Source organism: Bradyrhizobium sp. HKCCYLRH3061, assembly GCF_051168015.1.
Classification (GTDB): domain Bacteria; phylum Pseudomonadota; class Alphaproteobacteria; order Rhizobiales; family Xanthobacteraceae; genus Bradyrhizobium.
In genome coordinates this window covers 113,618-170,316 of record NZ_JBNPUE010000016.1, presented here as the reverse complement: position 1 = coordinate 170,316, position 56,699 = coordinate 113,618, and the positions used below count along the sequence as shown (strand labels likewise).

Below are 56,699 nucleotides of genomic sequence, written 5' to 3'. Positions count from 1 at the left end.
CGAGATCGCGACCGGCCGTGGGACCGGCGGTCCTTGCTGGCCGGGCCGGCGCGAGGAACAATCGCCTACCGTCATCAAGAACGGAACGGAGGAGACCATGCAGAACAAGACCGACATCGACGGCGTGCTGCGGCAGAAGGCGGAGGCGGGAGCGATCCCCGGCGTCGTCGCCGTCGCCGCCGACAGCAACGGCATCATCTACGAAGGCGCCTTCGGCAGGCGAGACCTCGGCCGCGACGATCCGATGACCGCCGACAGCGTGTTCTGGATCGCCTCGATGACCAAGGCCATCACCTGCGCGGCCGGGATGCAGCTGGTCGAGCAGGGCCGGCTGTCGCTGGATGCGCCGATCGGCACGGTGCTGCCCGACCTCGCGGCGCCCAAGGTGCTCGACGGCTTCGACGCCAATGGCGACCCGATCCTGCGGCCGGCGAAGACCGCGATCACGCTGCGCCATCTGATGACTCACACCGCCGGCTTCTGCTACGACATGTGGAACGGCGACATGGCCACTTATGTGCAGAAGGCCGGCACGCCCGGCATCATCACCTGCAAGAACGATGCGCTGGCGCTGCCACTCGCCTCCGATCCCGGCACGCGCTGGGAATACGGCATCAACATCGACTTCGTCGGCAAGGCGGTCGAGGCCGCCAGCGGCCAGAAGCTCGACGCCTATTTGCGCGACCATCTGTTCGCGCCGCTCGGCATGGACGACACCGGCTTCAAGCTCGGTCCGTCGCAGCGCGCCCGCCTGGTCGGCATGCATGCGCGCGGCGAGGACGGCAGTCTCGCGCCGATTCCGTTCGAACTCGAGCAGGAGCCGGAATTCCACATGGGTGGCGGCGGGCTCTACGGCACGGCCGGCGACTACATCCGCTTCACCCGGATGATCCTCAACAATGGCCGCGGCAACGGCAACCAGGTGCTCAAGCCCGAGACGGTCGCGGCGATGCGCGACAACCACATCGGCGAGCTCGAGATGACGAAGATGGCCGCGGCCGTGCCCGGCGTGACCAACGACGTCGATCTCTATCCCGACATCGTCAAGAAATGGGGCCTCAGCTTCATGATCACGACCGCGCAGACTCCGGAAGGCCGCAGCGCCGGCAGCCTCGCCTGGGCCGGCCTTGCCAACACCTACTACTGGATCGATCCGGCGCGTGACGTCACCGGCGTGATCCTGATGCAGCTGCTGCCGTTCGCCGACCGGCTGTGCCTGGAGACCTTTGCCGGCTTCGAGCGCGGCGTGTATGCCGGGCTGGATGCGGCGGGCAAGAAGGCGGCGTGAGAGAACCCAACGCTCGATCCACGCAGGCAAGATCGTTGTTAGTTGCGCGTCATGCCCGGGCTTGTCCCGGGCATCCACGTCTTTGATCCTGCAAACCGAAGATCGTGGATGGCCGGGTCAAGCCCGGCCATGACGATGGAGAGAGATGTGTCACACGCGACAGAGAATGGCCGAGCCGCCTCAGCCCAGGCCTAAACCTTCAGCCCGCTCTGCACCGCCAGTTCCTTCAGCGACACCTGCGGCCTTGCGCCGATGTGCTGGATCACTTCGGCCGCAGCCAGGCCGCCGAGGCGGCCGGCCATCTCGTAGCCGGTCTTGCGCACCAGCCCGAACAGGAAGCCGGCGGCGAACAGATCGCCAGCGCCGGTGGTATCGACCAGGCTCTCGATCGGATGCGCCGGCACCGAGATCACGCCGTCATTCGACACCACGACGCAGCCCTTTTCGCTGCGGGTGACGATGCCGAGCGTGGCGTCCTCGCGCAGCTGCTTCAGCGCGCCGTCGAAATCCGAGGTCTGGTACAGCGAATGCAGCTCGGCCTCGTTGGCGAACACGAGATCGACGGTGCCGCCGCGCATCAGGTCGAGAAACTCCTCGCGATAGCGGTCGACGCAGAACGAATCCGACAGGGTCAGCGCGACCTCGCGTCCGGCGTCATGCGCGATCGCCGCCGCCTTCACGAACGCATCCTTGGCGTCCTTCGGGTCCCACAGATAACCTTCGAGATAGATGATGCGCGCCGCCGCAATCTGCGCGGGATCGATGTCCGCGGCGGTGAGATTTTGCGCGGCGCCGAGATAGGTGTTCATGGTGCGCTCGCCGTCCGGCGTCACCAGGATGTAGCAGCAGCCGGTCGCCGGGCCGTCGGCAGCGGGCGCGGTATCGAAGGTCACGCCGGCGGCACGGATATCGTGCCGGTACATCCGGCCGATCTGGTCGTCCTTGACCTTGCCCACGTAGGCGGCACGCGCGCCCAGGCTGGCGAGGCCGGCGATGGTGTTGGCCCCCGAACCGCCGGACATCTCGGTGGCCGGGCCCATATCGGCATAGATCGCGGCCGCGCGGGCCTCGTCGATCAGCGCCATGCTGCCCTTGGTCATGCCGTGCCGGGCGAGAAAGGCTTCATCGGCATGCACCAGCACGTCGAAGATCGCGTTGCCGATCCCGAGAACATCGTATTTCGCGTCAGTCATCCACTGGCCCCGTTTACGGCGTTTTGCAAACGCTGCGGCCTATCACAAGCGGCGCTGCTATAGAAGCCTGATGATCCGCTCATTCGTGACTGTGGTGTCAGGAACACTGGCTTCGCGCCTGCTCGGCTTCATCCGGGATGCGCTGATGGCCGCGCTGCTCGGCGCCGGTCCGGTCGCGGACGCATTTCTCGCGGCGTTTCAACTCGTCAACGTCATCAGGCGATTGCTGACGGAGGGCGCGCTCAATGCGGCCCTGGTGCCGGCCTGGCTGCGAATATACCAGCAGGCTGGTACGACACATGCGGCAGCTTTTGCCGGCCGTGTGCTCGGCACCGTCAGCGCCGGCCTGCTCGCCGCCACCCTGGTGCTGGCGCTGCTGATGCCGTTCGTGATGACCCTGCTCGCGCCGGGCTTCGCCGGTGAAGAGACGCTCACCTTGGCCGTCAATGATGCCAGGCTGATGCTGCCCTATCTCGCCTTCGCCGGCCCCTCGACGGTGCTGCTCGCACTGTCCAGCGCGCAACGACGCTTCGCGCTCGCGGCCTTCGCCCCGCTGCTGTTCAACGTGGCATTGATCAGCGTGACCATCGTGCTGCTGATGCAACATCCGGATCCCTCGCGGGCCGCGCTGATGCTCGCCGCGACCATCGGCATCGCCGGGCTGCTGCAGCTCGCGTTGCTCGCGCGGCGCGGACGCAGCAGCCGCATTGCCGCGCCGGTGCGTATCGCCCTCGACGCCGAGATGCGCGGCTTCTTCGCCAAGGCGCTGCCCGGCATGGTCGCCAGCGCCGGCCCGCAACTGCTCGCGGTCGGCGGCGCGATCATCGCCTCCACCTCGCCGTCCGCGGTGTCGTGGCTGTATTTCGCCAACCGCCTGATCGAGCTGCCGCTCGGGCTCGTCGGCGTTGCCATGGGCACGGTGCTGGTGCCGGAGCTGACGCGCGCGCTGCACGAGGGCAACAAGGCGGCTCTCGCGGAGGTGCAATCGCGCGGCCTCGAGCTGACGATCGGGCTCGCGCTGCCTGCGACGCTCGGACTCATGATCCTGAACGAGCCGATCATTCGTTTGCTGTTCGAACATGGCGCATTCAGTTCGGACGATGCCGCCGCGACGGCGCAGGTGCTGACATGGCTCGCGGCAGCGTTGCCGGCGCAGGTGCTGACCAAGGCGCTGCAGCCCGCCTTCTTCGCGCGCGAGGACACGCAGACGCCGCTGCGCGCGACGTTGATCGGATGCTCTGTCGCGATCGCGCTGGCGTTCCTGCTCGCACACGTCTTCGCGGCAAGCGGCATCGCGGCGGGGCTCGCGCTCGGTGCCTGGGCCAATGCGGCGGTCCTGATCCGGCGCGGCGCCACGCGCTTCGGCTTCGCGCTTCCCCCTGCCGCGCGGCGCCGGCTGCCGCGTATCATGCTGGCTGCGATGGTCATGGGCGCCGTCCTCTGGATCGTCGCCGGACGCGTCGCCGGCGCGTGGAGCAGCAGCCATCTCGGCGCGGCCGCGCTGCTCGCCGCCCTGATCAGCGGCGCCATCATCCTCTACGGAGTGCTTATTTTGGCCCTCGGCGCCGTGAGCTGGCGCGAAACAGTCCGGGCGATCCGGCAAAAGCCCGCCGCCGACTTGCACCTTTGAGGCGCACGTGCCAAACGACGCCCAAATCCATCATCCGGAACAGTGATCATGGCCTTCGTGGAACGGGTTTTCTCGGGCGTCCAGCCGACCGGCAACCTGCATCTCGGCAACTATCTCGGCGCGATCGTCAACTTCGTGAAGATGCAGCAGACCCACAACTGCATCTATTGCGTCGTCGACATGCACGCGATCACCATGCCGATCGACGTCTGGGGCGGCCCCGCCGAGCTCGCGCGCAACACCCGCGAGGTCACGGCCGCCTTCATCGCCGCCGGCATCGATCCGAAGAAGCACATCGTGTTCAACCAAAGCCAGGTCTCGGGACACGCCGAGCTGGCCTGGATCTTCAACTGCGTGGCGCGCATCGGCTGGCTGAACCGCATGACGCAGTTCAAGGAGAAGGCCGGCAAGGATCGCGAGAACGCATCGGTCGGCCTGTACGACTATCCGGTGCTGATGGCCGCCGACATCCTGCTGTACCGCGCCACCCATGTTCCGGTCGGCGAGGACCAGAAGCAGCATCTCGAGCTCTCGCGCGACATCGCGCAAAAGTTCAACAATGATTTTGGCGACTCGATCCGCAGCCACGGCTTCGGCGACGGCCTGTTCTTCCCGCTGCCGGAACCCTTCATCACGGGTCCCGCGACGCGCGTGATGTCGCTGCGCGACGGCACCAAGAAGATGTCGAAGTCCGATGCCTCGGACTATTCGCGCATCAACCTCACCGACGATGCCGATACGATCGCGCAGAAGGTCCGCAAGGCCAAGACCGATCCGGAGCCGCTGCCGACCGAGGAAAAGGGGCTGGACGCACGTCCCGAGGCCGATAACCTCGTCGGCATCTACGCCGCGCTGTCGGACCGCAGCAAGGCCGATGTGCTCAGGGATTTCGGCGGCGGCCAGTTCTCCAGCTTCAAGAATGCGCTGGTCGAGCTGTGCGTCACCAAGCTCGGGCCGATCGCCGCCGAGATGAAGCGCCTGACCGCTGATCCCGGCTATGTCGAGTCCGTGCTGGTCGACGGCGCGGACCGCGCCCAGGCCATCGCCGCGGAGACCATGAAGACGGCCAAGGACATCGTCGGCTTCATCCGCAAGCCCTGACCAGAGCGGCACGGCGCGAGCTCCCGAAGTCGGCCTTGCTGCCGCACCACCGGTGTCATTGCAGGCGCCATGGAACCCGCAGCCCTCTCCCCAACGGAGATGGGCTGTGGCAGCATCGCGGCCGGATCGACTCGCAGCAGCAGGCGGGAACGCGATGGCGGCGCAGCGGCAGAGCTACCAGACCGGCCATGCGCCGAAATGCCTGGTCGTGGTCGACGACAGCGAGGAATGGGACCGCGCGGTCCGCTATGCCGGCCGCTGGGCGGTCCGTTCCGGTGGCCGCATCGTCATGCTCCACGTCATCGAAACGGAGGATCAGAACCAGCAATGGCTGGGGGTCGCCGACCTGATGCGGGCGGAGGCGCAGGAGCAAGCGCATGCCGAGCTCGACCAGGCCGCGGCGCTGCTGTCCGCGATCGGCGTGACCGCGCCGGAACGGGTCATCCGCGAGGGTGAGCCGACAGCGCAGATCCTGGAGACGATCGAGCATGACAGCGACATCGCGCTGCTGGTGCTCGCCGCCCATTCGGGCCCCGAGGGGCCGGGACCCCTGGTCACCCATGTCACCAAGACGAGCGGCGCCTTCCCGATCCCGCTGGTGATCGTGCCGGGCGATCTCGGTGACGCCGATCTCGACGCTCTTTCATAGGCTTAGAGCGGAAACGCCGGCCGAGCCCCCTTGATCGTGCGCGCGCTCGCGCCATCTGCTATGAGGACACCACAGGCCGGCCTTGAACCGGCGCTGCCGGAGAAAACCATGTTCATCCAGACCGAAGCCACCCCCAATCCCGCCACCTTGAAGTTCATCCCGGGCCGCGTCGTGCTGCCCGCTGGCACGATGGAATTCAACAGCCGCGACGCCGCCGCGCGCTCGCCGCTGGCCGAGCGCCTGTTCGCCGTCGACGGCGTCACCGGCGTGTTCTACGGCGCCGATTTCATCACCGTCACCAAGAGCGACGGTGAATGGCAGCACCTCAAGCCGGCGATCCTCGGCGCGATCATGGAGCACTACATGTCGGGCGCGACGCTGCTCGCCGACGGCAGCGCCGCCAATGACGAATCCGCCGACGAGGACGACGAGTTCTACGACGAGGCCGACACCGAGACGGTCGGCATGATCAAGGACCTGATCGAGAGCCGCGTCCGCCCGGCCGTGGCCAATGACGGCGGCGACATTACCTTCCGCGGCTTCAAGGACGGCATCGTCTATCTCAACATGAAGGGCGCCTGCTCCGGCTGCCCGTCATCGACCGCGACCCTGCAGCACGGCATCCAGAACCTGCTGAAGCATTTCGTGCCCGAGGTGGTCGAAGTCCGGCCGATGTGACAAGGGGGCGAGCGAGTAGGGAATAGTGAGTAGCGAGTAGATGCATTCCCTATTCGCTGCTCCCTATTCGCCATTCGCTCTCTACGCCGCCTTGCCGATGGACGCTGCCTCCGCAGCTGCCTGGCGCATATTCTCCGACATCTCGCTGGTGACGGCGCTCTGCTCGCCGACGGCGTGCGCCGTCGATGACACGTAGTCGTTCACGCTCTCGATCGCGTTCTTGATGGCGTCGAGCGCGCCGACGACGTCGGACGAGATGCCGTTGAGATTGCCGATCTCGCTGCCGATGCGATCGGTGGCCTGCTTGGCCTGCGTGGCAAGGTTCTTCACCTCGCCGGCGACGACGGCAAAGCCGCGCCCCGCATCGCCGGCACGGGCCGATTCGATCGTCGCATTGAGCGCCAGGAGATTGATCTGGCCGGTGATGCTGCCGATCAGCTCGACGATGCTGCTCATGGCGCCGGCTGCCGAGGACAGGCGCTTGGCCTGCTGGTCCGCGTCTTCGACGCGCGATACCGCCGCCGTCGCCGTCTCCTTCGACTTCGCCATGGCATCGGCGATCTGCTGCACCGAGGAATTGAGCTGCTCGGCGCCGGCGGCGACGTGCTCCATCATGCCGCGCACCTTGTCGCCCTTCATGCGGCTGATCACCTGCGCAGTGACGTCGCTCGCGAATTTCACGATCTTGAACGGCTTGCCGTTGAGATCCTTGATCGGATTGTAGCTCGCCTGAATCCAGACCTGTCGTCCGCCCTTCCCGGCGCGCTCGAACTCGCCCATCTGGAATTCGCCACGGCCGAGCGCGGCCCAGAACTCGCGATACGCGGCGCTGTCGCCCATGCCCGCCGGCATGAACATGCGATGGTGCTGACCCTTGATCTCCGCCAGCGTGTAGCCGAGCGTGGCGAGGAAGTTCTCGTTGGCGTCGAGCACGATGCCGTTCAGGTCGAATTCGATCACCGCCTGGGACTTGCGGATCGCGGCGATCTGGCCGGCGAAATCGGCCGCAGCCAGCTTCTGCTGCGTCACGTCGGAGGCGTATTTGACGACCTTGAACGGCCGCCCCTCGTCATCGAGAATCGGGTTATAGGACGCGAGAATCCAGATCTCCCGGCCGCCCTTGCCGCAACGCTTGAACTCGCCCGAGCGAAATTCGCCGCGACTGAGGCTGGTCCAGAATTCCTTGTAGGCGGCGCTGTCGCGTTCGTCGGGCAGCACGAACATGCTGTGATGCCGGCCCTTGATCTCGGCCAGCGTGTAGCCCATCGCGCTCAGGAACTGATCGTTGGCATCGATGATGGTGCCGTCGAGATTGAACTCGATCACCGCCTGGGCGCGCCCGATCGCCGCGATGTTGCCGGCGTCCTCGATGCTGCGCATCTTCTGCTCGGTGATGTCGGTTGCGAATTTGATGATCTTGACCGGCTTGCCGCCGTCGATCACCGGATTGTAGCTCGCCTGGATCCAGACGGCGCGGTGGCCCTTGCCGAACCGCTTGTACTCCCCCGAACGAAACTTCCCGGCCCGCAGATCGGCCCAGAAGGCGCGGTACTCGGCACTGTCGCGCATCTCGGGCGCCACAAACATCGCGTGGTGCCGGCCCTGGATCTCGCTCAGCGAGTAGCCCATCGCGTCGAGGAAATTCTGGTTGGCGGTGATGATCGTGCCGTCGGTGTCGAACTCGATCACCGCTTGCGAGCGGTTGATCGCCGCGACCTGCGCCATCGCATCGCGCGATGCCGAACTGCCTGACCAGAATGACATGGAAATTCCTCTTCTCGGGACGGGGGCGGCCATCCGCCAACGGGCGGCGCGTCATCTCTCCCCCGAACGTGCCGAGCGGATAATTCCCACAGACGCGGAAAGATTTGCTTAAATGGCATATAGTTCAGTAACTTAGCGTATCAGTAGTTGCGCCTTGATGCGTTTTTCCCGATGAGGATGTAAGAAGGCGTCAACTAACTTTATCACGGTACCACAATAGGTATTTGCGCTCTCTTCAATGCGAACCCGACCGGATGTTGATCCTCGCCATCGATACTGCCCTCGACCATTGCGCCGCTGCCGTGCTGGATACTGATTCGGCCTTGATGCGGGCGCAGGAGACACTCCCGATGAAGCGCGGCCACGCGGAGGCCCTGATGCCGCTGCTCGCGCGCGTGATGCAGCAATCCGGCGTCGGTTTCGCCGATCTCGACCGCATCGCGGTGACGACCGGCCCCGGGAGCTTCACGGGGTTGAGGGTCGGGCTCTCCGCCGCCCGCGGCATCGGATTGGCCGCCCACAAGCCGGTCGTCGGCGTGACCACGCTGTCCGCCTACGCGGCGCCGATCGTCAGCGAGGACCGCGCCAACCCGGTGATCTCGGCGATCGATGCCCGGCACGACCATGTCTACTACCAAGTCGTGAGCGGCAACGGCGAGGAGCTGGTCGCGCCCCAGGTGGCTGCGCTGGACGACGTTCTGGCGGTCGCGCGGCTCGGCGCCCCACACCTCGTCGGCAACGCCGCGGCGCTGCTGGCCGAGCGGTGGCCGAAGGAATCAGCCGCGCCAGTTGCGGTCGACTCGCAAGACGGACCCGACATCGGCTGGGTCGCCTGGCTCGGCGCGGCCGCCGACCCAGTGCACGCGCCGGCGCGGCCATTCTATCTGCGCGCACCCGACGTCAAGCCGCCCGCCGGCGCGACGCGTCAACCGGTGCAGACGGCCATCTCGTCATGAACATGTTCTTCCGCTGGCTCGGCAGCCCCAAACCGTTGATCGAAGCGGCCTCGCTGCGCGACGCCGCCAGACTCGCCCAGATCCACGCCGCCTCGTTTCACCGCGGCTGGGGCGAAGGCGAGTTCGAGGCGATGCTGGCCGAGCGCAACACCATGATCCATCGGCTGCGGCTCGGGCGGAAGCTCATAGGCTTCATCGTCTCGCGGATCGGCGCGGACGAAGCGGAAATATTGTCAGTTGCACTTGACCCAAATCAGCGCGGCCGCGGATTTTCTCGTGATCTGTTGCTGCAGCATCTCGGGCACCTCGCGGGGCGCGGGGTCCGGACGGTCTTTCTCGAAGTGGAGGAAAACAACCAGCCGGCCCGCCGACTCTATGAACGCGCCGGATTTGCGACCGTGGGCCGTCGGGAACGCTATTACCTTCAGCCCGGCGGGGAACAGTTGAATGCGCTTCTGATGCGCCGGGACTTGTCGTAACCTGCGCTTGGTGGCAGAAAGCGCATCCTTGAGGCGAGACACGATGACCTCCTCCTTGAAAACTACGCCAGCGCTCAATTCCACCGGAATCGAGGCCCGCTGTGCCGCCACCGGCATGCGCATGACCGAGCAGCGCCGGGTCATTGCCCGCGTGCTCGCGGAAGCCTGCGACCATCCCGACGTCGAGGAGTTGTACCGGCGCTGCGTCGCCGTCGACGACAAGATCTCGATCTCCACGGTCTATCGCACCGTGAAGCTGTTCGAGGATGCCGGCATCATCGAGCGCCACGATTTCCGCGAGGGCCGCGCCCGCTACGAGCAGATGCGCGACAGCCATCATGATCATCTGATCAATCTGCGCGACGGCAAGGTGATCGAGTTCACCTCCGAGGAGATCGAGAAGCTGCAGGCCGAGATCGCCCGCAAGCTCGGCTACAAGCTGGTCGACCACCGGCTGGAGCTGTATTGCGTGCCGCTCGACGAAGAGACGAATGGCTGACGTAGCGCCGGCTTCGAACTTCGATCTCGTCATTTTCGATTGCGATGGCGTGCTGGTCGACAGTGAGGTGATCTCCTGTCAGACGCACGCCGACGTGCTCAGCCTGTGCGGCTATCCGATCACGACCGAGCAGGTGTTCGCGCGGTTCCTGGGCCGGTCGCTGAAACAGGCGAAGCTCGAGGTCGAGGCCGAACTCGGCCGCAGCCTGCCCGACGATTTCAACCCGAAACTGCAGGATCGCCTGTTCCGCGCCTTCGAGCAGGACCTCGCGGCCATCGACGGGATCATGGAGGCGCTCGACACCATCGACGTGCCGGTGTGCGTCGCCTCCTCCGGATCGCACCAGCGCATGCGCGTCAGCCTCGGCGCCACCCGGCTCTACGATCGCCTCGCCCCGCACATCTTCTCATCCTCCCAGGTCGAGAACGGCAAGCCCGCGCCCGATCTGTTCCTGTTCGCGGCAGCGCAGATGAAGGCGCGTCCCGCGGCCTGCGTGGTGGTCGAGGACAGCACGGCCGGTATCCGGGGCGGTGTCGCCGCCGGCATGACGGTGCTTGGGTTTCACGGCGGCAGCCACTGCCGGCCCGGGCACGCCGACGACCTGCGCGCCGCCGGCGCCACCCTGGTTTTCGACGACATGCGGCAGTTGCCGGCGATTCTGAGCCGGCTGGCCGAGAAAAAGCCCGCGATCGCTGGATTTCCGGCCCCCTAGCCTATATCTGAGCGCGGCGCCAATTGGGCGCGCCTCCGACTGCATGCAAGGGTTCATGACGCCGCCGCGCAAGCTGCACATCAAGTCCTATGGCTGCCAGATGAATGTCTACGATGCCCAGCGCATGGTGGACACGCTGGGGCCTGAGGGCTTCGTCGAGACCGCCGAGGCCAGCGACGCCGATCTCGTGATCCTCAACACCTGTCACATCCGCGAGAAGGCCTCCGAGAAGGTCTATTCGGAGCTCGGGCGGCTGCGGGTCGCCAAGGAGGACGCCGCGCGGGCCGGCCGGACGATGCAGATCGCAGTGGCCGGCTGCGTGGCGCAGGCGGAAGGCCAGGAGATCATCACCCGCGCCCCCACCGTCGACGTCGTGGTCGGGCCGCAGAGCTACCACCATCTGCCGCAGCTCCTGGCCCAGGCCCGCCGCGGCGAGCGGGCGATCGAGACCGAATTCCCGGCCGACGACAAGTTCGGCTTCCTGGCGAAGCCCAGCCGCGAGGCCATCCGCGCCCGCGGCGTCTCGGCCTTCGTCACCGTGCAGGAAGGCTGCGACAAGTTCTGCACCTTCTGCGTGGTGCCATATACACGCGGCAGCGAGATGTCGCGCGCGGTGGCGCGCATCGTCGACGACGTGGCGCAGCTCGCCGACAACGGCGTTCGCGAGATCACTTTGATCGGCCAGAACGTCAACGCCTATCACGGCGAAGGCCCCGACGGCCGGCCCTGGACGCTGGGTCGGCTGCTCTACAGGATTGCCGAGATTCCGGGCGTGGCGCGGATCCGCTACTCGACCAGCCATCCTAACGACGTCGACGACAGCCTGATCGCGGCGCATCGCGATCTCGCAGCGGTGATGCCGTTCGTGCATCTGCCGGTTCAGTCGGGATCCGACCGCATCCTGAGCGCCATGAACCGCAAACACACGGCGACCGATTATCGCAAAGTCGTCGACCGTTTCCGCGCCGTCCGTGACGACATTGCATTCTCTTCGGATTTCATCGTCGGGTTCCCGGGCGAGACCGAGGAAGATTTTCGCGCCACCCTCGCCCTGATCGACCAAATCGGCTACGCTGCGGCCTATTCGTTCAAGTATTCGCCGCGTCCGGGAACTCCGGCAGCGGACATGCCGGAGATGGTGTCAGCGACCGAGATGGACGAGCGATTGGAGCGCCTCCAGAGCTTGATCGACAGCCAGCAAGCAGCCTTCAACAAGGCCGCGATCGGCCAGGTCGTCGACGTGTTGTTCGAGCGGCCAGCGCGCAGGCCCGGGCAGCTCGTCGGACGGACCGCGTATCTGCAGCCGGCTCACGTCATGGCGTCCGACGACATCATCGGCCAGGTTCTGCCGGTGCGGATCGACAGTCTCGAACGCTACAGCCTGCTCGGCGAGCTCGTCACGGCCGCGCCGGCAGTGATCTCCCCCACGCCCCTCGTGTCCATCGGAGGCTGAGCACTTGCCCAAGAGCGCATCGGATTCGTCTTCCCTCGCTCCCAGCCGCAAGTACGACCGCGACATGTCCATGCCCCCCGAGACCCAGGTCGTCATCGATTTCGACGACAACCGCGCCGCATCCGCCCTGGTCGGCCCCTACGGCCAGAACCTGGCGCTGGTCGAACGACGCCTCGGCGTCGTCGTCGATTCCCGCGGCAACCACATCACCATCGGCGGCACCCGCGACGGCTGCGATGCCGCACGGCGCGTGCTCGAATCGCTCTATGCGCAGGCCGTCAAGGGCCAGGACCTGGCGCAGGGCGACGTCGAGGGCGCGATCCGCGCCGTGGTCGCGCAGGGCTCGCTGTTCGAGTTCGACGCCAAGAACGCCAAGAACGCGTTCGAGAGCATCAACCTGCGCAAGCGTCCGGTGCGCGCCCGCACCGCCGCGCAGGATTCCTATATCCGCGCGCTGAAGCGCCACGAGCTGGTGTTCGGCATCGGTCCGGCCGGCACCGGCAAGACCTGGCTCGCGGTCGCGCATGCAGCGCAGCTGTTCGAGCGGAAGGAAGTCGACCGCATCATCCTCTCACGCCCGGCTGTCGAAGCCGGCGAGCGGCTCGGCTTCCTGCCTGGTGACCTCCGCGAGAAGGTCGATCCCTATCTGCGCCCGATCTACGACGCGCTGTACGATCTGATGGATGCGCGCATCGTCGAGCGTGCGCTGCAGGCCGGCGAGATCGAGATCGCGCCGCTCGCCTTCATGCGCGGGCGCACCTTGACCAATGCCGCGATCATTCTCGACGAGGCGCAGAACACGACATCGATGCAGATGAAGATGTTTCTCACGCGCCTGGGCGAGAACAGCCGCATGATCATCACCGGCGATCCCTCGCAGGTCGATCTGCCGAACGGCCAGACGTCGGGCCTCGCCGAGGCCGCGCGGCTGCTCGACGGCGTCGACGGGATCGCGCAGGTCAGGTTCACCGGCGAGGACGTCATTCGCCACGAATTGGTGGCGCGTATCGTCGCCGCCTATGAGAGCCCAAAGGCGCGCTGACCCCGAGAGCAAGCTCGCCGATCGGCGCGTGATCCAAGCGCCATCCGCACAGAACGACCAGGATGCCACAAAGTCCCATTCCAACCACCGAGGTGATCGTCGCCGCCGACTGCTGGCAGGACCAGCCCGACGCCGAGGACGTCATACATCGCGCCATCGTCGCCGCCGCCGAGACGGTCGACGCGGACGTCGGCGACGCCGAGATCGCGGTGATGCTGACGGACGACGACGGCATCCGCACCCTGAACAGCAATTGGCGCGGCATCGACAAGCCGACCAACGTGCTGTCGTTTCCGGCGCTGCAGCCGACCGGCCCGCGTGGCGACGACGACGCGCCGCGCATGCTGGGCGACATTGCCATCGCCTACGAGACGCTGCGGCGCGAAGCCGACGAGGAGCAGAAGCCGTTCGACCAGCACCTCAGCCATCTCGCGGTGCACGGCTTCCTGCACCTGATCGGCTACGATCACGAGACCGACGACGAGGCCGAGGAGATGGAGGCGCTCGAGCGCGAGATCCTGGCCCATCTCGGCATCCCCGATCCCTATGCCGACCGGGAGCGGACGAATTGATCATGGCCGACTCCGAACCCATTCACGACAATCCGCGCAACACGCGCAATCTTCCGGCCGTGGTGCCGGCATCCGAGCTCGGCCGCTCGCCGAGCGAGAACTGGCTTTTTCGCGCGCTGCGCAATCTGTTCGGATGGAAGGGCGGCGGATCGGTGCGCGACGACCTGCAGGTCGTGCTCGACGCCTCGACACCCGACGACATCGGCTTCTCCGCGGTCGAGCGCACGCTCCTGCGCAACATCCTCGATCTGCACGAGCGGCGGATCGCCGACGTGATGGTACATCGCGCCGACATCGTCGCGGTCAGGCGCGACATCACGCTCGGCGAGCTGATGAGCCTGTTCGAGAGTGCCTCGCATTCACGGCTCGTGGTCTACAACGACACGCTCGACGATCCCGAGGGCATGGTCCACATCCGCGACCTGCTCGCCTTCACCACCGCACAGGCGCGCGTCTCGGACGAGGTCAAGGCGCGGCGCAAGAAGCCGCTGCCGGCCGGGCTCGACCTGAAGGCAGTCGACCTCTCGATGCCGCTGTTCGAGGCCAACATCATCCGCAAGCTGCTCTATGTGCCGCCATCGATGCGCGCGATCGATCTGCTGGCGCAGATGCAGGCCTCGCGCATCCATCTGGCGCTGGTGGTCGACGAATATGGCGGCACCGACGGGCTGGTCTCGATCGAGGACATCGTCGAGCAGATCGTCGGCGAGATCGACGACGAGCACGACAGCGACGAGCCGCCGGCGATCGTGCGGCAGGCCGACAACGCCTTCATCGCGGACGCCCGCGCCAGCCTCGACGACGTCCGCCGGGTGATCGGCGAGGAGTTCGTGACGGGCGAGGCCGGCGAGGGCGTGGAGACGCTCGGCGGCTATCTCGTCAACCATGTCGGCCGGCTGCCGGTGCGCGGCGAGCTGATCTCCGGCCCCGGCAATTTCGAGGTCGAGGTGCTCGATGCCGATCCGCGCCGGGTCAAGCGGCTGCGCATCGCGCCGCGCAAGGAACGCCCCACGCCCCGCCCGCCGCGCGAAAGCCGGCGTCGAGACGTTGCGCCGGAAGTGACCCCGCCGGACACGGACGTCCCGGCCGAGCCGCCGCCGGCAGAGGCCGGCCCTGCGCCGGTCCATGACGATAGCAGCCCGCCAAGGGGCGACGGAGCCAGCTCACAGTGATCCGCCCATCGACGATTCGCGGCCTCGCCATCGGCGTTGTCCTGGCCTGGGGCTGGAAGCGTGCGGCGATCGCGCTCGCTGCCGGCGCGCTCTCCTCGCTGGCGATGGCCCCGTTCAACGTCTGGCCGGTGCTCGCGATCACCTTCCCGGTGCTGGTCTGGCTGATCGACGGCGCCGCGGCGGGACGGCGGCGCGGCATCCCGGCTGCCGCCTTCACCGGCTTCTGCTTCGGCATGGGCTATTTCGTGCCGGGCCTGTACTGGATCGGCAACGCGTTCCTGGTCGATGCCGACACCTTCGCCTGGCTGATGCCGTTCGCCGTGCTGGGCCTGCCGGCCTATCTCGCGCTGTTTCCGGCGCTGGGCTTCGCGTTGGCCCGGTTGATCTGGACGCGTGATGCAACCCGCATCCTGGCGCTCGCCGTCTGCCTGACCGCGAGCGAATGGCTGCGCGGCCACGCGCTGACCGGCTTCCCCTGGGACACGTTCGGCTATGCCCTGTCGCAGCCGCTCGCGCTGGCGCAGGCGGGCTCGCTGATCGGGATCTGGGGCATGACGTTCCTGGCGATCGCGATCTTCGCCAGCCCAGCGGTGCTGATCGACGGCAAGACCTGGCGCGAGCGCTGGCGGGCTCCGGCCGCGGCCGCCGCCCTGCTCGTGATGATGGGCGTGTTCGGCGTCATCCGGCTCGGGCTGCATCCGACCGCCTTCGTCGCCGACCTCAAGCTGCGGATCATGCAGCCGAACCTGCAGCAGGACGTGAAGTTCAACTATGGCGCCAAGGCGGACGTCATGCGCCGCTATCTGGCGCTGTCGGACCGGGCCTCCGGCCCCAACGCCACCGGTGTCCGGGACGCCAACGTCCTGATCTGGCCGGAATCGGCGTTCCCGTTCTTCCTAACCCGCGAGGCGGACGCGATGGGCCAGATCGCCGACCTGCTGTCACCGGGCACGGTGCTGATCACCGGTTCGGTCCGCGCCCCCGACGCGCCTCGCAACACCCCGATCACCCGGGCCTACAATTCGATCTACGTGATCGATCACGACGGCACCGTGCTGTCGGTCTACGACAAGCTCCATCTGGTCCCATTCGGCGAGTTCCTGCCGTTCCAGACTCTGCTGGAGCGGATCGGGCTCGAGCAGCTCACGCGGGTGCAGGGCGGCTTCATCCCTGGCACGGTGCGACGCAACCTGGACGTGCCACACGCCCCGCGTGTGCTTCCCTTGATCTGCTACGAGGCGATCTTTCCGAGTGACAGCGTGCCGAGCGAGGAACGACCGGGCTGGATCGTCAACCTGACGAACGATGGCTGGTTCGGCATTTCGACCGGTCCTCATCAGCATCTGCAGCAGGCGCAGTGGCGCGCGATCGAGCAAGGACTTCCATTAGTTCGATCTGCGAACACCGGCATCTCCGCAGTGATCGATCCCGTCGGCCGTATCGTTAAGCAATTGCCTCTCGGCGCAGAGGGCGTGCTGGATTCCGCGCTGCCTGTTGCGTTGCAGCCGACCGTCTATGCAAGGCTCGGCGACATTCCGGTTGCGATCCTGTTAGTGATCGCCCTGAGCACCGTCGTTCGCAGACGTGTTGCTCAAAAGCTTCCCTGACGACAGCAAGATCTCGATTCTTTCCGGGTCCGTAAGATTTTTTTTGACAAGCAAAACCCCAAGTGTTGACAGATAGCTGCTGCAATTCGCATTCTCGCGCGGCAGCATGAGCCGTCCAGTTCGTTGCTCGGCCGTCTTCGTTAGTACGACATGCGAACAGAAATTGACGGTGTGAGCGCCTGAGGCATACTGCGACCGCCTCGTTCCGAGGCCCATTCTAAGGAGTTGAGAGATGTCGACGAAAGCGCCCAACCCTGTTGACAAGCATGTCGGCAGCCGGGTGCGGATGCGCCGTATCATGTTGGGCATGAGCCAGGAAAAACTTGGTGAGGCTCTCGGACTCACGTTCCAGCAGATACAGAAGTACGAAAAAGGCACCAATCGAGTCGGCGCCAGCCGGATTCAGCAGATATCGGAGGTTCTGCAGGTCCCGGTCTCCTTCCTGTTCGAAGGGGTCCCGAGTGGCGGGACCAACGGTGAAGCTTTCGGCGAAGGCGCTTCGCCCGCCTATGTGTCTGATTTCCTGGCGACCTCCGAAGGACTGGCGTTGACCCGCGCATTCACGCGGATCCACGATTCGAAGCTTCGTCGCAGCATCGTCGACCTGGTCGAGCAGATCGCTGATCGCGAAGCTCCGGAAGAAGGCTAGCTGATGCGCCGGCGCTGACATTCCTATCGTGATCACTCTCATAGGAATGTCAGCGCCCTCGGGGGGCCATCAGCGGGGCACGTTTGCGGACGACGCGCTGGGCACGCTTCATTCCGCAGACGAATGAACCGATAGACAGGTTGGATCACGACCAATAGAGCGCGATGGCTCCCCTTCGGGAAAGGCTATCGCGCTCTAAATCTTTTTATGCACATGTGGCCTGGAACTCCGGCGTCCCGGCCGCCAACCCGCCCCGCGACGCGCCAGCGCGCCCAACCGCCTGCTACCACTTCGTAACCATCGAGAACGATTTACAAAGCTCATGACAACCAGCAGCAGCAGCAGCCCGTTCGATAGTCGCACAATTCTCGAAGGCATCCGCCAATGGGTCGAGATCGAGACCCCGACCGAGGCGCCTGATCAGGTCAACAAGCTGGCTTCCCTTGTCGCGGATGGTTATCGGGGGCTCGATGCCACGATCGAACGGATCGCCGGACGCGACGGCTGCGGCGACCACCTCGTCGCACGGTCGTCGTGGGGACAGGACGAGCCTGGCATCCTGGTCCTGAGCCATCTCGACACGGTGCATCCGATCGGGTTCATCGCGCGGCTGCCGTTCTCGGTCGACGGCGACGTCGCGTACGGTCCGGGGATCTACGACATGAAGGGCGGCGCGTATCTCGCCTTCCACGCCTTTCGTCAACTCTGCGCAGGCGGTCAAAAATCGCCGCTCGGCATTACTCATTTGTTCGTCTCGGATGAAGAGATCGGCAGCCCAACCTCGCGCGCGCTGATCGAGGAGGAAGGCCGCAAGGCCAAATACGTCCTCGTCACCGAGCCCGCGCGTGACGGCGGCAAGATCGTGACCGGACGCAAGGGCGTGGCGCGGTTCGACGTGACGATCCGCGGCGTGCCCGCGCATGCCGGCGCGCGTCCACAGGATGGACGCAGTGCGATCCGCGAACTCGCCAACGTCATTCACGCCCTCGAGGCGCTCAACGACCCCGCCCGCGGCATCACCGTGAATGTCGGCGTCGTGCGCGGCGGAACGCGTCCGAACGTGATCGCCGAGGAAGCTTATGCCGAGGTCGACGCACGGCTGCCGACGCCTGCCGATGCCGAGGAAATCCTGCCCAAGATCCTGGGGCTGACCTCGCGCAGCGATGGCGTCACGGTCGAAGTGAGCGGCGAGGTGAACCGGCCGCCTTACGTCAAGGGCAACGCCGGCGCCGCCCTGTTCGAGCATGCGAAATCGCTCGCCGACGAAATCGGCTTTGAGCTGATCGACACCTATACCGGCGGCGGTTCCGACGGCAATTTCACCGCACCGTTCACGGCGACGCTCGATGGGCTCGGCGTCGATGGCAAGGGCGCGCATACGCATTACGAGCAAATGTACATCTCCTCGATCGAGCCGCGGACAAGGCTGCTCTACCGCCTCTATGAAACGCTGCGATGAGCACCGCGATCAACATGCCCGTCGACGACGACAATCACACCGACACCGCGGCCCTGCATGGTCAGGGTTCGTTCTTCGGCCGGCGCAAGGGCCACAAGCTGCGGGCGCATCAGGCCGACCTTGTCGGCAACCTGCTGCCGCATCTCGCGCTCGATCTCGCCGCTCCCGCGGAAGCCGTGCTGCCTTCGCTGTACGATCCGCCGGTCGACGCGCTGCGGCTGGAGATCGGGTTTGGCGGCGGCGAGCATCTTGCCGCCGAAGCAAAGGCGTTTCCGACCACCGGCTTCATCGGCTGCGAACCCTATGTCAACGGCATGGCCAAGATCCTGTCGGCGATCGAGGCCGACAACATCGGCAATATCAGGCTGCTGGCCGGCGACGCCGCCGAACTGCTGGCCTGGCTGCCGCCGCAGTCGCTGCAGCGGATCGACCTGATCCATCCCGATCCCTGGCCGAAGCGGCGGCACTGGAAGCGGCGTTTCGTGCAGGATGCGACGATCGCCGCGATGGCGCGCGTCCTGAGGCCCGGCGGCGAGTTCCGCTTCGTCAGCGACATCGCCGACTATTGCGCCTGGACGCTGTGGCATCTGCTCCGGTCGCCCGAGTTCGCCTGGACGGCCGAGCGCGCCGACGATTGGCGTCTGCCCTGGCCGGGCTACACCATGACGCGCTACGGACGGAAGGCGACGCGCGAAGGCCGCGTCGCCAACTACCTGATCTTCCGCCGGCGCTGACCACTGCGCCGTGGGCGTCATTCAATGCCGTGTCTTCCAGAACGCGACGACCCGCTCGGCGGTGGATGGCAGCAGGCGCGCGTAGTTGACCCTGATCGCATCGATGTCGCGCTGCGCCGGCACGCGTTTCGGTCCGAGGCGCAGCAGGATCAGTGCGTGCACGGTGCGCCAATCGAGCCCGATCATGCGCCCCAGGATCAGAAGCGGATCGTGACGATCGCCCGACATGAGCCGGTCGAGCGTCGCGATCTTCAATCCCGTCATTGCGGCGAGCGCCGCGATGACCTCCTCGTATTTGTGCTCGGATGCGAAGCCGAACAGCGCCGACTGGTCCAAGGCACCGGCTTCATACAGCGACAGGATGGTCCGCTGCGCCGGCACGAAATTGCGCGTGCTGTCTGTTGCCTGTGCCGCATCGGCGAGCTCGGCGAGGGCCTGCTTGATCCTCGCCTGCTTGTCCGGCGGCACCACATCGAACAGCCGCCGCCTGACGACATCGAGCGCGCCGGCCAGCAGTTGTTTCAGATGATCGTCGCAAACATCGTCGCGCCGGCCGACCGTGAGCGTCAGCACGCCGTCTGAACTCGCGCGGTGGATCAGCGCGGCATAGCCGCGCGGGGAAAACGCGGCGCCGTCATTGGCAGCAGTCCGCCGCACCACGTCGCGATCACCACGGCGCACCAGCACATCGGTCATATCGGCCGACAGGCGCGTCCGCTCTGCCATCGCGAGCAGATGTCCCTGGCTCTTGTCGCGCGCAATGGCGATGAGCACGGGATCGTCGAGCACGAGCGAACGCCGCAACAGCGGACCCGCCACCGCAACCTCGTCGTCGTGCGCCAGCCGGCTGACGACGGCACGGGGCGCCCTGAGGAGCCGCGACAACCGCTCCGCCAGATCGATCCGCGTCGGCAGATCCGCGAACGGGACCAGATCGATCAGGAGACCGTCGAACAGATTGATGTGCTCGGGACGCAGCTTCGTCGCATCCTCGAAGAACAGGTCGGCGATGCGGCGCGTGGCCTCGAGGCCGCGTTCAGCATTGCCCTGCCTGACGATCCGGCCGAGGCCGGGGATCAGCGCGGTTGCCGGGGTCATGACGTCTACTCGATACGCAACACGACACGTTTCCGTGCGCTCCGCTCCGTGCGGCACGACTACGGAGGCGAAAAGCGCGAACTCAGCTCATTTTTAAGCGATCTTGGTGAATGAAGGGTTAGATCCCGCGGCATTCGGCCGTTCCCGGTCGGGGAAAACGATCCGATCCGCACTCCTGGCGCGGAGCAGATTCCCAGTTCCAGGCGCCGTTTGAGCCGACACGACCCTTGCCGTCAGGCGGCAAAGCGGCTATATGAGCGCCATCAAACATCATCTCATATACGATCGCGTAGTGAGGGTGGGCCCTTCCGGACCCGCTCTTTTTTGTTACCTGGATCGCTCCGCCACGGGCGGGATCGGTCCGGTGAGCGCGATCGAACAGGCCCGACGGCCCAACCAAGCAAGACACGCGATCGACGCCTCGATGACGGAACCTACGTTCGCAACCGCTGACACCGACCTCCTGACCGAGCCCCGTCTCGTCGTTGAGCCGGGCGTCGCGGCGCGCGTCGCGGCGGTGGCTGACCCCGTGCTGCAGGGAATGGGGTACCGTCTGGTGCGGATCCGCATCTCCGGCGAGGCCGGCTGCACCGTCCAGGTGATGGCCGAGCGCCCCGACGGCACGATGCAGATCGAGGATTGCGAGGCGGTGTCGCGGGCGCTGTCGCCGGTGCTGGATATCGCCGACCCGATCGACCGTGCCTACCGGCTCGAGATCTCCTCGCCGGGCATCGACCGGCCGCTGGTCCGCCGCTCCGATTTCGAGCGCCATGTCGGGCATCTCGTGAAGATCGAGATGGCGGTGGCGCATCAGAACCGCAAACGCTTCCGCGGCATCATCAAGGGCGTCGAAGGTGACGGCGTCCGCATCACCCGCGACGACGTCGCCAAGGACCAGGATGCCGATGTCGTGCTGCCGATGACCGACATCGGCGACGCCAAGATGGTGCTGACCGACGAGCTGATCGCCGAATCCATGCGCCGCGGCAAGGCCGCCGAGCGTGAGAAGAAGCGCGAGCTTGGCATCGCACCGCCGCTGGCGCCGCACGCCAAGCCGGCGGCCCAGGCCAAGCCGAAGCCGAAGTTGAAAGACAAGCAGCCGGCCAAGAAGCCGCTGCCGACCAACACCAAGAAACATCGCCTCGCTGCCGACCGCGCGCGCAGGGGCGAGATCGATCCTGATTAGAGGAGACTTGAGCCATGGCCGTCAGCGCCAACCGGTTGGAACTGCTGCAGATCGCCGACGCCGTCGCGCGCGAGAAGTCGATCGACCGCGGCATCGTGATCGCCGCGATGGAAGACGCGATCGCCAAGGCCGCCCGCGCCCGCTACGGCAGCGAGACCGACGTTCATGCCGAGATCGATCCGAAGAAGGGCGAGCTGCGGCTGTCGCGCCACATGCTGGTGGTCGAGAAGGTCGAGAACCCCTCCAACCAGATCTCGCTGGATGATGCGCGCCGCGCCAACCCGGGCGCCCAGATCGGCGACACCATCGCGGACACCCTGCCGCCGCTGGAATATGGCCGCATCGCCGCGCAATCGGCCAAGCAGGTCATCGTGCAGAAGGTGCGCGAGGCGGAGCGCGACCGGCAGTACCAGGAGTTCAAGGACCGCATCGGCGACATCGTCAACGGCGTCGTCAAGCGCGTCGAGTATGGCAGCGTGATCCTCGACCTCGGCCGCGGCGAGGCCATCATCCGCCGTGACGAGATGCTGCCGCGCGAGGTCTTCCGCAACGGCGACCGCGTCCGCGCCTATGTGTTCGACGTCCGCCGCGAGACCCGGGGACCGCAGATCTTCCTGTCGCGCACCCATCCGCAGTTCATGGCCAAGCTGTTCGCGCAGGAGGTGCCGGAGATCTATGACGGCATCGTCGAGATCAAGGCGGTCGCTCGCGACCCCGGCTCGCGCGCCAAGATCGGCGTTGTCTCCCGCGACTCCTCGGTCGACCCCGTCGGCGCCTGCGTCGGCATGCGCGGCTCGCGCGTGCAGGCCGTGGTGAACGAGCTGCAGGGCGAGAAGATCGACATCATCCCGTGGTCGCCTGACATCGCGACCTTCGTGGTCAACGCGCTGGCGCCGGCCGAAGTCGCCAAGGTCGTCATCGACGAGGACCGCGAGCGCATCGAGGTGGTCGTCCCCGACACCAACAACCAGCTCTCGCTGGCGATCGGCCGCCGCGGCCAGAACGTCCGGCTCGCCTCGCAGCTGACCGGCTGGGACATCGACATCCTGACCGAGCAGGAGGAATCGGAGCGCCGCCAGGCCGACTTCGAGAATTCCACCCGCGTGTTCATGGAATCGCTGAACGTCGACGAGGTCGTCGGCCAGTTGCTGGCGTCCGAAGGCTTCACCTCGGTCGAGGAGCTCGCTTTGGTCGACCTCAAGGATCTCGCCGGCATCGAGGGCTTCGACGAGGAGACCGCGACCGAGCTGCAGACCCGCGCCCGCGAATTCCTCGAGCAGCAGGAAGCCGAGCTCGAGGCCAGGCGCAAGGAGCTCGGCGTCGAGGACGCGGTGAAGGACGTGCCCGGCGTCACCACCAAGATGCTGGTCAAGTTCGGCGAGAACGACATCAAGACGGTCGAGGACCTCGCGGGCTGCGCCACCGACGATCTGGTCGGCTGGACCGAGCGCAAGGAGGGGGGCGAAGCCACCAAATTCCCCGGTTTCCTCGACGGTCTCGATGTCTCCCGCGATGACGCCGAAGCCATGGTCATGCAGGCCCGCGTCAAGGCCGGCTGGATCAGTGAGGCTGACCTCGCCAAGGCCGAAGCCGAGCCCGAGAATGAGGACGAAACGACCGAAGGACAGCCCGCCTGACCCGTTTGGCTCGCCCCATGGACACCGCAATGACCCCCACCCTGACCCAGCTCGCTTGAGATGAGGAGCCGCATCACCGCATGCTCGCTTTGGCCGACCCCGAGCTCGACAATGGACCGCGGACCGAGAAGTCCGCGACCATGCGCATGTGCGCGGTCAGCCGCGAAGTGCGGCCGATCGGCGAGCTGATCCGCTTCGTCGTCGGCCCGTCGGGTGAGGTCGTGCCCGACATCAAGCGCAAGCTGCCGGGGCGGGGCTTGTGGATCACCGCCTCGCGCCAGGCGGTTGCGGAGGCGGTGCGGCGTCACCATTTCAGCCGAGGCTTCAAGACCAACGTCCGCGTCCCGCCTACCCTTCCCGAAGACCTGGAAGCCTTGCTGGCCCGCAGCGCGATCGAAGCGCTGGGGATTGCCGCCAAGGCCGGCGAGGTCGTCTCCGGTTTCTCCAAGGTGGAAGCGGCGCTGTCGCAGCGGCAGTCACGGTCGACCTTGGCAGCCCTCGTCCATGCTGCGGACGGTGCAGCCGACGGGATCCGCAAGCTCGACGCGCTGGTGCGGCCGAACGCCGAGGGTCAGGGCCAAGCCCCGACAATTCCGATCATCTGCTGTCTCACTTCGGCAGAATTGGATTTGGCACTTGGGCGCTCAAATGTGATACATGCTGCCGTGCTCGCAGGCCCGGCGAGCAGGACATTCCTGTCGCGCAGCCAGACACTGGTCCGATACCGGTCGGCCGACGCTGACAAGATTGCCGGAACCGCGGCCACGAAATCTGCTTCGACTTCGAAGACATAGCGACGAATACGCGACGATTGCACGAATGGGACGGTGCGGCAGACCCGCACGCAGGTAAACGAGATTAGGACGACTGAATGGCCGACAACAACACTCCGGGCGACAAGAAACTGAGTGTCCCGACCAAGACCTTGACGCTGAAGCCGCGCGTCGAGACTGGCACGGTGCGCCAGAGCTTCCCACATGGCCGGAGCAAGCAGGTGGTGGTCGAGAAGCGCGGCACCAAGCGCCGTGTCGGCGATGGGGCGCCCGATGCGCCGCACGCGCCGGAGCCGACCGTCGCCAAGGCGCCGACGCCGCCGCCGGCGAGCAACCGCCCGTCCGGGCCGCGGTCATCCGGCCCACAGCGCAGCGGCTCCGGCGTCGTGCTCCGCACCCTGACAGAGGACGAGCGCTCGGCGCGCGCCAGCGCGCTGGCCGACGCCCGCGTGCGCGACATCGAGGAACGCCGCCAGGCCGAAGAGGAAGCCCGCCGCCGCGCCGAGCGCGAAGCCGCCGAACGCGCCGAGCGCGAGGCTGCCGAGGCGCGCCGCAAGGCCGAGGAAGAGCGGCACCGTCACGAAGAGGAAGCCAAGCGCAAGGCCGAGCTCGAGGCCAAGAAGCGGTTCGGTGAGGGCGAGGCGCCCCGTCCGGCGACATCCGCGCCGCAGCCCGCCGCGACCGCACCGGCCCGCTCGACGCCCGCCCCCGGCAGGCCCGTCGGCGCACCGGGCAGCCGGCCGCAGCAGATTGGTGGTCCGAGCTCGCGGCCCGGCGGCGCTCAGCCGGCAGGCGCCCGCCCGGCCGGCGCCCGTCCTGCCGCAGGCGGCCCGCTCGGCCGCGCGCCGGCGGCGGTTGCCGCCGGTCCCGACGAGGATGAGGGTCCGCGCCAGATCCGCAGGGGGCCCGGCGGAGCCGCACGTCCCGCGCCGCCGCCGAAGACCACGCACAAGCCGGGTCCGCAGAAGCAGCGCGGCCGCTTGACGGTGGTCACGGCGCTCACGGCCGACGATGTGCGCGAGCGCTCGATCGCATCGTTCCGCCGCCGCACGCAGCGCCTGAAGGGCCATGCCGCCAACGAGCAGAAGGAGAAGCTCGTCCGCGAGGTGACGATTCCGGAAGCCATCACCATCCAGGAGCTGGCGAACCGCATGTCGGAGCGCGCGGTCGACGTGATCCGTCTGCTGATGCGCCAGGGCGCGATGCACAAGATCACCGACGTGATCGATGCCGACACCGCGCAGCTGATCGCGGAAGAACTCGGCCACACGGTCAAGCGCGTCGCCGCCTCGGACGTGGAAGAGGGCCTGTTCGACGTCGTCGACGATTCGACCGACACCGAGCCGCGCTCGCCGGTCGTCACCGTCATGGGCCATGTCGACCACGGCAAGACCTCGCTGCTCGACGCGCTGCGACACGCCAACGTGGTCTCGGGTGAAGCCGGCGGCATCACCCAGCACATCGGCGCCTATCAGGTGACCGCGCCGGATTCCGGCAAGAAGATCACCTTCATCGACACGCCCGGCCACGCCGCGTTCACCGCGATGCGCGCCCGCGGCGCCAAGGTCACCGACATCGTCGTGCTGGTGGTCGCGGCCGATGACGGCGTCATGCCGCAGACGATCGAGGCCATCAACCACGCCAAGGCGGCGAAGGTGCCGATGATCGTGGCGATCAACAAGATCGACAAGCCCGACGCCCGTCCCGAGCGCGTCCGCACCGAGCTGCTGCAGCACGAGGTGCAGGTCGAATCGCTGGGCGGCGAGGTCGTCGACGTCGAGGTGTCCGCCAAGAACAAGACCAATCTCGATCGTCTGCTGGAGATGATCGCGCTGCAGGCCGACATCCTCGACCTCAAGACCAATTCGGATCGCCCGGCCGAAGGCACCGTGATCGAAGCCAAGCTCGATCGCGGCCGTGGTCCGGTCGCCACCGTGCTGGTCCAGCGCGGCACCTTGCGGGTCGGCGACATCATCGTCGCCGGCGCCGAGATGGGTCGCGTCCGCGCCCTGATCTCGGACCAGGGCGAGACGTTGCAGGAGGCAGGCCCGTCGGTGCCGGTCGAGGTGCTCGGCTTCAACGGTCCTCCGGAAGCCGGCGATCGTCTCGCCGTCGTCGAGAACGAAGCCCGCGCCCGCCAGGTCACCAGCTACCGCGCGCACCAGAAGCGCGAGAACGCGGCAGCCTCGATCTCCGGCATGCGCGGTTCGCTCGAGCAGATGATGTCGCAATTGAAGACTGTGGGCCGCAAGGAGTTCCCGCTGATCATCAAGGCCGACGTGCAGGGCTCGCTGGAAGCCATTCTCGGCTCGCTGGAGAAGCTCGGCACCGAGGAGGTCGCCGCCCGCATCCTGCATGCCGGCGTCGGCGGCATCAGCGAGTCCGACGTCACGCTGGCCGAAGGCTTCAACGCCGCGATCATCGGCTTCTCGGTGCGAGCCAACAAGGAAGCGGCCGCACTCGCCAAGCGCAACGGCATCGAGATCCGCTACTACAACATCATCTACGACCTCGTGGATGACGTGAAGAAGGCGATGAGCGGTCTCCTGGCCCCCACGCTTCGGGAAACCATGCTCGGCAATGCGCAGATCCTGGAGGTGTTCAACATCTCCAAGGTCGGCAAGGTCGCCGGCTGCCGCGTCACCGACGGCACTGTCGAACGCGGCGCCAATGTCCGCCTGATCCGCGACAACGTCGTGGTTCACGAGGGCAAGCTGTCGACCCTGAAGCGCTTCAAGGACGAAGTGAAGGAAGTGCAGGCCGGCCAGGAATGCGGCATGGCCTTCGAGAGCTACGGCGACATGCGTGTCGGCGACGTCATCGAGTGTTATCGCGTGGAGACCATCCAGCGCTCGCTGTAAGTCCGAATCCTACAGAGCGCTGCAATTCGAGCGAGCAGCGATTCCGTGAACATGCGGAATCGCCGCGCCTCTTGAACTTAACGAAGCGTCGTTGAACTCAATCAGAATGATCCTCTCGCCCGTGCTCACGCCGGGCGACGATCCATTGGATTTTTGAAAAATGCCTCGCCATCACCAGAGGGGAAGCGCCGCTTCCGGCGGCTCGCAGCGTCAGTTGCGCGTGGCCGAGACCGTGCGTCACGCTGTCGCCGACATTCTCAGCCACGGTGACGTGCACGATCCGGACCTGGAGGGACACATCATCACGGTGCCCGAAGTCCGCATGTCGCCCGACCTGAAGCTCGCCACGATCTACATCATGCCGCTCGGCGGACAGGATACGGACGTCGTGCTCACGGCGCTGGAGCGCAACAAGAAGTTCCTGCGCGGCGACATCGCGCGGCGCGTTAACCTGAAATTTGCACCTGACATCCGCTTCCGCGTCGACGAGCGATTCGACGAAGCGGAACGGATCGAGAAATTACTGCGAACACCCGCGGTGCAGAGAGACCTCAATTCGGATTCGGAAGAGAGCTGATGACCATTCCCCCCGAAACCGGCACTGTCGACGCGCCGAGCGCCGAACCGACCACGGCCAAGACGATCCATTCTGCCGACGGACGCCCGTTGCGCGACAACAATGATCCGCGCAACAAGCAGCGCCAAGGAAACGGTCAGGGCAACCAGCCGCGCCGCGATCGTCGCGACGTCCATGGCTGGGTCGTGCTCGACAAGCCGATCGGCATGACCTCGACCCAGGCCGTGGCGGTGGTGAAGCGCCTGTTCCAGGCAAAGCGCGCCGGCCATGCCGGCACGCTCGATCCGCTCGCCTCCGGCGGCCTGCCGATCGCGCTGGGCGAAGCCACCAAGACGGTCCCCTTCGTGATGGACGGCCGCAAGCGCTACCGCTTCACCGTGACCTGGGGCGAGGAGCGCGATACCGACGACACCGAAGGACGGGTCGTCGAGACCAGCGACAGCCGGCCGGATGCCGCGGCGATCCGGGCGCTGCTGCCGCAATTTACCGGTCGGATCGAGCAGACGCCGCCGCGCTATTCCGCGATCAAGGTCCAGGGCGAGCGCGCCTATGATCTCGCCCGCGACGGCGAGGTCGTCGAGCTGCAGCCGCGCCCGGTCGAGATCCATGAACTGACCCTCGTCGACCAGCCCGACACCGACCATTCGGTATTCGAGGCGGAATGCGGCAAGGGAACCTATGTCCGGGCGCTGGCCCGCGACATGGGCCGCCTCCTCGGCTGTTACGGCCATATCAGCGCGCTCCGGCGGACCCTGGTGGGTCCGTTTACCGAGAACGACATGATTCCGCTGGAACAGTTGGAGGCTTTGTGCAATAGAGCCGCGTCCGGTGAGGGAAGCCTCGCCGACGCACTCCTGCCCGTTGAGACCGCGCTGGACGACATCCCGGCACTGGCCGTCACTCGGGCTGATGCGGCAAGGCTCCACAGGGGCCAGGCCGTTTTGTTGCGCGGACGGGATGCGCCCAATAGTAGCGGCACAGTCTATGTCACGGTCGCAGGCCGCCTTCTGGCGCTTGCCGAAATTGGCAATGGCGAACTCATCCCCAAGCGCGTGTTCAACCTGACCGGACTGACTGCCAGCTCCGGTCGCAACGAAAGAGACTGACGATGTCGGTGACCGCAGAGCGCAAGGCGGAAATCATCAAGGCGAACGCCACCAAGGCCGGTGATACCGGTTCTCCCGAGGTGCAGGTTGCGATCCTGTCGGAACGCATCAACAACCTGACCGGCCATTTCAAGACCCACGGCAAGGACAATCACTCCCGCCGCGGCCTCCTGAAGCTGGTGTCGACCCGCCGTTCGCTGCTGGACTATCTGAAGAAGAACGACGAGGCGCGCTACAAGGCGCTGCTCGAGAAGCACAACATTCGTCGTTGAGCTTCGCTATGGAATGAGCGCGCGCGTCATTGCGCGCGTTGATGACATGATCCTGAGGACGCCGCACGCGCGGCGTTCGCTCATCCGGGATCATGCGGTCTGGCCGGATCTGGAAAGAAGCGGATACGCTCTTCGACTGATCCGACCAGGACCATGCAGTACGCTTCAGCAGCAATCCGGCCGCTGGGCGTGACGGGCAAGGTGCCCGTTATTTACGAGAAGGATGGACGCCATCCGAAATAAGAAAACCATGGCAGGATCGCAGGCCGCTGATCGCATTCCAGCGCCCCGCAATCTTGCGCATGGTTTTTTTGTTTCTGGGGAGTCCGCCTTCGATCATCTCATGAAAGAAGATACCCATGTTTACCAAGCATTCCGTCGAGATCGACTGGGGTGGGCGTCCGCTCAAGCTGGAAACCGGCAAGATCGCCCGCCAGGCTGACGGCGCCGTCGTCGCCACCTATGGCGAGACCGTCGTGCTCGCGACCGTCGTCGCCGCCAAGGCGCCGCGGGAGGGCGTCGACTTCCTGCCCCTGACCGTCGACTATCAGGAAAAGACCTACGCCGCGGGCCGCATTCCCGGCGGCTATTTCAAGCGCGAGGGCCGTCCGACCGAGAAGGAGACGCTGGTCTCCCGCCTGATCGACCGCCCGATTCGCCCGCTGTTCGTCGATGCCTGGCGCAACGAGACCCAGGTGATCGTGACCGTGCTGTCGCACGACATGGAGAACGATCCGGACATCGTCGCGCTGGTCGGCGCGTCGGCAGCGCTGACCTTGTCGGGCGTTCCGTTCAAGGGCCCGATCGGCGCGGCCCGCGTTGGCTTCGCCAATGACGAATATATCCTCAATCCGACCCTCGACGAGATGGCCGACACCCAGCTCGACCTGGTGGTCGCCGGCACCTCGGACGCCGTGCTGATGGTGGAATCGGAGGCCAAGGAGCTCAACGAGGACATCATGCTCGGTGCGGTGATGTTCGGTCACCGTCACTTCCAGCCGGTGATCAACGCGATCATCGAGCTCGCCGAAAAGGCCGCCAAGGAGCCGCGCGACGTCGCGATCATCGACAACGCCGCGATCGAGAAGGAGATGCTCGGGATCGCCGAGCAGGACCTGCGCACCGCCTACGCGATTCCGATCAAGCAGCAGCGCTATGCTGCCGTCGGCGCCGTCAAGGAAAAGGTGATGGCCTACTTCTTCCCCGAGGGGCAGGAGCCGAAATACGACAAGCTCCGTATCGCCGCCGTGTTCAAGGAGCTCGAGGCCAAGATCGTCCGCTGGAACATCCTGGACACCGGCAAGCGTATCGACGGCCGTGACGCCAAGACCGTGCGCAACATCGTCTGCGAGGTCGGCGTGCTGCCCCGCGCCCACGGTTCGGCGCTGTTCACCCGCGGCGAGACCCAGGCGCTGGTCGTGACCACGCTCGGCACCGGCGAGGACGAGCAGTACATCGACGCACTGTCGGGGACGTACAAGGAGACGTTCCTGCTGCACTACAACTTCCCTCCCTACTCCGTTGGTGAGACCGGCCGTCTCGGCGGCACCAAGCGCCGTGAGATCGGCCACGGCAAGCTCGCCTGGCGCGCCATCCACCCGGTGCTGCCGCCGCACCACGAGTTCCCCTACACGACGCGCGTCGTGTCGGAGGTGACCGAGTCCAACGGTTCGTCGTCGATGGCGACCGTGTGCGGCTCCTCGCTGGCGCTGATGGATGCCGGCGTGCCGCTGAAGCGGCCGACCGCGGGCATCGCGATGGGTCTGATCCTGGAAGGCAGCCGCTTCGCCGTGCTGTCCGACATCCTCGGCGACGAGGACCATCTCGGCGACATGGACTTCAAGGTCGCGGGCACCGAGAGCGGCATCACCTCGCTGCAGATGGACATCAAGATCGAGGGCATCACCGAGGAGATCATGCGGGTTGCGCTGGGTCAGGCCCGCGAAGGCCGCATCCACATCCTGGGCGAGATGTCCAAGGCGCTGACCGCCGCGCGCGCCGAGCTCGGCGAATACGCGCCGCGCATCGAGACCTTCAAGATCCCGACCGACAAGATCCGCGAAGTGATCGGCACCGGCGGCAAGGTGATCCGCGAGATCGTCGAGAAGACCGGCGCCAAGGTCAACATCGAGGACGACGGCACCGTGAAGGTCGCCTCCAACGACGGCGAGGCGATGAAGGCCGCCATCAAGTGGATCAAGTCGATCGCCTCCGATCCGGAGGTCGGCCAGATCTATGACGGCACCGTCGTCAAGGTGATGGAGTTCGGTGCCTTCGTGAACTTCTTCGGCACCCGTGACGGCCTCGTGCACATCTCGCAGCTCGCCGACAAGCGCGTGCAGAAGACCACCGACGTCGTCAAGGAAGGCGACAAGGTCAAGGTCAAGCTGCTCGGCTTCGACGACCGCGGCAAGACCCGGCTGTCCATGAAGGCGGTCGACCAGACCACCGGCGAGGATCTCGAGGCCAAGCAGAAGGACGCGCCCGCCGAGGCGCGCGAAGCCGCCGGCGAGTAAAGCCGGGGCACCCTTCGAGTGAAACACAAAGGGCGGCTTTCGAGCCGCCCTTTTTTGTTGTCCTATCGGTCGCACACCCTCGCGCGTCCCAGGTCATGGCTGCGGATGCAGAGGCCAGGCCGTCACCCCGCTTCAGGTCACCCCACATGCACCATCCTGTCATCCGCCCCGCTCGCCCGGACGAATACGACGCCATCGCGAGGCTCTGGATGGAGAGCTGGTGCTCGACCGGGCTGGAGCGCCCGAGCGACACGCTGCTGAGCCTGCTGAAGGAGCGCGTGCCGCGCGAGATGGAGGGTGGCTGGAGCCTCTACGTCGCTGATGACGGCGGCCAGCTCGCGGCGATGCTCGCGATCAACGTTCCCCTGCTCTATCTCGACCAACTGATGATCGCCCCGTCGCATCAGGGCCGCTCGCTCGGCCGCCGCCTGCTCGCCTTCACCCGCGAGCTGCTGCCCGACGAGGTCTGGCTGCGTTGCGCCGAGGGCAACGAGAAGGCGTGGCGCTGGTACGAACGCGAGGGCTTCGTGCTGGAAAAGGAGCAGGCTGATCCGCTGCACGGCCGCATCATGAAATATTATCGATGGAAGCGTGGCGACCGGGCGGCGGACTCATGATCGCGGAGCGTGCAAGCGCGAGTCTTGCGCGTGTCGGCCGGAAACCGTTGCGCGCGCCTTCGCGGGCGAACTAAATTCGGGTTCCCGCTCGCTTCGTCAATCTCGAACCTCCGCCATGTCCGCACCGCTTCTGCTGATCCCCCGTCTTGCGCTCGTCGGTCTCGCTGCTGCCTTCACAACTGCGGCTTGGGCCCAGGCTCCGTCGACGATGGCAGTCCCGGCCAAGGCTGCGCCCGCCGCCAAGAAGTCCTCAGGAAAGAAGCCGGCGGCGAAGCCGATCGCCGTTGAAAGCGGTCCCTGCCGGCTGGGCGTCATTGCCGCGCTCGGCGACCAGCTCGCCGTCAGCAAGTTCGGCCTCACGGTGTTCGAAACCGAAGAGGACGAGGTCACCCTGCCGGGTTGGGGACTGGACGACCTCGCCGTGGCGCGCGTGCGTGCGGCGACCGCCGGCGATCCGACCGTGCGCAGGGTCGGCTATCCCAAAGGCGCGTTCGAGCCCTACTACCATCCGACGTCGCGCTTCCTGCCCGATCCGAAGGAGAGCCTGACCTCGATCGTGCGCAACGTCACCACGAATGCAAATTGCGAACGCTACCTCGTGGTCACCAGGTTCGAGGCGACCATTCCCAACACCACCCTGAGGCTCAGGGGCATTGGCGCTTACAATCAGGGCCTCGGATCACTCATCCGGCACTCGCACCTTTTTGCGAACGTCAACATCACGCTGATCGACGGCCATTCCTACGAGAAGATCGGCTCATTCTCGGCGGATACCGGCGCACGGCTGGCCGAGACCATGAGGCTCACCGAGGATCCCCTCAACAAGCTCGACAATGCCGACTTCCCCGAGCCTCTTGCCGCCGCAGCCACCAGCACCGTGCTACGCGAACGCCTGCGCAGCCTGGTCGCGGCGAAGCTAGATCGCGACCTGCCGAGCTACCTGAAGATCGAATGAGCCGTCGCCCGCTGTCATACGCCTCGAACGGGCTTCACCGTCCGCATTCGTTTCTCCCAGCACGAGTTTTCCCAGTGACGATTTCACGCCTGCTCGCGCCGCTGCTCATTGCCGTGCTCTGGTCGGGCACCAACGCCCTGGCGGAATCGTCACCTGCGCCGCTGAGCGCCAAGCCTGCGGCAAAGCCGGCGGCCGGCGTTGCCAAGGCCGCCAAGCCGGCAAGGGCCGTCCGCGAGGGCGGACCGTGCGAGCTCGGGGTGATCTCAGCGCTTGGCGATGTCTTCACGGTGCAGAAGAACGGCATGACCCGCCTGGGCAACGAGTACGCCGAGGTGCCGGTCTCCTGGGGATTCGACGATATCGTCTATGCGCGCGTGAAAGCAGCCGCGGGTGATGCCGGGATCCGCCGCATCGGCGTCCCCAAGGGGTCATTCGATCCGTTCTATCAGTCACCCCCGATCAAGGCTGAGAACGGGAAGCTCACGCCCATCGTCAGGAGGGTGGCCGGCTCGGCGGGGTGCGCACGCTATCTCGTGATCACCCGCCGGACCGACAGCGAACCCTCGACCAACGACGAGGTCACCGGCGTCGGCGTGATCAATCGGGGCGAGGGTTTTGGCCGGTACAGCCACGTCTTCATCATGATCGACATCCAGCTCTACGATGGAGCGACGTTCGAGACGCGCGAGCCCGCCACGAGTTCCAAGGCGCTGCTCTCACGGCTGACGTCCGGCGTCGGACCGCCGTCTCATGCCGGCGACGTCGACAACTCCGCATTTCCCGCCTCGCCGCCGGATGCCGCGAACAACAACGTGCTGCGTGACATGGCGCGTTCGATGCTCAAGTTCCGGCTCGACCAGCGCCTGCCGGCCTATTTCGGGCGCGAATAGAACCATCAGCTCGGCGCGTCATAGCCGGATCTTAAGCACCGCATGGCCTGACTGCTGGACGAGGCCGGACGGCGTCGCGTTGATGCCGTAGCGAACGCTGAGGTCGAGGCGGTCGTTGCCCGCAGCGACAAGACCAAGCCCGGCCGAGTAGACCCAGGGCGACAGGTTGAGGCCACGGGTGACGAAGCCGTCGCCGCCGCCGGAGAAGGCGGCGCCGATCTGCAATGCCTGGTTCAGCGCGTTGTAGCCGACGCCGACATCGCTGATCAGACGAACCTGCGTTGTCGGCGCATAGACCGCTTTCAGCTGCGCCGTCGTCACGAATTCCTGATAGACTTGAGGATCGACGTTGAGGCTGAAACCGCCGGCACCGCCTTCCCGATAGGAGCCGCTGCGAACCGTGCCGTAGTCCAGGCGCAGTGCAGGAACGAGCGCGAGGTCGTCTCGCAGCGGAATGCGGGTCTTGATGCCCGCACCGGCGTGGCCGCTGTAGGAACGATAGCTGCCGCCGGCGGACGCGCCCATGAAGTTCAGCGACCGGCTTTCGCCGTTGTCGCTCGATCCGCCGTCGAGCTGATAGTCGAAGGTGACATCAGAAGTGACGGCGTAGGCCCCATAGAGCCCGAGCTGATAGGAGGCGAGACCGAGACGGTTTGGCACCGCATCGTCGCTTCCGGTGATCGTGTGATGAGAATAGCCAAGAACGCCGCCGATGATGGCGCGGGACGAGACGGCGACATCGGCGCCGAGCGCCAGACCCGCGCCGGCGGCACTATACCCGGGAACACCATCACGTCCCGTCTGCTGCGTGGTGCCGCCGAGAGGCTGCATCCAGACATTGCGGCCAGCAGCCCAGCCGATGCTGCTGACATCATCGAGCCTGTTGGTCATCGTCTGCCGGAACGCCTGCTGGCTGACATAGGTCGCCTGCGACGCCGCCCCGGTCAGCACCGGCAGCGCCTGCTTGACGGCGGCACTGAGCGAGGGACCGCTGAGATTGTCGAGCGCGGCAAATCCCGAGACCATCGATCCGCTCCAGCCGGCCGACGTCATCGACAGCCGGTACAGCACGTCGGCGGCTTCCAGGCCGACGCGGCCGCCGGCCGACCGAAGCGCAGTGCCATAGGGCTGGATCAGCGACATCGTCGCCAGATCGCCGGTCATGCTTCCCGTGAGATCATACGTCGAGGTGACCATCTGCGCATTCGACGCAGTGCCGCTCATCGCGCCATAGAGGCTGGTCAGGCTGCCACGCGACAGCGTATTGAACAGCACGCTTCCCTCCGGGGTGACCGAGCCGAGCAGGGTGAAGCCACCGGCCGTGCTGCCGGTCGGCGCGACGCCCGCGCCCCAGAAATAGCCGTTCTGATAGTTGGTGATGACGAAGCGGCCCGGCGCCTGCGTGCCGAACAATGTCGGACTGACGATCCGCCACGGCGTGCCGGCGGTCCATGCCCATTGCGGGACGGAGTTGGCCGGCACCGGTGCTGACGGCGGCGGCGTGAAGGTCGCGGGATCATAGGGCAGCATGTAGGCCCAATGCGTCACCAGCAGGCTGTCGCCGGTGATCATCTGCATTTCCATGCTGGTCACGCCGTTGACGTTGCGCATATAGCCGAGCCCGACGGTCGCAGTGCCGCCGCCGGTCGGCGTGAACAGCATGGTGATCTGGCCGCTGGTGGTGACGAAGCCCTGGATGGTCGAGGTGTCCGTCAGCAGCGCCGGGCCGATCCTGAGCTGCGCGACGCTGGTGCCGGTGAAGGCGCCGTTGGTCGCGGTGCCCAGGGTCCACAACGTCTGGTCACCGATCGGGACCGGATTGGAGAAGCCCGTCTTCGGCGACAGGTAGGCGAGCAGTTGCGCCGTCGGCACATACCAGTTGGTGTTGGAGATCGTGGAGTCCCAGACGCTCGATTGCGCCTTCGCCGGCCCTGCGCCCCCTGCCGCAAGCACGATGCCGGTCATCGCGCAGAGAGCGATGACACGGACTTTCGAACGCAGCATCAATCGCCCCCACGACTTGTCTTGCTGCCGGCGCGAGCGTCTGGCTGACGGCCGCGGCCGATGCACCGGTCATGATGCATCGCAGCGTCATCGCAACAGCCAACCGCAAGAGTTGCGCCAATGCCTCCTGATTAGCCGTTCAGGAACATTGTCTTCAACTGGGAAAATTTGGGTCGATCGGAGGACGGAGTCTCGCGCCCCCCGATACCGCCGATGCGCGCGGAGGTCAGTCCGCCTTGAGATCCTCGGGGCGCGGCATCGAGATCACGTTATATCCAGAGTCGACGTAGTGGATCTCGCCGGTGACGCCACCGGACAGCTCCGACAACAGATACAGCGCGGAGCCGCCAAGCTCCTCCAGGGTCACGCCGCGGCCGAGCGGCGAGTGCTTCTGCTGGAACGCGAACATGAAGCGGGCGTCGCCGATGCCCGAGCCCGCCAGCGTGCGCACCGGGCCGGCCGAGATCGCGTTGACGCGGATGCTGCGGCGGCCGTAATCGGCGGCAAGATAGCGCACCGAGGCTTCCAACGCGGCCTTGGCGACACCCATCACGTTGTAGTTCGGCATCACGCGGTTGGAGCCGTCGAAGGTCAAGGTGATCATGCTGCCGCCGCTCTCCGGCATCAGCTCGGCGGCGCGCTTGGCGATCTCGGTGAAGGAGAAGCAGGAGATCAGCATCGTGCGCGCAAAATTCTCGCGCGACGTGTCGGCATAGCGGCCCTTGAGCTCGTTCTTGTCCGAGAAAGCGACGGCGTGGACGATGAAGTCGAGCCCGCCCCAGGCTTCGCGCAGCGAACTGAACACGCCATCGACGCTGGCGATGTCCTCGACGTCGCAAGGCAGCACGTGCTTGACGCCGAGCTCGTCGGCCAACGGGCGGACGCGCTTGCCGAGCGCGTCGCCCTGATAGGTGAAGGCCATCTCGGCGCCATGCGCAGCCAGCGTCTTGGCGATGCCCCAGGCGATCGAATGGTCGTTGGCGATGCCCATCACAAGCCCGCGCTTGCCCTTCATCAGACCCTGCATGATGTCTCTCCTTCGTCATGCCGGGATCGGCCCAGCCAGGATGATCGTTCCGCCTTCGAGACGCCAATGGCCGGACATCGGTGCGAAGAATGAGCTTCGCGCTGCTGCCCGGCCATGATGCCGACGAAACCAGTGCTATTGAAATCTTAAGCGTCGAGCTGCTTGAACACCAGCGTCGCGTTGGTGCCGCCGAAGCCGAACGAGTTCGACAGCACGGTGCCGAGCTTGGCGTTGTCGATGCGCTTGCGCACGATCGGCATGTCGGCGAAGGCGGGATCGAGCTCGGTGATGTTGGCGCTCTCGCAGATGAAGCCGTTCTTCATCATCAGCAGCGAATAGATCGCCTCCTGGACGCCGGTGGCGCCGAGCGAGTGGCCGGTCAGCGCCTTGGTGGCGGCGATCGGCGGGCACTTCTCGCCCGATCCGAACACCTTGCGGATCGCCTCGATCTCCGGCGGATCGCCGGCCGGCGTCGAGGTCGCGTGCGGATTGATGTAGTCGATCTTCGTCTTCACGGTCGACAGCGCCATCTTCATGCAGCGCTCGGCGCCTTCGCCCGACGGCGCCACCATGTCGTAGCCGTCCGAGGTCGCGCCGTAGCCCGCGATCTCGCCGTAGATCTTGGCGCCGCGCGCCTTGGCATGCTCAAGCTCTTCCAGCACGAGGACGCCGGCGCCGCCGGCGATCACGAAGCCGTCGCGCGTGACGTCATAGGGCCGCGACGCGGTCGCGGGCGTGTCATTGTGCTTCGACGACATCGCGCCCATCGCGTCGAACAGCACCGACAGCGTCCAGTCGAGCTCCTCGCAGCCGCCGGCGAACATCACGTCCTGCTTGCCGTACTGGATCATCTCGTAGGAATTGCCGATGCAATGATTGGACGTCGCGCAGGCCGAGGAGATCGAGTAGTTGACGCCCTTGATCTTGAACCAGGTCGCCAGCGTCGCCGAGGCCGTCGACGACATCGCCTTCGGCACGGCGAACGGACCGACGCGCTTCGGGCCCTTGGTGCGGGTGATGTCGGCCGCTTCCACCAGCGTGCGCGTCGAGGGCCCGCCGGAGCCCATGATGATGCCGGTTCTGACGTTGGAGACGTCGGTCGGCTCCAGCCCGGAATCGAGGATGGCCTGCTCCATGGCGACGTGATTCCACGCGGCGCCCTCGCCGAGGAAGCGCATGGCGCGGCGGTCGACCACGTCCGCGGGATTCAGCGTCGGCGCGCCTTGCACCTGCGAACGAAACCCAAGCTCGGCATATTTCTCAGCACGGGAGATGCCGGACTTCGCCTCGTACAGGCTGGCAAGCACCTCCTGGGTGTTGTTGCCGATCGATGAGACGATGCCCATGCCCGTGATGACAACCCGCCTCATGATGTCCGCCTCACCTTGCTCGTGTGTTGTGTTGCAGTCGTGCCTGCTGCACTGTCTGTGGTCGCAGCCTGCCGGTTCAAGTCGGCGCGGCGTCCTGCTTGAACAGGCCGACCTTCAGGTCCTTGGCGCGATAGATAATCTCGCCATCCATCGAAAGCCACCCGTCGGCAATACCGAGCACCAGCTTTGAGCGCATCACGCGCTTGATGTCGACGTTGTACACAACCTTGCGGGCGGTCGGCAGAACCTGGCCGGAAAACTTGAGATCGCCGAGGCCCAGCGCGCGGCCGCGCCCTGCTCCGCCCGTCCAGCCGAGGTAGAAGCCGACCATCTGCCACATCGCATCGAGGCCGAGACAGCCTGGCATCACCGGATCATTCTTGAAATGGCATCCGAAGAACCAGAGATCCGGCTTCACGTCGAGCTCGGCGCGGACGACACCCTTGCCGTACTCGCCGCCGGTCTCGGAGATCTCGACGATCCGATCGAACATCAGCATCGGCGGCAGCGGCAGTTGCGCATTGCCGGGGCCGAACAGCTCCCCGCGGCCGCAGGCCAGCAGGTCCTCGTATTCATATGCGCTGCGCCGATCCAGCATGCTTGGTGGCCTTTCTCAACGATCCCCGGTGGAATTTGTGCCGCGCGACATGGACCCTTCCCGCGCGCCGCCCCCTTCCGCGCCGCGCTGGCCGGTCATCGCGTCGGCACGAAGGCTGGGCCATCGCACCTGGCGAACATGACCGCTGTCGGCGGCGGGCTTAACGACGCCTGGATTCGCGCACATGGCCATCACGGCCGCCGGCGCTCACCATGGCAGGGCAAATCGGGTCCGGGCGCTCTCTAACATAGAGGATTGCGGCGTCAATGCGCGTATCCAGGTAAATCGACGCAGCACCGGGCCCCGCGCCCGAACCGGGCGGCAAATGCAGTTTAGGGGCGTTCTAGATACGTTAGTTGCGATAAGCTTGCATCTGAATGGGTTTCTTCCTATATCAGTTGTGGATGAGAGCGAATTGTGCGGTGCTTGAAGTGGATGTCAGCAACAACGCCTCGATGAATGGTCATGATCGCGGCAACCCGGATCTCGGGAACGGCCGGCAGCCGGCACTCAATGGCTGCCCATGGCACGACGTCAACGAGATGCTGCAGGCGGCCGGGCTGCGCCCGACTCGCCAGCGCATGGCCTTGGGCTGGCTGTTGTTCGGCAAGGGTGCGCGGCATCTGACCGCCGAAATGCTCTATGAGGAAGCGACGCTGGCAAAGGTTCCGGTCTCGCTCGCCACGGTCTATAATACGCTGAACCAGCTGACCGACGCCGGTCTGCTGCGCCAGGTCAGCGTTGACGGCACCAAGACCTATTTCGATACCAACGTCACCGCCCACCATCACTTCTATCTCGAGAACAACCACGAGCTGGTCGACATCCCTGACCAGCATCTGGCGTTGTCGAAGCTGCCGGAGGCGCCCGAAGGTTACGAGATCGCCCGGATCGACATGGTCGTCCGGCTGCGCAAGAAGCGTTGAGCCTCCGGAACATCGTCATAGAAGCATCATGCCCGCAGCCGCTGCGGGCATTTTTGTGTCGGGCGCGCGTCAGGACAGAGGTCAGCGCATGGTGCTGACCTGGGCCTTCAATTGACCTGCTCGTCGGCGTAGACGCCCCACAGCCGCTGCTGCTGGATCCAGCCTTCGAAACCATTGCCGAGCACGTGGCACCAGCCGTTGCCGCATTTCTTCACTTGCGCGACGACGCCGGCCTGCAGCCGCGCGGTGACCCCGCTCGTGGCGTCGGCGCTCTCATAGATCGGGGCGAGATCGTCCTTGTTCTTCATCGTGACCACCGCCGTGCGGCGCCCCGACAGCAAGGAGTGATAGACCCACCCCTCCGAGCCTTCGGAATCGCGCACGCGGCGCCAGTTCTCATATTCCGCGGTGATCTCGACCGGCAGGCCGGAGCGCGTATAGACCCAGGCCACGTCGTTGTCCTTGGTCGGACCGGCGCGAACGTTCACATGATCCGACTTCAGGCTGACATAGCGCGGCACCGGCAGGCCGCTGGTGGTGAGAACGGAGTCCTTCGCCGCAACGCGGCCCCTGCCGACGGCAACGTCGAACAGACAGACCAGCAGCACCACGACAGCACCCAAACGCCACAACGTCGATTTACTCAACTTACTCTCCCTCGAAAGGATCGACCCGCGCTCCGATCAAAGCGGATTGCGTTGCGATCCTTCGCCCGATCCCCATCGAACCGCCCGGCTGCCCCCCTTCGTGCTCGGAGAGGGCTTGCCGAAAGCGCCAGTCCCGACCCGCCGTTGGCTTCTTGTCTTGGCCCGGCCTTCTGCTAGACAGGACCGAACACAAGCGGCCAGGAAGCGCCTGAGAATCGCTCGCGAAGCCCTGTCAGGGACGGATCGGCCCACCTGCGAGATCCGACACGACCAGTCCAGGGAAGCGCCGCTCTCAGGCGACGACGGTAGTTTCGGCGAACCCGGTTAATGAGGTCTGAAGGATCTCATGAGAGCAGCACATGTCAGGTAGGAAAAAGCCCCTCGTCGTGGTGACACGCAAGCTGCCGGACTCGGTCGAGACCCGCATGCGCGAGCTGTTCGACGCCAGGCTCAATCTCGACGACGAGCCGATGAGCCAGGAGCAGCTCGCCGATGCCGTACGCACCGCCGAGGTGCTGGTTCCGACGGTCACCGACCACATCAGCGCCGACATTCTCAATCAGCCCGAGTGCAAGCTGCGCATGATCGCCAACTTCGGCAACGGCGTCGACAACATCGACGTCGCGGCGGCGGTGGCGCGCGGCATCACCGTCACCAACACGCCGAAGGTCCTCACCGAGGACACCGCCGACATGACCATGGCGCTGATCCTTGCCGTGCCGCGGCGGCTGATCGAGGGCGCTTCCGTTCTCACCGAGGGCAAGAACTGGGCGGGCTGGTCGCCGACCTGGATGCTCGGCCACCGCATCGGCGGCAAGCGGCTCGGCATCATCGGCATGGGCCGCATCGGCCAGGCGGTGGCGCGGCGCGCCCGCGCCTTCGGCCTGCAGATCCACTATCACAACCGCCGACCGGTCGCGCCGGTGATCGCCGACGAGCTCGGCGCCACCTATTGGGAGAGCCTCGACCAGATGCTGGCGCGGATGGACATCATCTCGGTCAACTGCCCGCATACGCCGGCGACGTTCCATCTCCTGTCGGCGCGCCGGCTGAAGCTGATCCGCAAGGACGCCTACATCGTCAACACCGCGCGCGGCGAGGTGATCGACGAGGAGACGCTGACGCGGCTGATCGAAGCCGGCGACATCGCCGGCGCCGGCCTCGACGTGTTCGAGCACGAGCCGGCGGTGAACCCGCGCCTGGTGCGGCTCGCCAAAGCCGGCAAGGTGACCCTGTTGCCGCACATGGGCTCGGCCACGATCGAGGGCCGCGTCGAGATGGGCGAGAAGGTCATCATCAACATCAAGACCTTCCTCGACAACCACCGCCCACCGGACCGCGTGCTGCCGAGCATGCTGTAGGCCGACCAGCCATCTCAGCAATCGGTGTCGACCCTGCGAACGCAGGACCCATACCGCGCGATGTCTGAAAACGGGCACGCGGCTGATCGCGCATAACGTATTCAGTTCGGTGGCTATGGATCCCGGCTCAAGGCCGGGACGACAGCTCGGTCCGGCCGCCCGCCCGCTTCCGCCACTCGCCGACGAAAGACACGAACGCTGCCAGCGCCGGCGGTGGTTGGCGTCGGCTCGGATAATACAGATACGGCCCGGGGAACGGCGGACACCAATCGTTGAGCACGCTGACGAGGCGGCCATCCGCCAGCGCATCACGCACATGTCCTTCGAAGGTCGCCCAATAGCCAACGCCGTCACAGGCGGCACGGAAGGCCAGACCGAGCTGGACCGCGATCAGCCGAGCCGGCGGTGCGATCCTGATCACCTGCCCGTCCTTCTCGAACTCCCATTCCAGCATCGCACCGGACGAGAAGCGCGTCCGAATGCAGCCATGCTGCAGCAGGTCGCGCGGATGCGCGGGACGGCCATGCTGCGCAACATATTGCGGTGAGGCGACGATGGCGTAGCGCTGCGTTTCGCCGAGCGGTACGGCGATCATGTCCTGCGCCAGGTGCTCGCCATAGCGCACGCCGGCATCGAACCCGGCCTGCACGATGTCGACAAAGCCGCTGTCGGCGACGATCTCGAGCTCGATCAGCGGATAGGCCTGAAGGAACGGCGCGACCATCGGCGCCAGCACCAGATCGACCGCAGGCGGCGGCGCATTGATGCGCAGGCGTCCCGCCGCGACCTGCTGCTGGCCGCGCACCTGATGGATCGCCGCTTCGATCTCGGACAGCGCAGGCTCGAGCCGTGCCAGCAGCGCCTCGCCGGCCTGCGTCAGGCCGACGCTTCGCGTGGTCCGGTTGAGCAGCCGGACGCCGAGCCGCTGCTCCAGCTCCTTGAGCCGCTGGCTCAGGCTGGATGCCGCGAGCCCCTGCTCGCGCGCGGCGCGGCGGAAATTGCCGCTGCGAGCCACGGCAGCAAAGGCTTGAAGATCACGGAGGTCCGGCTCGCTCATTGTTCGGCATGCTGAACAGTCCATTCGGAATTGTCCAGCTTTTCGAACCGCGGAAATCCGCCGATATCCGCGTTGTCCGGGCGGACCAGCAGGCCGCCTGCGCCAGCAAGAGGAGATTGATCATGCAAACCCGCCAACTCGGCTCGACCGGCCCCGAGGTTTCGGTCATCGGACTAGGCTGCATGGGCATGTCGGACTTCTACGGCCCCACCGACCGGTCCGAGAGCATCGCCACCATCCACGCCGCGCTCGACGCCGGCATCACGCTGCTCGACACCGGCGACTTCTACGGGATGGGCCACAACGAGATGCTGATCCGCGAGGCGCTGGCCTCGGCCGGTCCGCGCAACGTGCAGATCTCCGTGAAGTTCGGCGCGCTGCGCGGCCCCGACAGGAGCTGGCTCGGCTATGACAGCCGGCCCGAGGCCATCAGGACCTTCCTGTCCTATTCGCTGCAGCGGCTCGGCGTCGACGCCATCGACATCTATCGCCCGGCGCGGCTCGATCCCAAGGTGCCGATCGAGGAGACCATCGGCACGATGGCCGAGCTGAAACAGGCCGGCTACATCCGGCATATCGGGTTGTCGGAGGTCGGTTCCGAGACGATCCGCCGGGCGCACAAGGTGCACCCGATCGCGGATCTGCAAATCGAATATTCGCTGATCTCGCGCGGCATCGAGAGCGACATCCTGCAAACCTGCCGCGAGCTCGGCATCGGCATCACCGCCTACGGCGTGCTGTCGCGCGGACTGATCAGCGGCCACTGGTCGAAGGACCGCGCCAATGCCGCTGATTTCCGTGGCCATTCGCCGCGTTTCCAGGGCGACAATCTCGACCGGAATCTTACCCTCGTGGACACGCTGCGCAGCATCGCCGACGAGGTCGGCGCCACGCCGGCGCAGGTCGCGATCGCCTGGGTGGCCGCGCAGGGCAACGACATCGTCCCGCTGGTCGGCGCCCGCCGCCGCGACCGCCTCGACGAGGCGCTCGGCGCGCTCTGCGTCAAGCTCACCGAAGTGCAACTCGCTGCGCTCGACAAGGCCTTCCCGATTGGCGTCGCGGCAGGCGAACGCTATCCGGAGTCGCAGCTGGTCCACATGGACAGTGAGCGCGGGAAGCGAATGTGAGCCGAGACCGGGCAAGCCCCTCGGCGTCGTCCCGGCGAACGCCGGGACCCATATCGCGTGACGTCTGAAACGGGCAGGCCGTCAATTCCGCGCGCCTCATCACGTTCACGGAGTATGGATCCCGGATCGGCGCCGCGCCGACGCTATCGCGTCGCCCCGGCTTGTCCGGGACGACAGCGGAGAGTGAGGCGAGAGTCGCTCAACTCATGACCGACAACTAGATGCGTGGCGGCCTCTCGGCTCACGCACACCTCACTTTCGGTGCGCACTCAAATCCGCAATCACAGGCCCGTCGCCATTCAACGGGTTCGCCGGATCGCGCCCGTAGCGCAGCGTCTCGAACCGCATCGTGCGCGCGTCCAGCATCAAGAGCCGGCCGACCAGACCCTCGCCGAAACCGACGATCTCCCGGATCGCCTCCAGCGCCATCATCGATCCCAGCATGCCGGCGAGCGCGCCCATGACGCCGGCTTCCGCGCAGGCCGGCACCGTGCCCGGCGGCGGCGGCTCGGGGAACAGGCAGCGATAGGTCGGATTGAACTGGCCCTTCTCGTTCCGCTCATGCGCGCGGATCGTCGTCAGCGACGCATCGAAAGTCCCGAGCGCGCCGGTGATCAGCGGCTTCTCGGCCAGGAAGCAGGCGTCGGAGACGAGATAGCGCGTGTCGAAATTGTCGGAGCCGTCGAGCACGAGATCATAGCCGCCGATCAGATCGAGCGCGTTGTCGGCATTGAGCCAGCTTCGATGCGCCACGACGCTCACATGCGGATTGAGCGCATTGATGCGCTCGGCGGCGCTCTCGACCTTGGGCCTGCCGATGTCGGGGGTCGCATGGATGACCTGGCGCTGCAGGTTCGACAGCGATACGACGTCGTCGTCGACCACGCCGATCGTGCCGACGCCGGCGGCGGCGAGATACATCAGTGCCGGCGCGCCGAGGCCGCCTGCGCCGACCACCAGCACCGCGGCGCGCTTCAGCGCCGCCTGACCGGGACCACCGACATCGCGCAGCACGATGTGACGGGCATAGCGCTCCACTTCTTCGTCGCTCAGCATCGTTACACCGTCCTTCCGCCGCCGCATCGCTGTCAGCCCATTGCCGGCCCATGGCGAAGACGGCGGATCTCCGCACTGAACCCTCGCCGGATTGTGACCGACCAAGCAGATGTGCTTATTTAGCGGCGCGGCAAGAGCATCGGGATTTGTCATGAGACGGCTGGCCACGGCAACCTTCATCTGCGGGATCGCCGCGTGCGCGTCGGTGCAGGCACAGACGCCCACGATGCCCGGCGCCAGGCCCAAGCCGGTCGCGACCCAGCCAGCGCGCCCGGGCGTTCAGGCGCCCGCCGACACCGCCAACGCGATGAGCCAGGCCGAGCGGCTTGCGCTGCAATCCGATCTTGCCTGGGTTGGCCAGTACAATGGCGCGATCACCGGCGACGTCAGCGAGCGCATGGTCAACGCGATCAAGGAGTACCAGAAGCTATCCGGCGGCAAGCCGACCGGCGTGTTGAACCCGCAGGAGCGCGCCGTGCTTGCCGACACCGCGCGCCGCAAGCAGGAGGGCGTCGGCTGGAAGCTCGTGACCGAGCCGGTCAGCGGGGCCCGGCTCGGCATCCCGACCAAGCTGGTGCCGCAGCAGACCAGCGACGGCAACGGCTCGAAATGGACATCGCCCACCGGCACCGTGCAGGTCGTGCTGTCGCGCCGCAAGGAAGCCAACCCGACCGCCGCGGCACTGGCCGACCGTGAAAAGAAGGAAGCCGGCCGCACCGTCGACTACAGCGTGGTGAAGCCCGACTTCTTCGTGCTCTCGGGCCTGCAGAACCTGAAGAAGTTCTACATCCGCGGCACCTTTCGGGGCGACGAGGTGCGCATCCTGACCATCCTCTACGACCAGGCGACCGAGAACACGGTCGAGCCGGTCGTGATCGCGATGTCGAGCGCCTTCACCGCGTTCCCGTCGACATTGGCCGCGCAGCCCGCGCCACGGCGCCGCGTCGATTACGGCACCGGCATCGTCGCCACCCAGGACGGCGCCATCATCGCCGATCGCGAGGTGACCGACGGCTGCGTGGCAATCACCATTCCCGGGTTCGGCCATGCCGAGCGCGTGGCCGAGGACAAGGAGCGCGGCCTGGCGCTGCTGCGCATCTACGGCGGGCGCGGCCTGAAGCCGCTGGCGCTGTCGGGCGGCAGTGCGAAATCGTCGGTCGACATCGTCGGCATCGCCGATCCGCAGAGCCAGGGCGGCGGTGCCGCGATCAGCACCGTCAAGGCGCAGCTCGCCGCCAACGGCACCGGCGACGCCTCGCTGGCGCCGGCGCCCGGGCTCGGCTTTTCCGGAGCGGCAGCGCTCGACGGCGACGGCAAGTTCGCCGGCGTCACCTTGCTCAAGCCCGGCGTCCTCGCGGGCACGGCACTGATCCCATCGACACAGGTCGTGATGGTCAGCGCCGATGCGACGCGTGCGTTTCTCGCCTCGCATGGTGTCAAGCCCGACGGAACCTCGCTCGACGCCAAGGCGGCCACGGTGCGCGTGATCTGCGTGCGGAAGTAGAGCCTGCGCCAAACCGGTTCGGCATCGCGATCGTGCCGCTGTGCACTGCGGCGCGGCAGCGTTTACGCAATGTTAAGCATGTCGTTTTAGAAAAAATTAAGGGCCCAACGGCGGCCGGCGGGGATCGGACGTGCAGCATCGCGACTGCATGGGATGATGCTCGGCGATGCCGATCGCTCGCCCGCGGCTCGCTGCCGCTCAACTTCCTAGCACCTTGCTATCAACTCGGAACGGCTCCCGCCGTAGTCAACCGGTCTGTGCAGGCACAGGCCGAGCGTGAGATAGTTCGAACAGTTTTGTCGGCGTGCTGATTCGGACCACCGCGATCCTCTGTTAGTTGGATCGGGCCGGGACTGTCCTGAGCGAGAATAGCTCCGCACCGCGCAACCGCGATGCACTCAGCTTTGGCGTTCTCATAAGTTCCGTCAACATCCGAAGGACTGTCTCCCGATGTACACGATCGTTTTGGCCACGCAGAAGGGCGGCAGCGGCAAGAGCACGCTGGCGATTGGTCTGGCCGTGGCCGCGCAGCAGGCCGGCCACAAGGTGCGCGTGATCGAGACCGACCGTCAGGGCACGCTGACCAAATGGCAGGCGCGCCGCGCCGCGGGCGAGCCGATCGTCGAAGCCGGCTACGATGCCAAGATGATCGAGCCTCGCCTCGAAGCGCTGGCCCGCGACGGCTTCACTGTCTGCGTGATCGACACCGGGGCCGGCATCACGGCGTCCACGACGGCCGCGATCCGCCACTGCGATCTGTGCCTCATTCCGGCGCGTCCGAGCGTCGCCGACATCGAAGCGACAGCACCGACCTTGAGCATCGTGCGCGCCTGGCGCAAGCCGTTCGCCTTCGTGCTCAACCAGGCCCCGATCCGCGGCGGCCATCGCGTCACCGATGCGACGACGGCGCTCGACGCCGACGCGCCACGCGACATCGCGGAGGTGCTGGCGCAGCCCTTCATCATGATGCGCAACGACCACCAGGACGCGCTCGCCGCCGGTCTCGGCGTCAGCGAGTTCGATGCGGCCGGTAAATCGGCGCAGGAGATTCGCAGCCTGTGGCGCTGGACCGCCGGCAAGCTTGCAGGCGATCACGTCATGCACGACGCGGGCGAACTGAAGGACGCGAGCGAGCACGCCGAGGTCGAATTCCCGATCATGCTGACGCCGCCCACCGAGGAAGCGAAACTGCCGGTGGCGCGGGTGTATCCGACCTGGGCCGACAACGGCATCAACTGGAAGGCGGGATTGTAGTCCTCGTTAGTTGGACCCGAGCTTCTGCCGCGACGGCGGTGCGCTCCCTGGCCCCGCTCTTGCGGGGAGAGGGTTGGGGTGAGGGGCAGACGCGGGGCAGACACGCGGGAAGTGTTCGTGGTGAGACCTGTACCCCCTCACCCGGATTGCATCTCACGATGCAATCGGACCTCTCCCCGCAAGCGGGGCGAGGTTAAGGAGTAGCCCAGCCGTAGATCGAGCACGCTTCGCACTGCTTCGCCGCCCGCTCGCCTACCGCGACCCACCCTCCCGCATCTTGATCCGCGCATCGGCGCGACGCAGGCGGCGGCACAGCTCGCGATTGATGTTCTGCAGCACGATCACGTAGGCGTGGATGTCAGCCTTGTAGAAGGCATACAGCTTTTGCGCCGTCAGCTCGTACAGCACGGTCGGCGCTTCCGCGACCACGGTGGCCGATCTGTTCTGCATGTCGAGCAGGGTCATCTCGCCGAAGAAATCCCCGGGCTCGAGACGCGACATATGGATCGCGGCACCCGTCTCCAGGCGCTCACTGACCTCCAGCGTACCGCTATGCACGACGAACATCGAGCGCCCCGCCTCGCCTTCGGCGACGACAACGGCGCCCTTGTCGAAGCGCCGCTCGACCAGCATCGAGACCAGCAGATCGAGGCTCGCATCAAGCAGGCCGCCGAAGAACGGCGTCGCGAGCAGAAATGCTTTCAGGTCGGGCGAGCTGACAGCCATGGCGGCAGTATACGCCCACTCCCGTCCGCCACAAGCAGACCGGGGATGGCCGGCCGTGCCGGCTCCTCGGCCGCGACATCACTTCTGGCACTTCGGGCACCAGAAGGTCGAGCGGCCGTTCTGCACGAAGCGCTTCACCACGCCGCTGCAGCCGTCCGTCCGGCATGGCTCACCCTCGCGGTCATAGACCTGGAACGAATGCTGGAAATAGCCGAGTTCGCCTGATGTCTGGCGGTGATCGCGCAGCGACGAGCCGCCGGCGCGGATCGCCTCGTTGAGCACGGCGTGGATCGCCTCCACCAGACGCGTGGCGTGATCCGTGGGCTCGCCCTTCTTCGTTGCCAGCGTCGCCGCCAGACGCCGCGGCGACAGATGGGCGCGAAACAGCGCCTCGCAGACATAGATGTTGCCGAGCCCGGCGACCACGCGCTGGTCGAGCAGCGCGGCCTTCAGGCTGGTCTTCTTGACGGCACAGGCGCGCGCCAGCATCGCGGCATCGAATTCATTGCCGAGCGGCTCCGGCCCGAGGCCCTTCAGATGCGGCTCGGTCTCGATGTCGCCGCGGCCGATGATCTTCATGAAGCCGAAGCGGCGCGGATCGTTGAAGACGATGTCGGCGCCCGACGACATGTGAAACACGACATGGTCGTGCACGCTGTCCTTGCCGCGCGGATAGTGAAACTCGCCCGGCGTCTCCTCGTGCTCCGGCTTGATCACCCGGAACGAGCCGGACATGCCGAGATGCATCAAGAGCACGTCACCGGAGCCGAGGTCGGCCAGCAGATATTTGGCACGCCGGCCGAGCCCCCTGACGGTCTGGCCCTGCAGGCGCTTGGCAAAATCGGGCTGAAACGGAAACCTGAGATCGCCGCGCCGGGCCTCGGCCTTGACGATGACAGCGCCTTCCATGACCGGCTGCAACCCGCGCCGGACGGTCTCGACTTCGGGCAGCTCAGGCATCCCTGCTCATTTCACCTTTTGCATCCGCGACCATTCACCTTGTCCGGCTGACGTGATAGCGCCTTGGCCGCATCAGCGCTATGGTGCCGTATCGGAGTAAGGGTGATGGATCAGCCGGACCAAACCACTCATTTCGGCTTCAGGGACGTGCCTCTGGGCGAGAAGCAGACGCTGGTGAACGACGTGTTTCACAGCGTGGCACAGCGCTACGACCTGATGAACGACCTGATGTCGGGCGGACTGCACCGCGTCTGGAAGGACATCATGATCAACATGCTGAACCCGCCGAAGAGCGATGCGCCGTTTGCGCTGCTCGATGTGGCCGGCGGTACCGGTGACATCTCCTTCCGCGCCGCCAGGAAGGCCGGCGCCGGCTTCCATGCGACCGTGTGCGACATCAACGGCGACATGCTCGAGGTCGGACGCCAGCGCGCGCTGAAGCAATATCTCGACGACAAGGTCTCGTTCGTCGAGGGCAATGCCGAGAAGCTCGCCTTCCCCGATCGCTCGTTCGACGCCTATACGATCGCCTTCGGCATCCGCAACGTGCCGCAGATCGAGCTGGCGCTGGCCGAGGCATTCCGCGTGCTCAAGCATGGCGGCCGCTTCCTGTGCCTGGAGTTCTCCACCGTCGAGATGCCAGGGCTAGACAAGCTCTATGACCTGTTCTCCTTCAACGTGATCCCGCAGCTCGGCCGCGCCGTCACCGGCGATGCCGAGTCCTACCGCTACCTCGTCGAATCCATCCGCCAGTTTCCGCGGCCCAACGCCTTCGCCGAGATGATCTCGGCGGCCGGCTTCTCCCGCGTGTCCTGGCAGACTCTCTCCGGCGGCATCGTCGCGCTTCATTCCGGCTGGCGTTTGTGATCTCCGCACTCACCCACATTACGCGGCTCGCCCGGGCCGCCCTGGTGTTCGCGCGCGAGGGCGTGTTCGGCGCCGTCGATCCGAGCCTGGCGCCGCCGCCGGGCCAGCTCGCGCTGAAGCTGGCGCGGCTCATCGAGCGCCCCGGCGCCAAGTCCGGGCCAAGGTTGTCGCGCGCGCTGGAGCGGATGGGCCCGGCCTATCTCAAGCTCGGCCAGTTCCTGGCGACCCGGCCCGACGTCGTCGGCGTCATCATGGCGCGGGATCTCGAATCGCTGCAGGACCGGCTGCCGCCGTTCCCGCAGGCCGAGGCCGAAGCGGTCATCGCCACCGCGCTCGAACGCCCGATCAGCCAGCTGTTCACGCATCTCGGTCCGCCGGTCGCCGCCGCCTCGATCGCGCAGGTGCATCGCGGCGAGGTCGAGCGCGACGGCATTCGTCGTCCGGTCGCGGTGAAGGTGCTTCGACCGAACGTCGCTGCGCGCTTCCGCCGCGACCTCTCCGATTTCTTCTTCGTCGCCGAAAAGGCCGAGGCGCATTCGTCGGAGGCGCGGCGGCTGCGGCTGGTCGAGGTCATCAACACGATGTCGCGCTCGGTCGCGATGGAGATGGACCTTCGCCTGGAGGCCGCTGCGCTCTCCGAAATGGCGGAGAACATCAAGGACGATCCGGATTTCCGCGTGCCCGCGGTCGACTGGGACCGGACCGCCAACACCGTGCTGACGATGGAGTGGATCGACGGCATCGCGCTGAACGATCACGCCCGGCTCGCGGAGGCGAATGTCGATCTGCCCGACGTCGGCCGCAAGGTGATCCAGAGCTTTCTCCGCCACGCCCTGCGCGACGGCTTCTTCCATGCCGACATGCATCCGGGCAACCTGTTCCTGGACCAGCAGGGACGGCTGGTCGCGGTCGATTTCGGCATCATGGGCCGGCTCGGCATGAAGGAGCGGCGCTTCCTGGCCGAGATCCTGCTCGGCTTCATCACCCGCGACTATCGCCGCGTCGCCGAAGTGCATTTCGAGGCCGGCTACGTGCCGCCGCATCATTCGGTGGAGAATTTCGCACAGGCCATCCGCGCCATCGGCGAGCCGATCCATAACCGCACGGCCGAAGAAATCTCGATGGCCAAGCTCTTGACCCTGCTGCTCGAGGTCACCGGCCTGTTCGACATGCGCACCCGGCCCGAGCTGATCCTGCTGCAGAAGACCATGGTGGTGGTCGAGGGCGTCGCACGCGGCTTCGATCCCAAGCTCGACATCTGGAAGGTCGCCGACCCCGTGGTGCGAGAATGGATCGAGCGCAATCTCGGGCCGATCGGCCGGATCGAGGGCGCCGTCACCGGAATCGGCGAACTGGCCCGGCTGACCGCGACCCTGCCGGTGCTCGCCGCCCGCGCCGCCGCCGTGCTCGAGCACATGGAGACCATGACCCGCGACGGCCTCCGCCTGTCGCCCGAGACCATCGCCGCCATGGGCCGCACCGAAGGCAAGAAGAGCCGCTGGCGCGCGATCGCGCTGTGGGTCATCGCGCTGACCTTCATCGGCATTTTGTTCGCGGTGCTCAGGCTGTAGATTCGTAGGGTGGGCAAAGGCGCAGCCGTGCTGTCTCGTCGTACGAGATGGCGGTGACGCCGTGCCCACCGTCTCACCCTGGAGCCTGCCGATCGACGGTGGGCACGCTGCCGCCTACGGCGGCCGCTTCGCCCACCCTACATTGATTGCACTGCGATCAATTTCTGCTAGCATTGCTTGCATCTGAACCCTGCTGGGGAGGCGGACATGGCCAGCCTGACCATCCGCAAGCTCGACGACTCGCTCAAAACCTATCTACGACTGCGCTCGGCGCAGAACGGGCGCTCCGTCGAGGAGGAAGTCCGGGTCATCCTGCGCGCGCTGATCGAGCCGGTCGATCCGTCCGAGCCGACGACGGCAGCGCCAGCTCCAGCCGCTCTGCCTGAGCCTGGTCTCCCTCAGCCCGGCGCCGCCCGTGAAGCGCGCGTCACCCTGATCATCGGCGGCGGCATCGCGGCATACAAGTCGCTCGACTTGATCCGCCGTCTGAAGGAACGCCACATCCTCGTCCGCTGCGTGCTGACCAAGGCGGCGACGCAGTTCGTCACCGAGTTGGCCGCGTCAGCGCTGTCGGGCGACCGCGTGTTCACCGATCTGTTCGACGCGCGCAGCGAGTTCGACGTCGGCCACATCCGCCTCGCGCGCGACTGCGACCTGATCGTGGTCGCGCCGGCCACCGCCGACCTGATGTCGAAGATGGCGCACGGCGCCGCCGACGACCTCGCCAGCGCCATCCTGCTCGCGGCGAGCCGGCCGATCCTGCTGGCGCCGGCGATGAACCCGATGATGTGGAGCAACCCGGCCACGCGCCGCAACGCCGCCACCCTGCAGCGCGACGGCGTCCGGATGATCGGCCCCAACGCCGGCGAGATGGCCGAGAAGGGCGAGGCCGGCGTCGGCCGCATGGCCGAGGCCATCGAGATCGCGGACGCCGTCGTCGCCATGCTCAAGCCGCCGACGCCGCGCCCGCTCGCCGGCCGCCGCGTGCTGATCACGGCCGGACCGACGCACGAGCCGATCGATCCGGTGCGCTACATCGCCAACCGCTCCTCCGGCAAGCAGGGCTTTGCGATCGCCGCCGCCGCGCAGGCCGCCGGCGCCGACGTCCGGCTGATCGCGGGGCCGGTCGAGCTCGCCGATCCCAAGGGCGTCAACGTCACGCATGTCGAGTCGGCACGGCAGATGCTGGAAGCGGTCGAGGCCGAGCTGCCGGCCGACGTCGCGATCTTCGCCGCGGCGGTGGCCGACTGGCGCGTCGCCAATGAGGGCGGCCAGAAGCTGAAGAAGACGGACAAGGCGATTCCGCCGCTCACGCTGGTTGAGAATCCCGACATCCTCGCAACGATCTCGAAGCTCAAAGACAAGCGGCCAGGTCTCGTGATCGGCTTCGCCGCCGAGACCGAGCACCTGATCGACAACGCGAAGGCCAAGTTCGCCCGCAAGGGCTGCGACTGGATCGTCGCCAACGACGTCTCGCCTGCGACCGGCGTGATGGGCGGCGACCGCAACACCGTGCATCTCTTGACGAAGGACGCCGATGGCGTCCATGTCGCGTCCTGGCCGATCATGACCAAGGACGAGGTCGCGACGGCGCTCGTTGCCGAGATTGCCAGAACCATGGGACCCGTTGCGTGACACAGACGATCGCGATCGACGTGCAGATCCTGCCGCATGGCGAGGGCCTGCCGCTGCCGGCCTATCAGACCGCACATGCCGCGGGGCTCGATCTGCTCGCCGCGGTTCCGGCCGATGCACCGCTCGTCCTTGCGTCAGGCGGCCACGCGATGGTGCCGACGGGATTGTCGATCGCGCTGCCCGACGGCTACGAGGCCCAGGTGCGGCCGCGTTCGGGGCTCGCTGCACGCCACGGCGTCACGGTGCTGAACGCACCGGGCACGGTGGACGCGGACTACCGCGGCGAGATCTGCGTGCTGCTGATCAACCACGGCAAGGAACCGTTTACGATCCGTCGCGGCGAGCGCATCGCGCAGATGGTGATCGCCGCCGTGGTGCGCGCTGAGCTCAGCCTCGCGACAAGCTTGACGACGACCGCGCGCGGCAGCGGCGGCTTCGGCTCGACGGGCCGTTGAACTACGGGCTTGCCACTGTTCCGACTCGAAAGAGTCGATCGGCGGACGCATTTTCCTCAGGCGCAACCACCGTTCACGGTCTGGACTCTTACCGCTGGAGTCCCGAAGCGGTTATGGTTGATTGATTCGTGAGACGGCGCGGTCGACGCGATCGGCGCCGCGCGGAACTTCGTGCGGTTTGGGGCAAATATGTCGGGCGTGATCGTGGTGATGCGTCAGACGCTGCTGTCGTGCACGTCACTTGCGCGCAAAGGCCTGATGGGTCTCGCTGCGACTGCGCTTGCGCCGGCGACACCGGGCTTCGCAGGCGATGGCGTGCCGCCGGATGCGATCACGACGCTGTTCGAGCTGAGCCGTCCTGATATCGCCGAGGTCACGGCGATGCTGGCGCTGCTCGGCTTCTCCGTGGTCGCTGCAGTCGCGCTGGTGCGCACGCGTCTGGCGGCCGCGCGCAAGGAAGCGCGGCTGCGTGCCAATGTCGCCGAGCTGCAACTGCAGGCCGATCGCTACCGTGCGCTGCTGTTCGCCGAGCCGCAGATTCTGATCGCCTGGCCGGCCGGCGGCCATCGCCCGCAGATCTCCGGCGACACCTCGATGCTGGTGCCGCAGGATCAGCCGCAGCGCATTCTCGCCTTTGGAACCTGGCTGCCGCCGGAGCCTGCGCTGCAGCTCGACCGCGCCGTCGACGCGCTGCGCGAAGCGGGCGAAGGCTTCATGCTCAATCTTACCACCTCGCACGGCCATGCGATCGAGGCGATGGGCCGCGCCATCGGCGGGCAGGCCATCGTGCGCATCCGCGAATTGTCCGGCCTGCGCCGCGAGCTCGCCGAGACGCAGCTCCGCTTCAAGGCGCTCGGCGAGGAGACGGAGTCGCTGCGCGCGCTGGCATCGGCGCTGCCGTGGCCGATCTGGGCGCGGCAGGCCAATGGCGCCCTCGCTTACGTCAACCCGGCCTATGCCCGCGCCGCGGACGCCCGCGACGTGCCGGACGCGATCGGCCGCAACATCGAGCTGCTCGACTCGGCCGACCGTATCGACCTGCAGCGTGCGCTCGGCGCCAACGGCCGTTTCGAGGGCCGGCTGCCGATCGTGACCGGCGGCGAGCGCCGCATGTATGACGTGCGCGCCTTCATGCTGGGCCACGGCAGCGCCGGTGTCGCCATCGACGCCAGCGAGGCGGCGGCGCTGGATGCGGCCGTGGTGCGGATGCGGGAAGCACACCGGCGCACGCTCGACCAGTTGTCCTCAGGCGTGGCCGTGTTCGACGGCCAGCGCCGGCTCGCCTTCTACAACGACTCCTATCGCCGGCTGTGGGGTCTCGATCCCACGTTCCTGGACAGTCAGCCGGATGACTCGTCGGTGCTCGACCGTCTTCGCGCCGCGCGCAAGTTGCCCGAGCAGGCCGACTTCCGGGCCTGGAAGGCCAAGCTTCACGAGGCCTATCGCGCCGTCGAGGCCGCCAAGGACACCTGGTTCCTGCCCGACGGCCGCGCATTATCGGTCGTCACCACGCCGAACCCGGAAGGCGGCGTCACCTATCTGTTCGACGACGTCACGGAGAGCTTCGCTCTTGCCCGCCGCTTCGACGGCCTGATCCGGGTCCAGCGCGAGACGCTCGACAGCCTCGCCGAAGGCGTCGCGGTGTTCGGCTCGAACGGCCGGGTCGAGCTGTTCAATCCGGCCTTCGCCAAGATGTGGCGGCTGTCGCCGGATCAGTTGCGCGAGCATCCGCATATCGACACCGTGGAATCCTGGTGCCATCAGCTTTATGACGACGCCGTCGCCTGGCGCACCATCCGCGAGGCGATCACGTCGATCGAGAACCGGCTCGACGCGGCGCTGAAGCTCGAGCGCAAGGACGGCAGCGTGCTCGACTGCATGAGCCGCCCCCTGCCCGACGGCGCGACCATGCTCACCTTCCAGGACATCACCGACACCGAGAATGTCGAGCGAGCCCTGCGCGAGAGCAACGAGGCGCTCGAAGCCGCTGGCCAGATGAAGATCGACTTCGTCCACCACGTGTCCTACGAGCTGCGCGCGCCGCTGACGACGATCATCGGCTTCGCGCATTTCCTGTCCGATCCATCGACCGGGCCGCTGACGCCGAAGCAGGCCGAGTATCTCGACTACGTCACCAAATCCACCAACGCGCTGCTAGCGCTGACCAACAACATTCTCGACCTCGCCACCATCGACGCCGGCGCGATGAAGCTCGAACTCGGGCCGGTCGACGCCGCCAAGGCGATCGAGGCCGCGGCCGAGGGCGTGCAGGACCGGCTTGCCACGGATCGCATCCGGTTGACGATCGCGGTGGACCCCGATGTCGGCTCCTTCGTCGGCGACGAGCGCCGCGTCGTGCAGGTGCTCTACAATCTGCTCGCCAATGCCGTCGGCTTCTCACCGCCGGATTCGAGCGTCGTCGTCAGCGC

At 66.4% G+C, this 56,699-nt stretch carries 51 protein-coding genes (1 of these 51 cut by a window edge); 38 read left to right on the top strand and 13 right to left on the bottom strand.

Annotation, left to right across the window (positions count from 1 at the left end):
• The first annotated feature begins 97 nt into the window (after nt 1-97).
• Nucleotides 98-1,288, top strand: a complete 1,191-nt coding sequence (locus ACQR2C_RS24465) for a serine hydrolase domain-containing protein (protein WP_316179059.1) — start codon at nt 98-100, stop codon at nt 1,286-1,288.
• A 191-nt stretch (nt 1,289-1,479) separates the two neighbouring features.
• Here ACQR2C_RS24465 and ACQR2C_RS24460 read toward each other — a convergent pair whose 3' ends face one another.
• Nucleotides 1,480-2,481, bottom strand: a complete 1,002-nt coding sequence (locus ACQR2C_RS24460) for an adenosine kinase (RefSeq protein ID WP_315803914.1) — start codon at nt 2,479-2,481, stop codon at nt 1,480-1,482.
• A gap of 70 nt (nt 2,482-2,551) precedes the next feature.
• Between ACQR2C_RS24460 and murJ the strand changes: the two genes are divergently transcribed.
• From murJ to ACQR2C_RS24440, 4 genes are all read left to right on the top strand, one after another.
• A complete protein-coding gene (gene murJ, locus ACQR2C_RS24455) occupies nt 2,552-4,111 on the top strand; it encodes a murein biosynthesis integral membrane protein MurJ (RefSeq protein WP_434882307.1) in 1,560 nt (519 codons plus the stop codon).
• A 48-nt stretch (nt 4,112-4,159) separates the two neighbouring features.
• On the top strand, nt 4,160-5,212 hold the full coding sequence (gene trpS, locus ACQR2C_RS24450; RefSeq protein WP_315803916.1) for a tryptophan--tRNA ligase: 1,053 nt from the start codon (nt 4,160-4,162) through the stop codon (nt 5,210-5,212).
• 154 nt (nt 5,213-5,366) lie between these two features.
• Nucleotides 5,367-5,861 (top strand): universal stress protein, encoded by a 495-nt coding sequence (locus tag ACQR2C_RS24445; RefSeq protein ID WP_315716941.1) that lies wholly within the window; start codon nt 5,367-5,369, stop codon nt 5,859-5,861.
• 108 nt (nt 5,862-5,969) lie between these two features.
• Nucleotides 5,970-6,539: a NifU family protein gene (locus ACQR2C_RS24440; protein WP_316179056.1), complete on the top strand. Its 570-nt coding sequence runs from the start codon at nt 5,970-5,972 to the stop codon at nt 6,537-6,539.
• An 81-nt stretch (nt 6,540-6,620) separates the two neighbouring features.
• On the opposite strand, the gene ACQR2C_RS24435 is transcribed toward ACQR2C_RS24440, so the two are convergent.
• Nucleotides 6,621-8,303: a methyl-accepting chemotaxis protein gene (locus ACQR2C_RS24435; protein ID WP_434882306.1), complete on the bottom strand. Its 1,683-nt coding sequence runs from the start codon at nt 8,301-8,303 to the stop codon at nt 6,621-6,623.
• Between the two features lie 254 nt (nt 8,304-8,557).
• On the opposite strand from ACQR2C_RS24435, the gene tsaB reads away from it, so the two are divergent.
• From tsaB to ACQR2C_RS24375, 12 genes are all read left to right on the top strand, one after another.
• Nucleotides 8,558-9,259, top strand: a complete 702-nt coding sequence (gene tsaB, locus ACQR2C_RS24430; protein WP_315803919.1) for a tRNA (adenosine(37)-N6)-threonylcarbamoyltransferase complex dimerization subunit type 1 TsaB — start codon at nt 8,558-8,560, stop codon at nt 9,257-9,259.
• Nucleotides 9,256-9,738, top strand: a complete 483-nt coding sequence (gene rimI / locus ACQR2C_RS24425) for a ribosomal protein S18-alanine N-acetyltransferase (RefSeq protein ID WP_315803920.1) — start codon at nt 9,256-9,258, stop codon at nt 9,736-9,738. The genes tsaB and rimI overlap by 4 nt, the downstream gene beginning before the upstream one ends.
• 43 nt (nt 9,739-9,781) lie before the next feature.
• Complete coding sequence (locus tag ACQR2C_RS24420) at nt 9,782-10,237, top strand: Fur family transcriptional regulator (protein ID WP_315803921.1); 456 nt, start codon at nt 9,782-9,784, stop codon at nt 10,235-10,237.
• Nucleotides 10,230-10,949 carry an HAD family hydrolase gene (locus ACQR2C_RS24415; protein ID WP_315803922.1) on the top strand — a complete coding sequence of 240 codons (720 nt, stop codon included), beginning with the start codon at nt 10,230-10,232 and terminating at the stop codon, nt 10,947-10,949. Before ACQR2C_RS24420 ends, ACQR2C_RS24415 begins: the two co-directional genes overlap by 8 nt.
• Before the next feature lie 55 nt (nt 10,950-11,004).
• Nucleotides 11,005-12,402 carry a tRNA (N6-isopentenyl adenosine(37)-C2)-methylthiotransferase MiaB gene (gene miaB / locus ACQR2C_RS24410; RefSeq protein WP_315803923.1) on the top strand — a complete coding sequence of 466 codons (1,398 nt, stop codon included), beginning with the start codon at nt 11,005-11,007 and terminating at the stop codon, nt 12,400-12,402.
• A 64-nt stretch (nt 12,403-12,466) separates the two neighbouring features.
• Nucleotides 12,467-13,444, top strand: a complete 978-nt coding sequence (locus ACQR2C_RS24405) for a PhoH family protein (protein WP_316215359.1) — start codon at nt 12,467-12,469, stop codon at nt 13,442-13,444.
• Between the two features lie 62 nt (nt 13,445-13,506).
• Entirely contained in the window at nt 13,507-14,016 is a 510-nt protein-coding gene (ybeY, locus tag ACQR2C_RS24400; RefSeq protein ID WP_315803925.1) for an rRNA maturation RNase YbeY, read from the top strand.
• 2 nt (nt 14,017-14,018) lie between these two features.
• Nucleotides 14,019-15,188, top strand: coding sequence for a hemolysin family protein (locus ACQR2C_RS24395; protein WP_315803926.1), 1,170 nt, complete (start codon nt 14,019-14,021; stop codon nt 15,186-15,188).
• Nucleotides 15,185-16,795: an apolipoprotein N-acyltransferase gene (lnt, locus tag ACQR2C_RS24390; RefSeq protein WP_434882305.1), complete on the top strand. Its 1,611-nt coding sequence runs from the start codon at nt 15,185-15,187 to the stop codon at nt 16,793-16,795. The genes ACQR2C_RS24395 and lnt overlap by 4 nt, the downstream gene beginning before the upstream one ends.
• Nucleotides 16,796-17,027: 232 nt before the next feature.
• A complete protein-coding gene (locus ACQR2C_RS24385) occupies nt 17,028-17,444 on the top strand; it encodes a helix-turn-helix domain-containing protein (RefSeq protein WP_006615449.1) in 417 nt (138 codons plus the stop codon).
• Nucleotides 17,445-17,766: 322 nt separating this feature from the next.
• Entirely contained in the window at nt 17,767-18,903 is a 1,137-nt protein-coding gene (locus tag ACQR2C_RS24380; RefSeq protein ID WP_434882304.1) for a M20 family metallopeptidase, read from the top strand.
• A complete protein-coding gene (locus tag ACQR2C_RS24375; protein WP_434882303.1) occupies nt 18,900-19,637 on the top strand; it encodes a tRNA (guanine(46)-N(7))-methyltransferase TrmB in 738 nt (245 codons plus the stop codon). Before ACQR2C_RS24380 ends, ACQR2C_RS24375 begins: the two co-directional genes overlap by 4 nt.
• A gap of 21 nt (nt 19,638-19,658) precedes the next feature.
• On the opposite strand, the gene ACQR2C_RS24370 is transcribed toward ACQR2C_RS24375, so the two are convergent.
• Nucleotides 19,659-20,735, bottom strand: a complete 1,077-nt coding sequence (locus tag ACQR2C_RS24370) for a DUF2336 domain-containing protein (RefSeq protein ID WP_434882302.1) — start codon at nt 20,733-20,735, stop codon at nt 19,659-19,661.
• Between the two features lie 424 nt (nt 20,736-21,159).
• On the opposite strand from ACQR2C_RS24370, the gene rimP reads away from it, so the two are divergent.
• The 7 genes from rimP (at nt 21,160) to rpsO (ending at nt 29,147) form a co-directional block, all read left to right on the top strand.
• Nucleotides 21,160-21,921 (top strand): ribosome maturation factor RimP, encoded by a 762-nt coding sequence (gene rimP, locus ACQR2C_RS24365; protein ID WP_316179039.1) that lies wholly within the window; start codon nt 21,160-21,162, stop codon nt 21,919-21,921.
• A 14-nt stretch (nt 21,922-21,935) separates the two neighbouring features.
• Nucleotides 21,936-23,558 (top strand): transcription termination factor NusA, encoded by a 1,623-nt coding sequence (gene nusA, locus ACQR2C_RS24360; protein WP_316179038.1) that lies wholly within the window; start codon nt 21,936-21,938, stop codon nt 23,556-23,558.
• 80 nt (nt 23,559-23,638) lie between these two features.
• On the top strand, nt 23,639-24,352 hold the full coding sequence (locus ACQR2C_RS24355; RefSeq protein WP_315803932.1) for an RNA-binding protein: 714 nt from the start codon (nt 23,639-23,641) through the stop codon (nt 24,350-24,352).
• A 77-nt stretch (nt 24,353-24,429) separates the two neighbouring features.
• Nucleotides 24,430-27,192, top strand: a complete 2,763-nt coding sequence (infB, locus tag ACQR2C_RS24350) for a translation initiation factor IF-2 (protein ID WP_315803933.1) — start codon at nt 24,430-24,432, stop codon at nt 27,190-27,192.
• Nucleotides 27,193-27,352: 160 nt separating this feature from the next.
• Nucleotides 27,353-27,769, top strand: a complete 417-nt coding sequence (gene rbfA / locus ACQR2C_RS24345) for a 30S ribosome-binding factor RbfA (protein ID WP_315716923.1) — start codon at nt 27,353-27,355, stop codon at nt 27,767-27,769.
• The gene (gene truB / locus ACQR2C_RS24340) at nt 27,769-28,875 is read left to right on the top strand and encodes a tRNA pseudouridine(55) synthase TruB (protein ID WP_315803934.1); all 1,107 of its coding nucleotides are present in this window, start codon (nt 27,769-27,771) and stop codon (nt 28,873-28,875) included. Before rbfA ends, truB begins: the two co-directional genes overlap by 1 nt.
• Nucleotides 28,876-28,877: 2 nt before the next feature.
• Nucleotides 28,878-29,147, top strand: coding sequence for a 30S ribosomal protein S15 (rpsO, locus tag ACQR2C_RS24335; RefSeq protein WP_015663225.1), 270 nt, complete (start codon nt 28,878-28,880; stop codon nt 29,145-29,147).
• Between the two features lie 208 nt (nt 29,148-29,355).
• On the opposite strand, the gene ACQR2C_RS24330 is transcribed toward rpsO, so the two are convergent.
• Entirely contained in the window at nt 29,356-29,508 is a 153-nt protein-coding gene (locus ACQR2C_RS24330; RefSeq protein ID WP_315803935.1) for a hypothetical protein, read from the bottom strand.
• Between ACQR2C_RS24330 and pnp the strand changes: the two genes are divergently transcribed.
• From pnp to ACQR2C_RS24310, 4 genes are all read left to right on the top strand, one after another.
• The gene (gene pnp / locus ACQR2C_RS24325; RefSeq protein ID WP_315803936.1) at nt 29,507-31,663 is read left to right on the top strand and encodes a polyribonucleotide nucleotidyltransferase; all 2,157 of its coding nucleotides are present in this window, start codon (nt 29,507-29,509) and stop codon (nt 31,661-31,663) included. The genes ACQR2C_RS24330 and pnp overlap by 2 nt on opposite strands.
• Nucleotides 31,664-31,809: 146 nt before the next feature.
• Nucleotides 31,810-32,280, top strand: coding sequence for a GNAT family N-acetyltransferase (locus tag ACQR2C_RS24320; RefSeq protein WP_434882301.1), 471 nt, complete (start codon nt 31,810-31,812; stop codon nt 32,278-32,280).
• 115 nt (nt 32,281-32,395) lie between these two features.
• Entirely contained in the window at nt 32,396-33,235 is an 840-nt protein-coding gene (locus tag ACQR2C_RS24315; protein WP_434882300.1) for a hypothetical protein, read from the top strand.
• Between the two features lie 74 nt (nt 33,236-33,309).
• Nucleotides 33,310-34,125 (top strand): hypothetical protein, encoded by an 816-nt coding sequence (locus ACQR2C_RS24310; RefSeq protein WP_434882299.1) that lies wholly within the window; start codon nt 33,310-33,312, stop codon nt 34,123-34,125.
• An 18-nt stretch (nt 34,126-34,143) separates the two neighbouring features.
• On the opposite strand, the gene ACQR2C_RS24305 is transcribed toward ACQR2C_RS24310, so the two are convergent.
• The 4 genes from ACQR2C_RS24305 to fabA form a co-directional block, all read right to left on the bottom strand.
• Nucleotides 34,144-36,129, bottom strand: a complete 1,986-nt coding sequence (locus ACQR2C_RS24305; RefSeq protein ID WP_434882298.1) for an autotransporter outer membrane beta-barrel domain-containing protein — start codon at nt 36,127-36,129, stop codon at nt 34,144-34,146.
• A 226-nt stretch (nt 36,130-36,355) separates the two neighbouring features.
• Nucleotides 36,356-37,156 (bottom strand): enoyl-ACP reductase FabI, encoded by an 801-nt coding sequence (gene fabI, locus ACQR2C_RS24300; protein ID WP_434882297.1) that lies wholly within the window; start codon nt 37,154-37,156, stop codon nt 36,356-36,358.
• Between the two features lie 146 nt (nt 37,157-37,302).
• Nucleotides 37,303-38,526, bottom strand: coding sequence for a beta-ketoacyl-ACP synthase I (gene fabB / locus ACQR2C_RS24295; protein ID WP_315803942.1), 1,224 nt, complete (start codon nt 38,524-38,526; stop codon nt 37,303-37,305).
• 76 nt (nt 38,527-38,602) lie between these two features.
• Nucleotides 38,603-39,124, bottom strand: a complete 522-nt coding sequence (gene fabA / locus ACQR2C_RS24290) for a 3-hydroxyacyl-[acyl-carrier-protein] dehydratase FabA (RefSeq protein WP_316215371.1) — start codon at nt 39,122-39,124, stop codon at nt 38,603-38,605.
• 455 nt (nt 39,125-39,579) lie between these two features.
• Here fabA and irrA point away from each other — a divergent pair, with 455 nt between their 5' ends.
• Nucleotides 39,580-40,050, top strand: a complete 471-nt coding sequence (gene irrA / locus ACQR2C_RS24285) for an iron response transcriptional regulator IrrA (protein ID WP_316215567.1) — start codon at nt 39,580-39,582, stop codon at nt 40,048-40,050.
• 107 nt (nt 40,051-40,157) lie between these two features.
• On the opposite strand, the gene ACQR2C_RS24280 is transcribed toward irrA, so the two are convergent.
• Nucleotides 40,158-40,643: an SH3 domain-containing protein gene (locus ACQR2C_RS24280; protein ID WP_315803980.1), complete on the bottom strand. Its 486-nt coding sequence runs from the start codon at nt 40,641-40,643 to the stop codon at nt 40,158-40,160.
• 413 nt (nt 40,644-41,056) lie between these two features.
• Here ACQR2C_RS24280 and ACQR2C_RS24275 point away from each other — a divergent pair, with 413 nt between their 5' ends.
• A complete protein-coding gene (locus tag ACQR2C_RS24275; RefSeq protein WP_315803944.1) occupies nt 41,057-42,058 on the top strand; it encodes a 2-hydroxyacid dehydrogenase in 1,002 nt (333 codons plus the stop codon).
• 127 nt (nt 42,059-42,185) lie between these two features.
• Here the strand turns inward: ACQR2C_RS24275 and ACQR2C_RS24270 are convergent, their stop codons facing one another.
• Nucleotides 42,186-43,115: a LysR family transcriptional regulator gene (locus ACQR2C_RS24270; RefSeq protein ID WP_315803945.1), complete on the bottom strand. Its 930-nt coding sequence runs from the start codon at nt 43,113-43,115 to the stop codon at nt 42,186-42,188.
• 122 nt (nt 43,116-43,237) lie between these two features.
• Here ACQR2C_RS24270 and ACQR2C_RS24265 point away from each other — a divergent pair, with 122 nt between their 5' ends.
• The gene (locus tag ACQR2C_RS24265; RefSeq protein WP_316179020.1) at nt 43,238-44,242 is read left to right on the top strand and encodes an aldo/keto reductase; all 1,005 of its coding nucleotides are present in this window, start codon (nt 43,238-43,240) and stop codon (nt 44,240-44,242) included.
• 252 nt (nt 44,243-44,494) lie between these two features.
• On the opposite strand, the gene ACQR2C_RS24260 is transcribed toward ACQR2C_RS24265, so the two are convergent.
• Nucleotides 44,495-45,298 (bottom strand): HesA/MoeB/ThiF family protein, encoded by an 804-nt coding sequence (locus ACQR2C_RS24260; protein ID WP_315803981.1) that lies wholly within the window; start codon nt 45,296-45,298, stop codon nt 44,495-44,497.
• A gap of 151 nt (nt 45,299-45,449) precedes the next feature.
• Here ACQR2C_RS24260 and ACQR2C_RS24255 point away from each other — a divergent pair, with 151 nt between their 5' ends.
• On the top strand, nt 45,450-46,802 hold the full coding sequence (locus ACQR2C_RS24255; protein ID WP_434882296.1) for a peptidoglycan-binding protein: 1,353 nt from the start codon (nt 45,450-45,452) through the stop codon (nt 46,800-46,802).
• Nucleotides 46,803-47,252: 450 nt separating this feature from the next.
• Nucleotides 47,253-48,056 carry a ParA family protein gene (locus tag ACQR2C_RS24250; RefSeq protein WP_316179014.1) on the top strand — a complete coding sequence of 268 codons (804 nt, stop codon included), beginning with the start codon at nt 47,253-47,255 and terminating at the stop codon, nt 48,054-48,056.
• A 252-nt stretch (nt 48,057-48,308) separates the two neighbouring features.
• On the opposite strand, the gene ACQR2C_RS24245 is transcribed toward ACQR2C_RS24250, so the two are convergent.
• Nucleotides 48,309-48,782 carry a cyclic nucleotide-binding domain-containing protein gene (locus tag ACQR2C_RS24245; protein WP_315803949.1) on the bottom strand — a complete coding sequence of 158 codons (474 nt, stop codon included), beginning with the start codon at nt 48,780-48,782 and terminating at the stop codon, nt 48,309-48,311.
• A 78-nt stretch (nt 48,783-48,860) separates the two neighbouring features.
• Nucleotides 48,861-49,742, bottom strand: a complete 882-nt coding sequence (gene mutM, locus ACQR2C_RS24240; RefSeq protein WP_434838688.1) for a bifunctional DNA-formamidopyrimidine glycosylase/DNA-(apurinic or apyrimidinic site) lyase — start codon at nt 49,740-49,742, stop codon at nt 48,861-48,863.
• A 105-nt stretch (nt 49,743-49,847) separates the two neighbouring features.
• Between mutM and ubiE the strand changes: the two genes are divergently transcribed.
• The 5 genes from ubiE to ACQR2C_RS24215 all read left to right on the top strand — a co-directional run.
• A complete protein-coding gene (gene ubiE / locus ACQR2C_RS24235; RefSeq protein WP_434838689.1) occupies nt 49,848-50,609 on the top strand; it encodes a bifunctional demethylmenaquinone methyltransferase/2-methoxy-6-polyprenyl-1,4-benzoquinol methylase UbiE in 762 nt (253 codons plus the stop codon).
• Nucleotides 50,606-52,180, top strand: coding sequence for a 2-polyprenylphenol 6-hydroxylase (gene ubiB, locus ACQR2C_RS24230; protein ID WP_316179009.1), 1,575 nt, complete (start codon nt 50,606-50,608; stop codon nt 52,178-52,180). Before ubiE ends, ubiB begins: the two co-directional genes overlap by 4 nt.
• Before the next feature lie 207 nt (nt 52,181-52,387).
• Nucleotides 52,388-53,815 carry a bifunctional phosphopantothenoylcysteine decarboxylase/phosphopantothenate--cysteine ligase CoaBC gene (coaBC, locus tag ACQR2C_RS24225; protein WP_434882295.1) on the top strand — a complete coding sequence of 476 codons (1,428 nt, stop codon included), beginning with the start codon at nt 52,388-52,390 and terminating at the stop codon, nt 53,813-53,815.
• Nucleotides 53,812-54,270 carry a dUTP diphosphatase gene (dut, locus tag ACQR2C_RS24220; protein WP_316179005.1) on the top strand — a complete coding sequence of 153 codons (459 nt, stop codon included), beginning with the start codon at nt 53,812-53,814 and terminating at the stop codon, nt 54,268-54,270. The genes coaBC and dut overlap by 4 nt, the downstream gene beginning before the upstream one ends.
• Nucleotides 54,271-54,459: 189 nt before the next feature.
• On the top strand, nt 54,460-56,699 hold the 5' portion of the coding sequence (locus tag ACQR2C_RS24215) for a PAS-domain containing protein (protein ID WP_434882294.1). The gene runs 268 nt beyond the window's last position; the window shows 2,240 of its 2,508 coding nt (coding positions 1-2,240); the start codon lies at nt 54,460-54,462; the stop codon falls past the right edge of the window.

Excerpts from the sequence above, each read along its gene's own strand:
- ybeY (WP_315803925.1), top strand. The coding sequence starts at position 13,507 with ATGCCACAAAGTCCCATTCCAACCACCGAGGTGATCGTCGCCGCCGAC.
- miaB (WP_315803923.1), top strand. The coding sequence starts at position 11,005 with ATGACGCCGCCGCGCAAGCTGCACATCAAGTCCTATGGCTGCCAGATG.
- fabI (WP_434882297.1), bottom strand. The coding sequence starts at position 37,156 with ATGCAGGGTCTGATGAAGGGCAAGCGCGGGCTTGTGATGGGCATCGCC.
- rimI (WP_315803920.1), top strand. The coding sequence starts at position 9,256 with ATGAACATGTTCTTCCGCTGGCTCGGCAGCCCCAAACCGTTGATCGAA.
- ACQR2C_RS24320 (WP_434882301.1), top strand. The coding sequence starts at position 31,810 with ATGCACCATCCTGTCATCCGCCCCGCTCGCCCGGACGAATACGACGCC.
- coaBC (WP_434882295.1), top strand. The coding sequence starts at position 52,388 with ATGGCCAGCCTGACCATCCGCAAGCTCGACGACTCGCTCAAAACCTAT.
- ubiE (WP_434838689.1), top strand. The coding sequence starts at position 49,848 with ATGGATCAGCCGGACCAAACCACTCATTTCGGCTTCAGGGACGTGCCT.
- ACQR2C_RS24270 (WP_315803945.1), bottom strand. The coding sequence starts at position 43,115 with ATGAGCGAGCCGGACCTCCGTGATCTTCAAGCCTTTGCTGCCGTGGCT.
- fabA (WP_316215371.1), bottom strand. The coding sequence starts at position 39,124 with ATGCTGGATCGGCGCAGCGCATATGAATACGAGGACCTGCTGGCCTGC.
- ACQR2C_RS24380 (WP_434882304.1), top strand. The coding sequence starts at position 17,767 with ATGACAACCAGCAGCAGCAGCAGCCCGTTCGATAGTCGCACAATTCTC.
- tsaB (WP_315803919.1), top strand. The coding sequence starts at position 8,558 with ATGTTGATCCTCGCCATCGATACTGCCCTCGACCATTGCGCCGCTGCC.
- ACQR2C_RS24445 (WP_315716941.1), top strand. The coding sequence starts at position 5,367 with ATGGCGGCGCAGCGGCAGAGCTACCAGACCGGCCATGCGCCGAAATGC.
- ACQR2C_RS24395 (WP_315803926.1), top strand. The coding sequence starts at position 14,019 with ATGGCCGACTCCGAACCCATTCACGACAATCCGCGCAACACGCGCAAT.
- mutM (WP_434838688.1), bottom strand. The coding sequence starts at position 49,742 with ATGCCTGAGCTGCCCGAAGTCGAGACCGTCCGGCGCGGGTTGCAGCCG.
- rpsO (WP_015663225.1), top strand. The coding sequence starts at position 28,878 with ATGTCGGTGACCGCAGAGCGCAAGGCGGAAATCATCAAGGCGAACGCC.
- ACQR2C_RS24385 (WP_006615449.1), top strand. The coding sequence starts at position 17,028 with ATGTCGACGAAAGCGCCCAACCCTGTTGACAAGCATGTCGGCAGCCGG.
- rbfA (WP_315716923.1), top strand. The coding sequence starts at position 27,353 with ATGCCTCGCCATCACCAGAGGGGAAGCGCCGCTTCCGGCGGCTCGCAG.
- ACQR2C_RS24265 (WP_316179020.1), top strand. The coding sequence starts at position 43,238 with ATGCAAACCCGCCAACTCGGCTCGACCGGCCCCGAGGTTTCGGTCATC.
- ACQR2C_RS24460 (WP_315803914.1), bottom strand. The coding sequence starts at position 2,481 with ATGACTGACGCGAAATACGATGTTCTCGGGATCGGCAACGCGATCTTC.
- pnp (WP_315803936.1), top strand. The coding sequence starts at position 29,507 with ATGTTTACCAAGCATTCCGTCGAGATCGACTGGGGTGGGCGTCCGCTC.
- trpS (WP_315803916.1), top strand. The coding sequence starts at position 4,160 with ATGGCCTTCGTGGAACGGGTTTTCTCGGGCGTCCAGCCGACCGGCAAC.
- irrA (WP_316215567.1), top strand. The coding sequence starts at position 39,580 with ATGAATGGTCATGATCGCGGCAACCCGGATCTCGGGAACGGCCGGCAG.
- ACQR2C_RS24245 (WP_315803949.1), bottom strand. The coding sequence starts at position 48,782 with ATGGCTGTCAGCTCGCCCGACCTGAAAGCATTTCTGCTCGCGACGCCG.
- ACQR2C_RS24420 (WP_315803921.1), top strand. The coding sequence starts at position 9,782 with ATGACCTCCTCCTTGAAAACTACGCCAGCGCTCAATTCCACCGGAATC.
- ACQR2C_RS24250 (WP_316179014.1), top strand. The coding sequence starts at position 47,253 with ATGTACACGATCGTTTTGGCCACGCAGAAGGGCGGCAGCGGCAAGAGC.
- fabB (WP_315803942.1), bottom strand. The coding sequence starts at position 38,526 with ATGAGGCGGGTTGTCATCACGGGCATGGGCATCGTCTCATCGATCGGC.
- ACQR2C_RS24375 (WP_434882303.1), top strand. The coding sequence starts at position 18,900 with ATGAGCACCGCGATCAACATGCCCGTCGACGACGACAATCACACCGAC.
- ACQR2C_RS24415 (WP_315803922.1), top strand. The coding sequence starts at position 10,230 with ATGGCTGACGTAGCGCCGGCTTCGAACTTCGATCTCGTCATTTTCGAT.
- nusA (WP_316179038.1), top strand. The coding sequence starts at position 21,936 with ATGGCCGTCAGCGCCAACCGGTTGGAACTGCTGCAGATCGCCGACGCC.
- murJ (WP_434882307.1), top strand. The coding sequence starts at position 2,552 with ATGATCCGCTCATTCGTGACTGTGGTGTCAGGAACACTGGCTTCGCGC.
- ACQR2C_RS24440 (WP_316179056.1), top strand. The coding sequence starts at position 5,970 with ATGTTCATCCAGACCGAAGCCACCCCCAATCCCGCCACCTTGAAGTTC.
- ACQR2C_RS24255 (WP_434882296.1), top strand. The coding sequence starts at position 45,450 with ATGAGACGGCTGGCCACGGCAACCTTCATCTGCGGGATCGCCGCGTGC.
- truB (WP_315803934.1), top strand. The coding sequence starts at position 27,769 with ATGACCATTCCCCCCGAAACCGGCACTGTCGACGCGCCGAGCGCCGAA.
- ACQR2C_RS24370 (WP_434882302.1), bottom strand. The coding sequence starts at position 20,735 with ATGACCCCGGCAACCGCGCTGATCCCCGGCCTCGGCCGGATCGTCAGG.
- ACQR2C_RS24405 (WP_316215359.1), top strand. The coding sequence starts at position 12,467 with ATGTCCATGCCCCCCGAGACCCAGGTCGTCATCGATTTCGACGACAAC.
- ACQR2C_RS24305 (WP_434882298.1), bottom strand. The coding sequence starts at position 36,129 with ATGCTGCGTTCGAAAGTCCGTGTCATCGCTCTCTGCGCGATGACCGGC.
- ACQR2C_RS24260 (WP_315803981.1), bottom strand. The coding sequence starts at position 45,298 with ATGCTGAGCGACGAAGAAGTGGAGCGCTATGCCCGTCACATCGTGCTG.
- ACQR2C_RS24330 (WP_315803935.1), bottom strand. The coding sequence starts at position 29,508 with ATGGGTATCTTCTTTCATGAGATGATCGAAGGCGGACTCCCCAGAAAC.
- ACQR2C_RS24435 (WP_434882306.1), bottom strand. The coding sequence starts at position 8,303 with ATGTCATTCTGGTCAGGCAGTTCGGCATCGCGCGATGCGATGGCGCAG.
- ACQR2C_RS24275 (WP_315803944.1), top strand. The coding sequence starts at position 41,057 with ATGTCAGGTAGGAAAAAGCCCCTCGTCGTGGTGACACGCAAGCTGCCG.
- ACQR2C_RS24315 (WP_434882300.1), top strand. The coding sequence starts at position 32,396 with ATGTCCGCACCGCTTCTGCTGATCCCCCGTCTTGCGCTCGTCGGTCTC.
- ACQR2C_RS24465 (WP_316179059.1), top strand. The coding sequence starts at position 98 with ATGCAGAACAAGACCGACATCGACGGCGTGCTGCGGCAGAAGGCGGAG.
- ACQR2C_RS24355 (WP_315803932.1), top strand. The coding sequence starts at position 23,639 with ATGCTCGCTTTGGCCGACCCCGAGCTCGACAATGGACCGCGGACCGAG.
- rimP (WP_316179039.1), top strand. The coding sequence starts at position 21,160 with ATGACGGAACCTACGTTCGCAACCGCTGACACCGACCTCCTGACCGAG.
- infB (WP_315803933.1), top strand. The coding sequence starts at position 24,430 with ATGGCCGACAACAACACTCCGGGCGACAAGAAACTGAGTGTCCCGACC.